Below are 57,671 nucleotides of genomic sequence, written 5' to 3'. Positions count from 1 at the left end.
GGCAGTGAAGCATAAAGATGGGTCACTACCATTAAAACGTATATGATTTTGCTTGTTGAAACTCATTATACTGTATAATCATACAGTATCAAGTTAATTATTTATAATTTCTTTAAGAATTGATTTTAAAGAAAAAATAACAGATTCTGCTCTTACTTGCTCTCGCGAACCACTGAATATACAGTGTTTTGCTGTTACCTGAACACCGGTTGTTGTTTTAACCGCAAAGCCAAACCAAACTAAGCCCACTGGTTTTTCTTTACTACCTCCACCAGGGCCTGCAATACCACTGACAGAAACAGCAAAATCGGCATTTGCAGCATCAAGTGCGCCTTTCGCCATTTCTAGAACGACTTCTTCGCTAACAGCGCCATATTTAATCAAGGTTTGTTCATCAACACCTATCATTTCATGCTTTGCTTCGTTACTGTAGGTCACAAAGCCACGGTGATAATAATCAGAGCTTCCTGCAATATCTGTGATGACTTTTGCAATCCATCCACCAGTACAAGATTCTGCCGTTGTTATCGTGCTCTTCTTTTCAATTAGCGCGTTACCCACTTCAATACTTAAGTGAGTCATTTCATCGTAATTTATCATTAAGGTTCATCTAACCTCTATTCTAAATCCTACTGTTTAAGATTTCTTTCTAGTGCAATCCCATAACCATAAACCACCTATTGCGAGTGCAAAGATAGCACCAAATCCAATTCCGATGGCAACAACAGATATTCCAATACTGGTAACCAGTGAGAACAAGCCTAACATTAATAGCATCGCTGTATTTTCACCTAAGTTTTGTACTGCGATAGCATTACCCGCTCCCACGCTGTGCTTTCCTTTATCTTGTAATAGTGCATTCAATGGAACTACAAAGAAGCCACCAAAAATACCAATAACGATAAGGATTAAATAAGATGGAATAATTGAGGTTTGCAATGAAAAGTAAACGACCCCAAGGCCAATTAAAATACCCGCAGGCATACAGCGACGTACTGTTTTCAGTGTTACAAATTTAGCGGCTAATCCAGCGCCAACAACAATACCAATAGCCACCATCGCATTTAATATTGTTGGAGTGGTGTTATCAGTCATGCCTAATGCAATAGGTACCCATTGAACGAGCAAAAAACGCAAAGTCACGCCTGCGCCCCAAAACATACTGGTTCCCACTAATGAAAAACGACTTTCTTTATCTGCCCATAAAGTACCTGTTGCCTCAAGAAATTGAGCGAACATTTTTTTTATGTTCCAACCTCGACCTATTTGCGCGGCAGATAATTTAGGGATACCAAAGTTAACAAGAACCGCCAAAGCGTACATCATTGCACAGACACCTAATGCAAAAACAATACTCCAATCAGAGAGAAAACCACCAATCACTGAGCCCAATAAAATAGCAGCAATGGTTGATGCTTCCATTAAACCATTCGCTTTGACTAAACGCTCTCCATCGGTTAATTCGCCTAAAATACCATATTTGGCTGGAGAATAAACTGCAGCACCAATCCCGACTAAGGCATAACCTAAGAAGGGATCAGAGCCCACACAAATAAGAAAAGCCCCCACAAATTTTAAGATATTACCACTGAGCATAACCCTCCCCTTAGGATTACGATCAGCAACTTGCCCCACAAAAGGGGCTAAAAGAATAAAAGCCAGCACAAAGACCATTTGTAAAACAGGCTGGCTCCATTCAGGGTAAAGAGCTGACTTAAACTGAGCTAAAATGGCAAACAGTAGTGCATTATCAGCAAAAGCAGAAAGAAATTGCGATAACAATACTGCTTTCATTCCCCTACTCATTAAAGGAGGCTGGCTAATATTCTCTGACATTAGTTATTTTCCTGTTCAGCAAGTTTTTTCAATGAGACAAAATCCGTTTTCCCACTCCCAAGAACAGGAATTTCTTTAACAAAACGAATATCTTTCGGTACGGCTATTTCCGCAACACCTTCTGCTTTAGCCAGTGTTGATAATGCGCTACGATCCAATTGCTTATCTGTTGTAAACAGTACCAAGGATTCTCCTCTACGTTTATCGCTGATAGCCACGACTGCGTGCTCACCTTTAGATGCTTTACGTGCAAGTTGCTCGACACCTTCAAGAGAGACCATCTCACCAGCAATTTTAGCAAAGCGTTTTACGCGCCCTTTAATAGTGCAATAACCTTCACTATCGATAGCAACAATATCACCAGTGTCATACCAACCTTCTTCATCAATACCTTCCGCGTTTGTAGCTACGGGGACTTCTAGGTTTTCTGGTGATTCAACACGTAAATACCCCATCATGACATTCGGGCCACGTAATTGTAGTCGTCCCCCTTCCGCGATCCCATTCATTGGGATAAGTCGCCCTTCCATGCCCGGTAATAAACGGCCTACGGTATGTGTTTTAGCACTCATAGGTACGTTGATTGACACAACAGGTGCACATTCGGTAACACCATAACCTTCCAAAATGCGGATACCGAACTTTTCTTGCCATAAAATACGAGTTGATTCTGATAGTTTTTCAGCACCAGCAACCACATACCTAACTCTGGCAAAATCATAAGGATGAGCAAATTTGCCGTAATTACCTAAAAAGGTTGATGTACCAAATAACACTGTACAATTTTGGTCATACACTAATTCAGGCACAACGCGATAGTGTAATGGGCTTGGATAAAGAAAAACACGAGCGCCTAAGCAAATTGGCGTTAATAGACAAGCAGTTAGGCCAAATGCATGGAATAACGGTAATGCTGACATAAATTTATCTTTAGGTGAAAAGTCAGCAATAGCACGAATTTGATCTACGTTAGCCAGTAAACTTGAATGACTATGAACAACACCTTTAGGCGTACCTTCAGATCCTGACGTAAATAAAATAACCGCAGCATCCGTCGATTTTTGCGGTAACATCGCTTTATGTGGAGTAATAAGATGTTTGAGGATCCAGCGTTTATCTTCACGCGTCACACTATCTTTGAGATCTTCAAGGTAAATCCAATTCGCTTCCGGAGTTTGTTCAGGAATATGTAATAAGTTCCCTTTTTCTAAAAATTGGCGTGATGTAAAAATGGTTTTGATTGAAGCTGCTTTCATTGCATTTTGTACGCCTAAGCTACCCGCAGTATAGTTAAGCATAGCCACAACACGTTGGCGCATTGTGGCACCTAATAATGCAGCCGCTGTTACCGTTGTGTTTGGCAATAACAAGCCAATACGCTCATTAGGTACTGTGTAACGTTCAATCAGCCGGCTGATCCCTAACGTTTTTTTCAATAATCCTTGGTAAGAATCTTCTTTTAGATTGATATCTGAAATTAACGGGCTAAATCGCCCATATTGAGACATCGCTTGCAAGAAGGCCTCATATAGCGTAAATGCTGGGCGCGTTTGCATAATAGCATTCATCATAATATCGCGCATCGCTTCACCTGCTAACCGACGACGCTCTGATGATTTTTCTGCTTTTGGCATAGGTAAATCAATTGCAGGCAACACCTTTATCGTGATTCGAGGAAAAAATTTGGACTTTATACGTAAACTTTTACGGACTCGTGAAAAATAGCTAAATTCAGCGCCTTCAATTCTGATAGGAACCACTTTAGCACCTGATTTTGCAGCAATAAAAGCAGCACCTTCATAGATTTTCATCAAACCATTGGTCACGGTAATTCTCCCTTCAGGGAAAATAACCACTGGACGGCCTTTATCCACTTCTTTCACAAGATGCCGTACAGCCATTGGATTAGCAGGATCTAAAGGTACAATATCGGCATAACGACCTAACCATTTTGTCGTTTTTGCAGAAGCCACTGAAGTATAAACAGCAAATACAGGATTAATAGGTAGGAATAAACGTAATAATATACCGTCAATAAAAGAAGTATGATTAGGTGTAATTATACATTTTTCATATTGCGAAAACTGATTAACAAGTCCTTCAATTCTTATTCTAAAGAAGAATTTAAATAGTGTTTTAAAAAACGCTATTAACATCATATCCATATCTCATTTTGCTATAATTAGCCTTACTATAAATAGGATGTGATGAAAATAAAATAGATGTCTTTTGTTTTATCCTTTATATCGGACGACTACCTAATTATTTGATGAGTTTTGCAAGAATTACCGCAATAATTTCATTAATAGATAATCCAGCATCAACAGTGATATCTGCACACTGCATATATAAAGGCTCACGCTTAATTAAAACATCATGCATCTCTGAAACTAACGTTTTCCCCGTTAAGCTAGGTCTTTGTGCTTCATTAGGATCTTGAGATAAGCGTTCAACTAGCGTTTCAACCGAGGCCTGTAAATAAACTGTGACACCTGAGTTTTTCATATAAGCGCGATTTTTATCTGCCAAAACCATGCCACCACCAGTTGAAATAACTTGGTTAGGTTGACTAACTTGAATAAGTGCTTCTGATTCTATTTGACGAAAAAAATCCCAACCTTTTTCTGCCACCATCGCGGATATAGTTTGTTGATACTTTTGGGTTATCCAATAATCCGTATCAATAAATCTATAATTTAAAGAGAGAGAAAGTGCTTTACCTACTGTTGTTTTCCCTGCACCTCGAGGCCCGATAAGGTAAATTGTACTTTCCATAAAATGCACTATCTCCATAGGGTATTCCCATTAGGGTGTAATTAAAAATTTACATACTGTAAAGTATAAAACATCATACCTGATGTAACAAAAAAATAAAGCCACACTTTAGAAAAGTATGGCTTATTTAATAATTTCAATAATTAACGGCGAATTGTATTATCACCATAGCCAATCCATTTATAGGTCGTTAGGGCATCTAATCCCATCGGTCCTCGAGCATGTAATTTTTGTGTGCTAACAGCGACCTCGGCACCTAAGCCAAATTGTCCACCATCAGTAAAGCGTGTACTCGCATTAACATAAACAGCAGCAGAATCTACTTGGCGAACAAAGCGATCAGCATTAGCAATAGATTGTGTCAAAATTGCGTCTGAATGTGCAGTTCCATAACGGCGAATATGGTTAATTGCTTCAGTTAATCCACTTACCACTTCTACATTTAAATCAAGTGATAACCATTCATCACAATAATCAGCATCTTTTACATCAACAATCGTTGCTCCGCCTTTTTTTAACCCAGCTAATGCTTTTTCACTTGAGTGTAAAGTCACCTTTTGCGCTGCCATGGCGTCACTTAGTTGTGGTAAAAATAGATCCGCGATATCTTCATGTACTAAAAGCGTTTCTAAAGAATTACATGCACTTGGGCGTTGCACTTTTGCATTCACAATAACTGTTAATGCTTTTTCTAAATCGGCACTGTCATCAACAAATGTATGGCAAACACCAATACCACCAGTGATAACTGGAATTGTCGATTGTTCACGGCAAAGCCTATGTAGGCCTGCCCCCCCACGAGGAATAAGCATATCAATATACTCATCCATTTTTAGCATTTTCGCGACAAGTTCACGATCTGGCTTATCGATGGCTTGAATAGCCCCCGCGGGAATACCACACTTCTCAAGCGCTTGTTGAATAACGGCAACCACAGCTTGATTTGTATGATGTGTCTCTTTTCCACCACGAAGAATGGCTGCATTACCTGTTTTCAAACATAATGAAGCAACATCAATTGTAACATTAGGACGAGCTTCGTAAATAACACCAACAACACCTAATGGCACACGGCGACGCTCTAAACGTAAGCCACTATCTAACATACGCCCATCAATAACTTGTCCCACAGGATCTTCTAAGCGACATACTTGTCGAACATCATCAGCAATCGCTTTTAAACGTTCAGAAGTCAACAATAAACGATCAAGCATAGCTGCATTAATATTGGCTTCACGAGCTGCTTGCATATCTTTTTCATTGGCTGCAAGAATTGAAGCTTCTTGTTGCTCTAATAAATCAGCCATAACCAGTAATGCCTGATTTTTTTGCTCTGTCGATAATTGAGCTAAATGCCAAGATGCTTCTCTTGCTGATTTACCCATTTGTTCTAACATCGAAGGCTCCTTAGCTAACAATCATATCGTCACGATGTACAGCAACACTGCCATACTCATAACCTAAAATTTGACTAATTTCTTGTGAATGGTGGCCTGCAATTAAGCGCAGTGCATCACTATTATAGTGAGCAACACCATGAGCGAGATCTTTACCCTGTAAACTTTGAATACGAATAACGCTCCCACGAGAGAAATCGCCTTTTATTTCTTTAATGCCTTTCGGTAAAAGGGAGCTGCCTTTTTCTTTAATTGCTTTTTCAGCCCCTTCATCAACCACAATAATACCTGCTATTGGTGCGCCAAAGATCCATCGTTTACGAGCTTCTAATGGGCTTTGTAATCCATGAAATAAAGTTCCAACAGGTTCATTATTGATAACTTTACCAATCACCTCAGGTTGTATTCCTGCCGCTATGACAACATCAATACCTGCACGCCCAGCAACAGTGGCAGCTTGTAATTTTGTTGCCATTCCGCCTGTACCTAAACCAGATACACTATCACCCGCCATTTCACGTAATTCGTCATTGATATCAAAAACTTCGGGAATAAGTTTAGCTTCAGGATTACTACGAGGATCAGCAGTATATAATCCTTCAATATCAGTCAGTAATAACAGCTTATCAGCGCTTCCTAAAATAGCGGCTAATGCAGATAAATTATCGTTATCCCCTACTTTAATTTCTGCGGTAGCAACGGCATCGTTTTCATTAATAACTGGAATAATGCGGTTATCTAATAATGCATGTAATGTATCACGCGCATTCAAGAAGCGTTCTCTATCTTCAATATCTGCACGTGTTAACAACATCTGACCAATATGAATACCATAGATAGCAAATAATTGTTTCCATACTTGAATTAATGCGCTTTGGCCTACAGCGGCAAGCAACTGCTTAGAAGCAATGGTTGCAGGTAAATCAGGATAATTCAAATATTCACGCCCTGCTGCAATTGCCCCCGAAGTAACAATAATAATCCGATGACCTTTTTCGTGTTGTTTAGCGCATTGGCGAACCAGCTCAACAATATGAGACTGATCCAGACGTCGTGAACCACCAGTAAGTACACTTGTCCCTAATTTAACAACCAGTGTTTGGCTGCTACTCATAACATTTACCATTCTTGTTGATTATTTAAAAAGATAATACACAGTTTTATCAGGAGAGAAGCGTTATGCCAACCGACATAACGCAAAATCTATGAAAAGTTGCCCTAACACAAAATTAGGGCTGAATCGGAAGCGGAAATTTGTTCATTTTTTCATCAGGAATAAGTGTCATCTCTAATTCACTCACTGCTGTTTTAAGAAATTGATGAAAACGGATCAGTGTTTCATTGATTGATTCAGCAACATCATTTTTACTGATGTTCTGATGGATCCAATCACCATTTTTATCAAATAGTCCAATTTGATAATGATAAATGAGCTGTTCATTGTTGCGTTCTAATTTCATCCACCAGCCCCAAAACTCACGTTTTTCTGGTACGACTTTCTTATTCACACAAACAGCTAAACAGTCAAAAAAGAACTGGCTCTCTTGGCATTGTTGCTCTCGGATATAGGGGCCGATTTGAGCAAAACGCTTTAATAACTTACCTCGGGTAGGGTTCAAAGATGAAGTCATAAATTCAGTCTCCTTAGAAACTCTACTGTTATATAATCTAGTATAATTAGCAAGTTATTGTTAAAGATTAATTATATTAATTTGTCATAGATCCAGTCAGCACTTTTTTGTAACGCGAGCTCTAGCCCTTTATAAAGCGGTTTTTCATTAATTGCTAGAATATCGCCATCCATAGAAGAACGTGCAATTAACTGTGAATCCTCTTTAGGGCTCATTTCATCGCCTTTCCAGTAAACGCCCATCATAGGAACTGGAATTCGTCGTCCAATCAGTCCTTGGTTTTTCAGTGAATAACTGCTTAATGATAATCGAAGATTATTTTCATCAATATTCCATAAACCTAAACGACTCGCTAATACATCAAGATACATTACAGGAATTTTTTTTTGTAATTCGGCCTGGGTAAAGAAAGAATGGATTAACGGCCCTAAGGCGACAACACCTTTAATTAATTTTGGGTAAATATAAGCTAGACGTACAGCAATATTACCGCCAAAACGAAACCCCATCACACCAACACGAGTATGATCAACCCAAGGTACTTCAGAAAGTTGTTTTAGAACTTCGCCTTGTAACTGACAAGTATCTTCTGTCAATTTCTGTTTTATTGAATAACCAATTGAAGGCATATCTAGCGTTAACATCGCAATACCTTTAGGTGATAAATACTCCCTAAAGAAACTGACATAATCGCTTTGAAGACCATCTAACCCACCGCAAAATAACACCGTAGGGTAAGGGCCTCTACAGTCTTTAGGTAAATGTAGAAAACCAGTAGTCGTCCCTTTTCCTTCTAATTTAAATGTGAGTTTTTTCACCTCAAAAGAAGAAAATTTTGTTGCATTCTCAAAGGCTTTCATCGATAAAGTAACGGCTTGATCGGCTAAAAAATCACCATTAATAAAAGGATACGCCGCAATACTATATAAATGCGCAGCCCGTAACCAGCAATCAGCAGCCGCATCTCCAGATTCTTTTCGTAATGCTTTTTGTTGCCAAATCATAGCTTGATGTGACCATTCATATGACCAGCCACCTTTACGATACCCCACAACGGTGTCAATAAATTTATCATCACTTCGAGGGGCATCATGTATTGCAATTCGGCTTAAAACTTCTTCTATTTCAATAGGTGAAATACCACGCCAGATCCAAAGTAAACGCTGAATAGTACGATACCAATTTTGCTGACTTGTGCCATTAAGCACAGTAGACGTATTGATATTCGATTTTGGATGAGTGTACTGAATTAGTGTTGAGGTTTCAGCATGTTTTGCTCTGGGTTTAAATAGCGTTTCAGAAAGGTTTGTATTGTTTACCATATCACTCTTCAAATCAGTCGATATCGAATAAAGGGGCTAAGAAGTCTGGCTTTATCATAGCATGAAATCAATATGAACAGAGGGTATCACGAAGGTAATCGCACGAAGGCCTAATTCGAGGAAAGAATAAAAACATAAAAAAATCCCCGCCAAGGCGAGGATTTTTATTAAAACAGCTCAATAAATACTACCAAATTATTTTTGATCGCAAACGGGCGGAATAAAGACAACGCCCATATCCCAAGGCTGTTCAATCCAAGTATTCTGTGGGATATCAACCACGAAATCATCCACTAATGGACGCCCTTCGGGTTTTGCAAAGATAGTCACAAAGTGGGCTTTAGGATACATATCGCGGATAACTTTCGCCGTACCACCTGTATCAACTAAATCGTCAACAACGATAAAGCCTTCACCATCACCTTCTGCTTTTTTTAAGATTTTGAGGTCACGCTGATGATCATGGTCATAGCTAGAAATGCAGACTGTATCCACATGACGGATACCTAATTCACGAGCAAGTAATGCAGCAGGGACTAATCCCCCACGGCTGACAGCAATAATGCCTGTCCACTGTTCGACTGGTAATAAACGTTGCGCCAATTGACGGGCATGTATTTGCAACATATCCCACGTTACAACATATTTTTCGCTCATAATATTGTGATCCTAGCTACTTGAATGCGAGAGAAGCTTTTTTTGCGGAAAAAAAGGTTGCGCGAGATTATAGTGATTTGAGCGCCTAAAAACCAGAGAAAACGTGAAAAGAGGTGAGATTATCCTCATTTTTTTCTGTATTACTTTTTTATGATTAAAAAATGAACCATATAAAAAATGAATGCAAATAAAGATCTAATTTCTTAGATAGAGAGATGAATAGAATGACGCATTCATCAGAAGAAAGTGATATTCTCGATTACATTGGCGTATAACGCTCAGAATAATAAAGCTAACCCTTAAAAAAGCGGTAGGCTATTAATAACACAGATGCTGTTAGAGGAGATCCATCGTGTCTGAACTATCTACTCTATCCCCACAACCATTATGGGATATTTTTGCAAAAATTTGTTCGATTCCACATCCATCACATCATGAAGAAGCCTTAGCTTCCCACATTCTTTCATGGGCAAGTGAAAAAGGTCTTTTTGCCGAGCGCGATGCTGTCGGCAATATTTTAATTCGCAAGCCTGCGACTAAAGGCATGGAAGATCGTAAAACCGTTGTTTTACAAGCACACTTAGATATGGTGCCACAAAAAAACAACGATACAGTTCATGACTTCACTAAAGATCCAATTCAACCTTATATTGACGGTGAATGGATCAAAGCAAAAGGCACAACATTAGGTGCTGATAACGGTGTTGGTATGGCATCCGCATTAGCTGTTTTAGCTGACGATACCGTAAAACATGGTCCATTAGAAGTACTGTTAACCATGACAGAAGAAACAGGCATGGACGGTGCTTTTGGTTTACAACCAGGCTGGTTACAAGCTGATATTCTTATCAACACAGACTCTGAAGAAGAAGGTGAAATCTACATGGGCTGTGCGGGTGGTATTGATGTTAAAACCACGGTAAGCCTTTCTTATGAAGCAATTCCAGCAGGCCATGTTGTTAAGCAACTAGTACTGAAAGGATTAAATGGTGGTCACTCAGGTGGTGATATCCATTTAGGTTTAGGTAATGCAAATAAATTATTAGCACGTTTCTTAGCAGGTCACGCAGAAGAATTATCACTGAAATTAATTGATTTCCACGGTGGTACACTGCGTAATGCTATTCCTCGTGAAGCAAACATTGTTTTTGCAATTCCAGCGGATAAAGCAAGCCAGCTAGACGCAGTAAAAGCGAAATTTGAAGCTCTGTTAAAAACAGAATTAGCTATTGCTGAAAAAAATCTGAAAATTGAATTAATTGATACAACAACAGATAAAAAAGTTTTCACAGCAGATTGTCAAGAACGCTTAATCAACCTACTTAATGCTATGCCAAATGGTGTTATTCGTATGAGTGACGATGTTGAAGGTGTTGTTGAAACTTCATTAAACGTAGGTGTTGTTGGCATTGTTGACGATAAAGTAGAGATCCTGTGCTTAATTCGTTCTCTGATTGATAGCGGTAAAACTTATGTTGTTAGCATGCTGACAGCATTGGCAAAACTGGCTAAAGCGGATATCGAAACCAAAGGCGGTTACCCAGGTTGGAAACCCGATGCAGACTCTCCAGTAATGCATTTAGTTCGCGATACTTATCAACAGTTGTTTGATAAAGTACCAAATATCATGGTTATCCATGCGGGCCTTGAGTGTGGTCTATTTAAAAAACCTTACCCAGATATGGATATGGTTTCTATTGGGCCAACAATCCGGGGTGCTCACTCCCCAGACGAACGCGTTCACATTAAAAGTGTCGGTCAATACTGGCAGTTATTAACAGCAATTTTAAAAGCGATCCCTGCTAAATAATCTTGCTTTAAACATCATAATGAAACCCGCTTAATTGGCGGGTTTTTCGTGGCTAAAACCATCACAAAAAAATAATTTATTTTCCTACTCACACTCAATTTTCCTTAAATATCATAATTTATTCCTCATATAACCAATAAATTTAACAGTTATTCCATCATGGAATAAAAAACAAAGCTTAATAAATTAAATATATAGAATGATAATTATTATCATTAGTATTAATGTTTATTGAGTGATATTTTCATGCCTTCCGGATTTCAAATGAAAAAATAAAAATTCAAAAGGTTCTATTGTGTCTAACAAAAATTGTATTACTAATGTCTTTCTTGCCTTACCTTTAAGTTTACTCTCGGTTCAAATTCATGCGACAGTTAATCAAAATGTGTCTGAAAAGATAATTGTCACCGCAACTCCATCACAAGATCCACAAGCCCCTGTTTCGGGGTTTCTCGCCACAAAGACACTCTCAGCAAATAAATTACCTACTGAAATTGAAAAAACACCACAATCCATTACGGTTATTACTCGTGATCAAATGGATGCTCAAGATGTAAGTTCTGTTTCACAAGCCTTACGTTATACACCTGGGGTTTTCACTGAATATAGAGGTAGCTCTAACCGTAATGATGAAGTTTTTATTCGTGGATACAGTTATGCACCACGTTTTCTAGATGGTTTAAGTTATGGAATGGGCGCTTCATCATCGACGGGGGCACTTGATCCATGGTTATTAGAACGCGTTGAAGTTGTTAAAGGGCCAGCGTCTGTTCTTTATGGTCAAGTAAATCCTGGTGGCCTTGTTGCAATGACTAGCAAAAGACCCACGGCAACATCTATTCGCCATATTCAAGTGCGAGCAGGCAATGATCAATTGGCTGAAACTGCATTCGACTTTTCAGGTGCTTTAAGTGATGACAATCGTATTCTTTATCGCCTAAATGGTATTGCCAAAACACAACACACTCAAATAAAAAACTATAAAGAAGAGCGTTTTGCCCTTGCTCCAGTGATTACTTTTTTATCTAATGAACAAACACGCTTAACATTATTAAGTTTTATTCAACAAGAGCCTGAAGCTGGTTATCGTAACTTTTTACCTGCTTATGGTACTGTGAAAAAAACACCTGAAGGCATTATTCCTTTTGATTTCGACGTAAACAACCCTGATTATCACCAATCGTGGCGTCAACAATATGGTATAGGCTATGAATTCGAACATGAATTTAGTGACTCACTCAAAATCGTACAAAATGCTCGTTATAATCATATTAATCAGAAATATAAATACCTTGTTTTCGGTTCATTAAGAAAAGACAATCCTTATGTACTTGAACGCAGGGCTCAACAAGAACAACGTGAAACAGAAACTTTAGGAATAGACACTCGCTTACAAGTCGATTTCACTACCGCAAAAATCGATCATACTGTGATTGCGGGTATTGATTATCAATGGAGTAAAGATCAAGATAATTTACGTCGTGCGATGGGCTCGGAATACGATCTTGATTGGCGTGATCCTAATTATAGCTATCCAATTAATATGACCTTACAAAAGCCTGCAACCGATCAGTTACAAAAACGGGATCAGATTGGGGTGTATCTACAAGATCAGCTCCAATGGCAAAATTGGATATTACTGGCAGGTTTACGCCAAGACTGGGCGCAAGTACGAACTCATGACTTCTTAGCAACCTCATATGATCAGCAAGATGATCATAAATTAACGGGTCGTGCTGGTCTTTTATATGCTTTTGATAATGGTATTTCATCTTATATAAGTTATAGCACCTCTTTTGAACCTAATTTACAAACGCGTAGAGCACCAGGTGCACCACCATTTGATCCAAGTGAAGGACGCCAATTAGAAGCGGGAATTAAATATTTCACCCCTAATCAACAAACATTAGCAACGCTCTCTGTTTATCAATTACAACAGCGTAATGTGACTAACTATAATGCCGAAAAAGCCTATTTTGAACCCGTGGGTGAAATTAGAAGCCGGGGTGTTGAAGCTCAAATTAATAGCCAATTAACTGACAATATTTCATTAATTAGTAGCTATGCTTATACCGATACCGAAGTAAGAAAAACCATTATTACGGGAACACAAGGGAAAGAATTACCAAGAGTTCCTAAGCACATGGCCTCATTTTGGGGTCAATATGATGTAATCTCTGGGTTACTTAATGGTGCTAAAGCGGGCTTTGGTGTGAGATATGTGGGTGTATCTCAAGGTGATACTAAAAATACAGTCAGTGTACCTGCGGTAACGTTGTATGACGCAATGGTAGGCTATTCTTTAGGAGAATTATCACCATCTTTAAAAGGAGCTGAAATTCAACTAAATATGAATAATATTGCGAATAAACATTATGTTGCCTCTTGTGCAGGTGATACTGCATGTTTTTATGGCATTGGTAGAACGATGACAGCAACGATGAATTATCGCTGGTAATGCTACATAAATTAACTATGCAGCAAATAAATACCCTAACCATAGCCAATCTGTTGATCGGCTATGGTTTTTTTTAAATTCTTATAACGCTAAAAGAAGCTGTCGCTCTATTTGTGGATCTTGCAAAGTGACATGAAACCCGATTAACCGTACACCTCGCCCATTTCGGCGCTCATGCCATGCTTGATAGGCAATATTTATTAAATCGGCTTTTTCTAAGATAGGATGAGTATGCTCTTGTGTCGTTAATTGAAAATCATCAAATTTCAGCTTAACGCCTTGCCTTGCTATCCTTAGATCAGGTTTAACTTTTGTGAGACGTTTTTCTAATTCGTTATACAACCCATCAAGTAATACTAAGCAGTCATCCCATGAATTAATATCTGTCGCAAAAGTACGCTCAACACCTACCGATTTTCTCAGTCTATCCGGGTTTATTTGACGAGCATCAATACCATGACTACGTTCCCATAAATTTTGACCAAACTTTCCAAGTGCTTTAACCAGAGAAATAACATCCGTACGACGAATATCTGCACAGGTTTCTAATCCCATGTCTTGTAAACGTGCAAACGTCACCTTTCCTACACCGGGTATTTTGTTGAGTGGTAATTTTAGAATAAAATCATCGACTTGTTCTGGTGTAATAACATATTGTCCGTTTGGTTTATTGATATCAGATGCAATTTTGGCAAGAAATTTAATTGGTGCAATACCCGCTGATGCCGTGAGATTAAGTTCGTCAACAATCTGTTGGCGAATTTCTTGGGCTATCAACGTTGCAGAGCCATGACAGTGCTTACTTTCCGAAACATCAAGATATGCTTCATCAAGTGAAAGAGGCTCAATAAGATCAGTATAACGAGAAAATATATGGCGAATTTTTGCTGAGGTTTCTTTATAGAGTGCCATTCTGCCGGGCAAGACTTTTAAATGAGGACATAGTTTCAATGCTGTGGCCGTTGACATAGCACTACGTACACCAAAGCGACGTGCGAGATAATTCGCGGTGCAGATAACGCCTCGGCTAGAAGCATTTCCACCAACCGCAATTGGGATCTCTTTTAGTGCTGGATTATCACGCATTTCAATCGCCGCATAAAAACAATCCATATCAACATGAATAATTTTACGCATACAATCACCTCACCTCATTTACTGTTTAAATATACAGTAAGTAAATATTAACTGCAATTTTTATTCGTTCTCATATCCCTAGATGTAGGTGTATTTCTCATAAAAGTCTGAATTAGTCTGTTTATTTATAGAATTGTCACAAAGTGATGCTAGATTGTTTTTGCTTGTTGATTAATTACATTTACTTTAATGATTGTTTTGTAACTATATATAAAACAAGGAAATTATTTTTCATGATCAAATTATTTATTGCTATTTCTCTCTTTTTTTATTCTGTAATTCTTATGGCATCCCCTAAAATTATCGCACATCGTGGTGGCACCGCTGATGCACCAGAAAATACTGAAGTTGCTATAAAAACAGCACTCTCTAATCAAGCTGACGCAATTTGGATCACGGTTCAATTATCGAAAGATAACGTTCCTGTACTTTACCGCCCTAGTGATTTAAAAAGCTTAACTAATGGACAAGGTGCTGTTTCTGAATTTACTGCACAACAACTTAAACAATGGGATGCAGGCTATAAATTTGGAGAAACACAGCAATTTCCTTATCGAAACAAAGGGGTTACTATTCCCACCTTAGATGAAATCCTAACTCAATTTCCTACTACTCAATTTTATCTTGATTTAAAATCGCCAGATGCTGATCCCGCAGTTCAAGGCGAAGCATTGGCCTCTGTTCTCAGTAAACATAATGCACTTGATAGAACTCGAGTTTATTCCACTAACACAGCCTTTCTTGAAGCACTACCTACCAATGTAGAGCGTTTTGAAAGTCGTGATATCACTCGTGATATCCTTGCAAATATAACGATGAGTCACATTTGTTTATTACCTGAAAATTTAGATATTACTCGTTGGTATGGACTTGAATTACATCGAAAAGTAGAGGTTGTTGAAAAATATACTTTAGGCGAGGCACGTTCGGCTTCAATTCTTAGTTGGGATAAAGATGCAATGTCATGTTTTCGTGCTGGTGGCAATGCTCATATTGTTCTTTTTGGTATCAACACCGAAAAAGATTATATTCAGGCTACTGAATTAGGCGCTGATGCAGTTATGGTCGATTCTCCAGCTAAAATGAAAGCATTTAGAAAAGAGTAAATAAGTCGATTTAGGCATTCACTTTTATCTTCACTTCATTCTCTTCTACACTTAATCATGTTATCTGATGGAAATAAGTAAGGAGGAATAAAATGTTAAACAATAAAATTTCGGGTGATTGGAATTTATTCAAAGGAAAAGTAAAAGAAAAATGGGGAAAAATCACCCATGATGAACTTGATGTTATCGAAGGCACTCGAGAGCAATTGATTGGTAAACTTCAAGAGCATTATGACTATTCCTACGAAGAAGCCAAAAAAGAAGTTTTAGAGTGGGAGGGACAAAACCCTTATCCATGGAAGTGATCCTTTGACAAAAAGTTTTGTTTTTTATGATCTTACTTTAGTTCTATTAAAATTTTTTTAGAATGAAATAAAAAAGAGTGATGGCAACTAAAATCCATCACTCTTTTTTTATCGAAGAATATTTCTTATTGTTAAAGAATTCGATTCTTTTTTAGTAGCTCTTCTCGTGCGGACTCTTTTGCCATACGTTTTTTACGTGCATCACATGGCTCAGGGCAATCGCACTCTTTTTCTATCCCCATAGCTCCTAAACCACCGCAACTACCTTGAAGGCTCTTACGCTTTACAATATATCCTAACGCCATTCCAAAGAAGGCAATTAAGAATAAGATGAAGGCAAAAAGAAATATTTTTAACATAACCTTCTCTCCTTAAATTCTATTTTTTTAAGAATGGGGCGAATGCTTTACTATAGCGCTCTTCAAACCCATTTTCAGTTTTCACTATCATAAAGACAGGAATATTTAGTTCATTTGCTACGTCTAACCCTTTTTCAGGTCCTAAAACATTCAATCCAGTAGAAAGACCATCAGCACTCATGCAAGTGGGTACAATCACAGTAATAGAAACAAGGTTATGTTTAATAGGATGACCTGTGGTTGGGTCAATAGTATGAGAAAAACGGACACCATTTTCCTCAAAATAGTTACGGTAATCACCTGAAGTTGCAATTGAATTGTCACCAGGTTCAATAATTAACTGTACACTCTGTTTTGTACCATCATTAGCTGGTTTTTCAATCGCTATACGCCAAAGTTTGTCATTACCATTCACACCTTGAGTTCTTACTTCACCACCAATATCAACCATATAGTTAGTGATATTCTGTGACATTAAATACTCAGCTACAGCATCAACACCATAGCCTTTAGCAATAGAAGAGAGATCAACATAAAGTTCAGGGATCTTCTTGATCAGAGTATTACCTTCAACTGCAAGGTAATCAATACCAATCCACTGTTTACGTTTTGCTAATTCCTCTTCAGAGGGTTGGTGAGTAAATCGACCTTCAGGGCCAAAACCCCATAAATTCACTAAAGGCCCAACAGTCACATCTAAAGCACCATCCGTTATTTTATTAATACGAATAGCTTCACTCACTACTTTAGCAGTAGCGGGTGAAACGGGGAATGGGGTATTAATTTCACGACTTTGATTGAAACGACTTAATTCAGAATGAGGGCGATATGTTGACATTTGATCGTTAACCTCTTCAAGTATACGATCAATTTCTGTTTGTAAGACGTTTTGTGGAGGTGAATTACTATCAGGGACGTATTTAATCGAGTAATAAGTTCCCATGGTTTCGCCTTCTAATACCTGCTGTTTTTCACCACATGCAGACAATAGAATTAACGCAGACAGCATCACTATCCAATTTATCATCTTTCTTTTTAACATAACTCTCTCTTCTGATCATGAGCGCCCACATAAGTGGGCGCTTGTCATTTCATTCATTTATGCTTATTGGAAGTTAGGATCAACCACCAAAGTCATCCAGCATAATGTTCTCATCTTCAACGCCTAAGTCTTTGAGCATTTTAATAACAGCTGCGTTCATTACTGGCGGTCCACACATATAAAATTCACAGTCTTCTGGTGCTGGGTGATTTTTAAGGTAATTCTCAAACAACACATTGTGAATAAATCCGGTATATCCCGTCCAGTTATCTTCAGGTAAGGCATCTGAAAGTGCGACATTCCAGGTGAAGTTTTCGTTTTCTTTTGCAAGCATATCGAAATCTTCAGTGTAGAACATTTCACGTACAGAACGAGCACCATACCAGAAGCTAATTTTACGTTTAGTATGTAAACGTTTTAGCTGATCAAAAATATGTGAGCGCATTGGTGCCATACCGGCCCCCCCACCAATAAAGATCATCTCAGCATCTGTTTCTTTCGCAAAGAACTCACCAAATGGCCCTGAAATTGTCACCTTATCACCTGGTTTTAATGACCAAATATAGGATGACATAATACCTGGTGGCACATCAGGATTACGTGGTGGTGGTGTTGCAATACGCACGTTTAACATGATGATGCCATGCTCTTCAGGGTAGTTTGCCATTGAATAAGCACGTACTGTTGTTTCCTTTACATCAGAAACGTAGCGGAACAAATTAAATTTATCCCAGTCTTCACGATACTCTTCAGGGACATCAAAATCTTCATAACGTACAGTATGAGGAGGACATTCAATCTGAATAAATCCACCAGCACGGAAAGGCACAACTTCACCTTCAGGAATTTTTAACACTAATTCTTTAATGAAAGTTGCTTTGTTATCGTTTGAGATAACTTCACATTCCCATTTCTTAACACCGAAGATTTCTTCAGGTAATTCTAATTTCAGGTTGTTTTTTACGTTAACCTGACAGGCTAAACGACAACCTTCTTTAGCTTCTCGCTTGTTAATATGCGAAAGTTCTGTTGGCAGAATATCACCACCACCTTCGAGTACTTTAACGCGACACTGACCACAAGAGCCACCGCCACCACAAGCGGATGAAATAAAAATACCTTCGTTTGACAATACGTTTAGTAATTTATCACCTGCTGGTGCATTAAAGCTTTTGTCTGGGTCTCCATTGACCTCAACTGAAATATCCCCTGTATTGACCAGTTTTGATTTTGCAAACAAAATCAAAGCCGTTAACACCAATACAATCAGGGTAAACATCACGACACCTAGAATAATTATATCCATGAGTTCTTCTCACCCTTTATAGCTGAACACCAGAGAAGGACATGAAACCTAATGCCATCAACCCTGTGGTGACAAAAGTAACGCCTAATCCTTTCATACCTGCCGGTACATCCGCGTACTTCATTTTCTCACGGATAGAAGCCAACAATACGATGGCTAACATCCAACCAACGCCAGAACCGAAACCATAAACAATAGACTCACTAAAGTTATAGTCACGTTGTGCCATAAATGACACACCACCGAAGATGGCGCAGTTAACGGTAATAAGAGGCAAGAAGATCCCTAATGCATTATAAAGTGCAGGGAAATAACGGTCTAAAATCATCTCTAGGATTTGTACTAGTGCCGCTATCACACCAATGAAAGTGATAAAGTTTAAGAAACTTAAATCTACACCTTCCATTAAAGCATTATCACGTAACACATAGTTATAAACTAAGTTATTCAGAGGTACAGAAAGGCCTAGAACAACTGTAACAGCGATACCTAATCCAAATGCTGTTTTTACGTTTTTAGATACAGCGAGGAAAGTACACATCCCTAAGAAGAATGCGAGCGCCATATTCTCAATAAAAACAGCACGAACAAACAGGCTTATATAATGTTCCATGGCGATTAGTCCTCTTCAACCTGTGCAGGTTTTAATGTACGTAATCCCCAAATTAGCAAGCCAATGATAAAGAATGCACTTGGTGCTAACAGGAATAAACCATTTGGCTGATACCAGCCACCATTTTGGATAGATTCCATGACGGTAATACCAAATAATTTACCAGATCCGAAAAGTTCACGTAAAAATCCGACAAGGATCAAGATAACGCCATACCCTAAGCCATTACCAATACCATCCATAAAGCTTTCAATAGGCGGTGATTTCATCGCATACGCTTCAGCACGTCCCATTACAATACAGTTAGTAATGATAAGACCAACGAAAACAGAAAGTTGTTTAGAGATTTCATACGCATAAGCTTGCAGTATTTGGTCAACAACGATAACTAATGAAGCAATAATCGCCATTTGAACAATAATACGAACACTACTTGGTATGTAATTGCGAATGAGTGAAATAAAAAAGTTTGAGAACGCAGTAACCAGCGTTACAGCAATTGTCATCACTAATGCAGTTTCAAGTTTTGTTGTCACCGCCAATGCAGAACACACACCTAATACTTGTAAGGCAATTGGGTTGTTATCTAACAATGGGCCAAGTAAAACTCGTTTAATTTCTTTTGTATCAGCCATTGATTTCTCCTTCACGAACTTTTTTCAGGAATGGGCCGAAACCTTTTTCACCTAACCAGAAATCGAACATATGCTGGATACCATTCGAAGTCAGTGTCGCACCTGAAAGTCCATCAATACCATAAGGGCTGTCAGATGCACCACCACGCACTATTTTTATGGCTGGCACACCTTGCTCATTGATTAAGTGCTTACCTTTCCATTGTGCTTTCCATTGTGGATTATCGACTTCACCACCGAGTCCCGGCGTTTCACCATGAGAATAATAGGTGATACCTTTTGAAGTGACTCCATCAATATCTACGGCGACAAAAGCATACATTACAGACCATAAACCAGAGCCATAAACAGGTAATACAACTTCCGTCGTTTTACCTTGTTCATCGAGTACAAAATAGACCTCTGCTGTGTTAGCACGACGGCGAATTTTGGCAATATCTTCCTCTGGGGATAATGCGATTGACGTCTCATCACTGCGTAATTCTGTGTTTAAATCAAAATTGCCTTTACTATCAGTCAGTTCACCTGTCTGGAAATTAACAATTTTTGCTTTAATACGAGTGTCATATACTTTCAATACATCTGTCGCACTCATTTTAGGTACGAGTAGCCCCGCAACATCAAGAATATTACGTTGTTTATCAAGAAGTTTTTGTTCTTCTTGTTTAGACTTCAGTCCAACAGCCGCTCCTGCTACTACCACGGAACACACAAGACATAGAATAAATACAACGAGGAACGTTCTTGCGACGCTATCTTTGTTTTTCTCTTTAGCCACGAGCTTTTCTCCGCTTAATATTCGCCTGAACAACCACATAATCGAACAGTGGTGCAAATAAGTTTGCGAATAAGATTGCCAGCATCATTCCTTCTGGGTAAGCAGGATTGACGACACGAATAAGCACAGCCATTACGCCAATCAAAATACCGTAAGCCCATTTACCTTTATCGGTAAATGATGCAGATACTGGATCTGTTGCCATAAACATCATACCAAAAGCAAAACCACCTAAAACTAAGTGCCAGTGCCAAGGCATTGCGAAGAGAGGATTGGTCTCTGATCCAATAAAATTAAACAGGTATGACATCACAATCATGCCGACCATTACTCCAGCGACAATACGCCATGAAGCAATACGAGCAAAAAGAATGACTGCGCCACCAATTAAAATCATCAGAGTTGAAACTTCACCAATCGATCCTGGAATATATCCCAGGAAAGCATCCATCCAAGAGATAGGCTGTTGAGTGGCTGTATTTACTAATGCACTTTCACCTGATACAGACCATTGTGATAATGGTGTTGCACCCGAGAAACCATCTGCTGCAGTCCAAACCAGATCACCTGAAATTTGAGCTGGATAAGCAAAAAACAGAAATGCACGACCCGCTAATGCTGGGTTCAAGAAATTACGGCCTGTACCACCAAAAATTTCTTTCGCGATAACCACACCAAATGTAATACCTAATGCAGCCTGCCAAAGTGGTAGTGTTGGCGGTACAATTAAAGCAAACAAAATGGATGTAACGAAGAAACCTTCGTTAATTTCGTGTCCACGAATGAAAGCAAAAAGTACTTCCCAAAATCCACCCACCGCAAAAACAACAAGATAAATAGGTAAAAAGTAAGTCGCACCAAGTAGCATCTTACTTCCCCACCCCGCATCTGTTGTTAATGATGCGCCAAGGTATTGTGCAAGGCGATAATGCCAATCTGAAGCAATAATTTGCTGTAATTCAACACCGCTATATAACTGATTTAGTGCAGGGATCGCTTGGTGACCGACGTTATACATTCCCCAGAACATCGCTGGAAAAACAGATAACCACACTAGGATCATCATACGTTTTAGGTCAATGGTGTCACGAACATGCCCACCATTACGCGTTACAGTACCTGGCGTATAGAATACCGTCGTAACCGCTTCATAAAGTACGTACCATTTTGCTAATTTGCCACCGGGCTCAAAATGGTGCTCTACTTTTTCAAATAAATTTTTCAACCCCATGAGTTACCCTTCCTGCTCAATTTTGGTCAATACTTGGCGCAGTGCTGGGCCATACTCATATTTGCTTGGGCAAACATAAGTACATAATCCCAAATCTTCTTCATCCAATTCTAAGCAACCTAATGCTTGAGAGCTGTCAGTATCACCTACAATTAAATCACGTAATAAATGCGTTGCCATAATGTCCAACGGCATTACACGTTCATAATTGCCAATTGGCACCATTGAACGTTCGCCACCATTCATTGTTGTTGTAAATGCAAAGCGTTTATTTTTTAAGAAGTGACCGATAGTTGTACGTGTAATAGAAAATTTATCGCTACCTGGCATACCCCAACCAAACAATTCTTTATCACGACCTTCTCGTAATACAGAAACTTGGTTATGGAAACGACCTAAATAATGATGAGCCTCATCAGATTTCCATCCCCATAATACAGAGCCGGAAATAATGCGGTTTTCACCATCAATTAATTGATCTTTGGTTAGCTCATAGAGATCAGCCCCCAAACATGTGCGCACTAAACGAGGCGATTTCACTTGAGGCCCCGCTAAAGCAACAACACGTTCAGTATATAAAGAACCTGTTGTAAACAAGTAACCAATAGCAATCACATCTTGGTAATTTAAATGCCAAACTATTTTCTTAGCACTGACAGGTTCTAAGAAATGGATATGCGTACCGACCAACCCAGCTGGGTGAGGACCCACAAATTGGTTATAGCTAATTTGTCCATCATTTAATTTTGCTGGTGATTTTTCACCATGACAAACATACACTTTTCCTTCGGTTAAACGAGTTAAAATAATAAGACCATCATTAAATGCCTTCTCATTTTGCTCAATAATAACCATAGGATCAGCAGCAAGCGGATTAGTATCCATTGCAGAGACAAAAATGGCAGCAGGTGTTGTACCTAAGTGTGGAGTACGACTATAAGGACGGGTCCTTAACGCAGTCCACATTCCCGAGTTAACAAGGTTAGTTTCAACTTGTTCACGGGTTAAATCTGACAGTGTAGCGCTATCATAGCGGTTAAAGGTGATTTCTTCGTCACCATCAATTTCGATAACGATAGATTGGAACACACGGCGTTCGCCGCGATTAATTTCAACGACTTTACCACAAACGGGACTGGTGAAAACAACACCTGCATTCTTTTTATCTTCAAAAAGAATTTGCCCTTTTTTTACATGCTCACCTTCCGAAACCATCATAGAAGGACGCATACCGACATATTCTTCACCTAGCAATGCTACGCGTCGAATCGCGGGTCCGTCTTCTATCACTTGGGCAGGCGCTCCTGCAATTGGGAGGTCGAGTCCTTTTTTAATTTTAATCATAAGATTTGCACAAGTTTATCAGTTAAACCCTAAGCTACAAATTCACCCCGAAAATGTAGCGACTCTGTAATAAAAACATCTTAAGGTGTTTTTGAACCTTAAGTTATTTATCTCCGATAATTGTTACTATTTTCTCTTATTCTGCCGACCTGAATTTTATCATCTCAGCCTAAACCTGTCTGACTATTCGAGTGATTTAGCTCAAGCAAATGGGAATATTATTTTGACTGAAACGTTAACAACTCGTATAAACCGAATTAAAATATCATCTTTCTCGACGATCGCTTAAATTTCACACAGATAATTTTGTAAAATAAAAGAAACCATCTCAGATTTTAATTTACAAATTTATTGCTTCATAGCAATCTACGATCTACTTTATCAACAAATTTTAAGCTATTTTTCTGATAAAACCATGACCAGTCACGCAAAACAACTAATCAGTTTTTTAACAATAATGTTAACGTCCTTATTAGTTAACGCTGAAAACAGTTCAAGATTTCTAATGGAATCTGTTAAAAAAAATACAGGACGACCTATCTATATTCAGATTTTCAAGGAAGAAAACTTACTTGAACTTTATACAGAAAAATTAGATGGGCAATTAGAAAAAGTACGTACTTACCCCATTTGTAGCTATTCTGGCGGACTGGGCCCTAAAAAATTTCAAGGTGATTTAAAAAGTCCAGAAGGCTTTTACCAGGTTAATTTTTCACAATTAAATCCGAATAGTCGATTTTACCGAGCGATCAACCTAGGATTTCCTAATCAATACGATAAATCAAAAGGATATACAGGGGATTTTTTAATGATCCATGGAGCGTGTAAATCGGTTGGGTGTTATGCAATGACAGATTCAGTAATGGATGAAATTTATCAGTATGCTGAATTAGCGCTAAAAAGTGGACAATCCGTGATCAATATTCATATTTTTCCATTCAAAATGACTCGCGAAAATATGAAGAAGCATCACTATTCAACGGATATCGACTTCTGGCAACAACTTATGCCTGCCTATCAATATGTTGAAGAATACAAACAGATCCCTTCTGTTACTGTTAAGGATGGACGCTACCTTGTTAATAGTGCCTCAATTGTGCCTAATCAAACTCCTCTTAATTTATCACAAAATAGTGCAAGTAAATGGTTACAGGATACGCACACCACGATCAAATAGTACAAACTCCCCCACAGGAATACGTTGCCAAGACTCATTTCCAGTAAGTGGTAATGTTGAAATAACAGAAACAACATCATCTGATTGTGTATGCTGCTGAAAATCAATTTCTACATCTTGATCAAGGAGTTTTGCTTTTCCAAAAGGTGCTTTTCGCGTGATCCAATGCAAATTTGTTGAACAATACGCCATAACAAATCGTCCGTCGGATAACAGCATATTAAAAACCCCTTTTTGCCTTAATTGAGAGGCTAAAGTAGCAATAAAACGAAACACAGCCTGCCAATTAGCAGGTGTTCGTTTATAACGCTCTTCCAGTTGATTTAAGAGCCAGCAAAACGCTTTTTCACTGTCTGTCTGACCGATGGCTCTAAAACGCCCAGTTTCAAGGGATTGATAGCCTTTTAATTGACCATTATGTGCATAAGTCCAGTTTTTACCCCATAATTCACGGGTAAAAGGATGGGTGTTTTCTAAAGAGACATTTCCTCGATTCGCCTGACGAATATGGGCTATGACGGCCTCAGATTTAATCGGATACTCTTGAACAAAGCGAGCGACAGGTGAAATAGCACTGGCTTGAGGATCTTTAAATGTGCGACACCCAAGTCCTTCATAAAAGGTAATTCCCCAACCATCTTTATGAGGCCCTGTTTTGCCTCCTCTCGGAATTAACCCACTTAGACTAAAATTAATATCTGTCGGTACATTTGCACTCATGCCTAATAATTCACACATCGCTCACTCCTTCTGGTCGATGTTTATTGCTTATTTTATAGCAATATCAATAACGACTTACTTTTCCATTTCTTTTTCAATTAATTGGATCAGAATATGGATAACTTTGATATGGATTTCTTGAATACGGTCAGCATAACCAAAATGAGGAACGCGAATTTCTATATCCGCAGTACCGTCCATTTTGCCACCGTCTTTGCCTGTTAGCGTAATGACTTTCATGCCTTTTTCACGCGCAGCACTGATCGCCTTGATAATATTGCCTGAGTTACCTGAAGTTGAAATACCCAGGAGAACATCTCCTTCTCTACCTACAGCTTCAACATAACGCGAAAATACATATTCATAGCCAAAATCATTACTCACACATGAAATATGGCTTACATCAGAAATCGCAATGGCAGGATAACCCGGACGGTTTTCACGATAGCGACCTGTTAACTCTTCGGCAAAATGCATTGCGTCACAATGAGAACCACCATTACCGCAAGATAATACTTTGCCACCCGCTTTAAAAGAATCAGCTAATAATACAGCCGCTTTTTGAATAGCTTCAATATTTGCTTCATCTTGAAGAAAACGAGAAAGGGTCTCTGCTGCTTCTGTTAACTCACCACGGATAAGATCTTGGTACATAGGATTTTTACTCCAGAAAGGGTAATCGATATTTTCTGTTTCTCAGTGTAACGGATCCGATGTCATGAAAGAAGATACTCATTGCTGACAAATGCTAACTTCTCTCATTTACGAATAATTTGTGAGCTATATTGTAATTAGAATGTAAATATATTGATAAAAGTTGGTGACTGGATTAGATCTAAATAACAAACAACAGGTCTGACCTCTGATCTCTTGCTAAATACAGGAGTTTATTATGACACTACTCAGTATTGCACTTTTTATTATTCTTATCGGCGTACTTAGCTATCGCAAATTCGGTATTGCGATAAGTAGCCTTATTCTCATTGCTTACACTTTTGTAATGGGTCTTGCTAATATCTGGAGTTACTGGCTACTCCTTCCCATTGCATTGATTTTATTGCCCTTTACTCTCCCGTCTATTCGTAAAGCCTATATTTCAGCTCCTGCCCTTAAAGCATTCCAAAAAGTCATGCCTTCTATGTCTAAAACAGAGCAAGAAGCCATCGATGCTGGTACAACATGGTGGGAAGGTGAACTTTTCCGTGGCACACCTGATTGGAAACAACTCCATAATTACCCTAAGCCACAACTCACCGCTGAAGAGCAAGCGTTCCTTGATGGTCCAGTAGAAGAAGTTTGTCGTATGACAAACGACTTTGAGATCACTCATGAATTAGCTGACTTACCGCCTGAAATCTGGCAATACCTTAAAGACAATCGTTTCTTTGCGATGATCATTAAAAAAGAGTATGGCGGATTAGAATTTTCCGCCTATGCCCAATCTCGTGTATTGCAAAAACTAGCTGGAGTATCTGGTATTTTAGCCATCACGGTTGGTGTGCCAAACTCTTTAGGCCCTGGTGAACTACTTCAACACTATGGTACTGATGAGCAGAAAAAACGCTATTTACCCGGTTTAGCCAAAGGAGATGAAATTCCTTGCTTTGCCTTAACCAGTCCGGAAGCAGGCTCTGATGCTGGTGCTATTCCAGACAGCGGTGTCGTTTGTATGGGAGAATGGCAAGGAGAGCAAATATTAGGTATTCGTTTAACTTGGAATAAACGCTATATCACACTTGCGCCTATCGCAACCGTACTAGGACTAGCGTTTAAATTGCGTGATCCTGAACATCTTTTAAGTAACGATGAAAATCCTGGCATTACCTGTGCGTTAATTCCTACCGATGTAAAAGGGGTTGAAATTGGTCATCGCCATTTCCCATTAAACGTTCCGTTTATGAATGGCCCTACTCGCGGTAAAGATGTTTTTGTCCCTATTGATTACATTATTGGTGGGCCAAAAATGGCAGGACAAGGCTGGAGGATGCTGGTGGAGTGTCTATCTGTTGGTCGTGGTATTACTCTACCATCAAACTCTACAGGTGGATTAAAAAGTGTGGCGATGGCAACCGGTGCTTATTCTCGTGTCCGTCGTCAATTCAAAATACCTATTGGTAAAATGGAAGGTATCGAAGAACCATTGGCACGTCTGGCCGGTAACGCTTATCTTTTAGATGCAGCGTCAACCTTAATTACCACAGGTATTATGCTAGGTGAAAAGCCGGCTGTTTTATCTGCTATCGTTAAATATCACTGTACTCATAGAGCACAGCGTGGCGTTATTGACGCAATGGATATTGTTGGTGGTAAAGGGATCTGTCTTGGAACTTCAAACTTTGTTGCCCGTTCTTATCAAGGTTCACCTATTGCGATCACCGTTGAAGGTGCCAATATTTTAACACGTAGCATGATCATTTATGGTCAAGGTGCTATTCGTTGTCACCCTTATGTGTTGGATGAAATTGCCGCCGCACGCGATAGCAATCTACATGATTTTGACCGAGCTTTATTTGGCCATATTGGCCATGTTGCAAGTAATACCTTACGAAGCATTTGGTTAGGTATTACCAATGGTCGATTAAGTACTTCGCCAACCAATGATGAAACACGTCGTTATTATCAACAGATTAACCGCCTTAGTGCCAATATGGCTCTATTGTCTGATGTTTCAATGGGCGTTTTAGGTGGAAGTTTAAAACGTCGTGAACGTATTTCAGCACGTTTAGGTGATATATTAAGTCATATTTTTCTCGCCTCAGCAGTCCTTAAACGCTACGAAGATGAGGGTCGCCATACAGCAGATTTACCTTTAGTACATTGGAGTGTGAAAGAGTGTTTATATCAAGCTGAAAATGCCATTGATGAACTGTTGCGTAATTTCCCGAGCCGAATGATTGCAGGTACAATGCGCGCAATTATTTTTCCTCTTGGCAAAGCGCAAAAACTCCCATCCGATAAACTAGATAGTAAAGTGGCTCAAATTATTCAACAGCCTTCTGAAACTCGAGACCGTATTGGTAGAGGTCAATTCTTAACACCATGTGAACATAATCCACACGGTTTAATGGAAGAAGCATTGCTTGATATCCTGGCAGCAGAACCCATTTTCGACCGTATTTGCCGCCTCTATGAGAAGAAGTTTAGTTTTACTCAATTAGATAAATTAGCTGACAAAGCACTGGCTGATAAACGAGTCACTCAGGAAGAAGCCGATATCTTACGTAAAGCAGAGCAAAGTCGCTTACGGAGTATCAACGTTGATGAATTTGACTTTGATGCATTGGCGGTACCCGCAAAAAAGCCAAAAGCTGACAACGTCAAAACAGATAAGGCAGCTTAAAAACGCATATTAAGGGAAATATTTTCCCTATAAAACACAAACACCTCATCACTTTTAGTCATGAGGTGTTTTTTATTAAGCTCAACTTATTGAAATTAATTAGAGATCTAACTCCAACGCTAATAATTCCTCTATTGTTTGTCGACGACGAATTAATTGAGGAGCCCCTTTTGTCATCAATACTTCAGGAATAAGAGGACGGCTATTATAATTAGATGACATTGAAGCGCCATAAGCCCCTGTATCATGGATAATTACGTAATCACCTACTTGGGCTTGAGGTAATAAACGAGGAGTAACTGTGCCACCTTCCTGTTGGGTAAAAACATCCCCCGATTCGCACAGAGGACCTGCCACAATCGTTTCTCGTAATTCTGTCATTGGCTTTATTTGCCCATGATTATCTAAAACTGAAATCTGATGATAACTGCCATACATAGCAGGGCGCATTAAATCATTGAATCCAGCATCCACCAGCACATAGTAACGACTTCCCATCGATTTAACCGCTCTCACTTGAGAGATTAATACACCAGACTCAGCCACTAAGAAACGTCCTGGTTCGATTTCAAGCTCAATATCATGACCAAGATGTTGTGCAATACGCTGACGAGCTTTATCCCACAACGAAAAGTAGTGGGTTAAATCGACTGTTGCATCACCTTCTTGATATGGCGTTGATAATCCCCCACCTGCTGAAATAGCATTAATATCAACTTTAGAGGTAAGTACTTGCTCAACCATAGCATCACATACACTAGCGAGATGTTGATAATCAACACCAGAACCAATATGCATATGAAAACCAACTAGAGTCAGGTTGTATTGTTGGATCACGGATAATGCTTCAGGAACATCATCGAACCAAATACCATGTTTACTATTTTCCCCCCCCGTATTGGTTTTTTGACTATGCCCATGACCAAATCCAGGGTTAACTCTTATCCAAACAGCATGCCCTTGATTGCGCTCCCCCAATTGACGAAGCATATCAATTGAGCCCGCATTCACAGGAATATCTAATTCCACTACACGTTCAAGGGTTCTTTCATCCAGTAAATCCGCAGTAAAAACAATCTCACTTTTTTCTCTACCACCTTGATAACCCGCAACTAAAGCGCGTTCAATCTCTCCTAATGAAACAGAATCAACTTTAACACCCTGTGCTTTCATTAATCGTAAGATATGAATATTGGAGCACGCTTTTTGAGCAAAGCGAACCACATCAAACGATTTTAGTTGAGCAATACGTTCAGAAATTGTATCGCCTTGATAAACCCATAATGGCGTTCCATATGTTTGTGCGAGTTGATAGTGAGCCATAGTGATTGATGTTGTCATAATATTTACTCATAAAAGTCACTGGTGAATAAAATGATTATTAATTAACTTGAAAAGGAATAAAAATATCAAATAAGCTATACTCTATTCATTTTTGATATAGGAATAATCAATGAAAGCTCCTTTTAACTGGCGACATATTGAAATCTTTCATGCCGTAATGACAACTCAAAATCTTACTGAAGCAGCTGAATTACTGAAAACTTCGCAACCTACGGTGAGTCGAGAGTTATCACGTCTTGAGCATCTATTATCATTTAAGTTATTTGACAGGATAAAAGGTCGACTCCAACCCACAACAGAAGGATTACGTTTTTTTGAAGAGGTACAACGCTCTTATTATGGTTTAGATAGGATCATTAATGTCGCTGAAAGTATTCGTCATTTTAGACAAGCCGAATTAAATATCACTTGTTTACCCGCATTTGCTCAATCATTGCTACCTTCGATTTGTCGGCAATTTATTGATCAACATCCCGATGTCAATTTAACCATTGTCCCTCAAGAATCACCTTTATTAGAAGAATGGCTATCTGCTCAACATTATGATTTAGGATTAACAGAACACACACAAACACCAGCAGGAACTCAACAAGAAACACTGTTAACACTCAATGAAGTTGCCGTTTTACCTAAGTCACACCCATTGTGCCAAAAATCGTTATTACACCCGTCTGATTTTCAAAACGAGCGATTTATCAGCTTGTCTGTTAATGATCCTTATCGACAGCTCATTGATGCCGTTTTTATTCAAGAAGGAATATCGCGACGATTAGTGATGGAAACACAAAGTGCCGCGTCTATCTGTGCTATGGTTAGCGAAAATATAGGTATTTCAATTGTTAATCCTATTACTGCTCTTGATTATCTCGATAAAACACTTTGTCTTCGGCCTTTAAGTTTTACGATCCCCTTTACTATTAGCTTAATTTGCCCTTCTCATCGTCCATCATCACAACTGGCTTCCTATTTTATTGATGTAATGAAAAACACATTAGCAGATTACCCTACACGCTTAAATCTCGCTTTTACCCGATAAACCAAGCCAATGCGGAGAGGATGAAAACCACTCAACAAGAAAATCGAGCAATACACGTACTGCTGCTGGCATATTTTGCCGACTCGCTAAAACAGCATAAATCCCCATAGGTTGAGCTTGGTAGTTAGCTAAAATATGTTCCAGCTCTCCACTTTCAAGATAAGGTTTTGCTGAATAATAAGGTTGTAATGATATACCTGCACCTTTTAACGTTGCCTGCAATAACACAACGGATTCATTAGCACTCAAATTACCACCAACGGGCACAGAATAACGTTTATCCTCTAAATTGAATTCCCATAAGCTACGGCCAAAAAAACGATAAGTTAAACACTGATGTTGAGCGAGATCATCCGGCGTTTTCGGTATTCCTTTTTTTACTAAATAATCTTTATGAGCACATACTACAGAAAGGCATGTTGCCAGCGGTCGTGCAATTAAATTAGGCTCAAGATGATTAGTAATACGCAAAGCAATATCAATGCGCTCTTCCACCAAATTCACCGTTTGATTAGTAATTTGTAAATCGACGGCAATTAAAGGGTAACGTTGCATAAACTCACATATTGCAACAGATAAAATGCTATTTGCTAACGATTGTGAACTGGTAATACGAACAAGCCCACTAATTTGATGGCGCTCCTTAGGAATATTGGCGGGGATACGTTCTGCCATTTCTAATAATTGTAAGCTCTGTTCATAAACCATCTCACCAACAGATGTTAAGCTCTGTTTACGTGTCGTTCTATGTAATAAACGAACACCCGCCCATTCCTCCATTTCATTTAAATAACGAGTTACCATGGCTCTAGACATACCTAGATAATCAGCAGCTTTTATCATGCTACCTTGCTTTACAATGGTCACAAAAACTTCTGATGCTTTTATTTTATCCATTTTATTTGCTCGATTTACGCAACAATTAATTGCCTGAAATGGGGTTTTTCTCTTGTTTTATGCAACATATTATAGTCAGCAACAACATTATGGAGAAAACAAAAGATGAAAAAATTACTTCCTTTAACACTTGCAACAACCACCTTCTTCGCAACGTCAGCACTAGCCACTGAATTAACATTAGATATCTATAATCCTGGAGAATCGAGTGTTTTCCCTGTTTCTTCTGAAATTATTTATGGTGATAAAGATGCTGTTTTAATTGATGCACAATTTCAAAAAAATGATGCACAAGCCTTAGTTGATAAGATCAAAGCTTCTGGAAAAAACCTCACTTATATCTATATCAGCCATTCAGATCCTGATTTTTATTTTGGATTAGATGTTATTACTGATGCGTTTCCAAATGCTAAAGTGATTGCAACTGCACCCACAATCAATGCTATCAACGAAACCCAAGCAGGAAAACTTGCCTACTGGGGGCCAGTACTTAAAGAAAACGCCCCTAAAAAAATCATCATTCCTGAAGTGGTAACAGGCGATAGTTTTTCTATTGAAGGAGAGACTATTTCTATCAAAGGATTAGATAGTCAATCTCCAGATAGAACATATCTTTATGTTCCAAAACTGAATGCAGTGATGGGGGGGGTTTTAGTTTCTGAAAATATTCATGTCTGGTTAGCGGATACTCAAACTGTTGCAGAGCGCCAACATTGGGTTAGTGCGTTACAGCAAATAAAATCTCTCTCACCAAAAACCGTTATTCCAGGTCACTATTTACCTGAAGCAACATATAGTCTACAAGCAGTTGATTTTACGATGAATTACCTAATTGAGGCTGAGAAAAATCTTGAAAAGACAAAAAATTCAGATGAATTTATTGCAGTGATGGAAAAAACTCATCAGAATTTAGCAGACAAATCAAGCCTAGAGCTCAGTGCAAAAGTACTTAAAGGAGAGATGCAATGGCCTCAGTAACAAGCAGTACAGGTAATACTCAAAGTACTAAAATATTGCACTATGTTTATGATCCTCTTTGTGGTTGGTGTTATGGCATTGCTCCCTTAATTGAAGTAGTGAGCAATATATTTCCTGATGCTATCAAGTTACATGGTGGTGGTTTGTTTACACCAGCAAGAGCCGTCACTGGTGGTCAATCATGGAAAGAACACGTCACACCAATTGATGAACGTATTAGCCAGTTATCAGGTCAAGTTTTTAGTCATGCATACCGTGACGCTCTTGGTAATACAGAAATGGTACTAAACTCTTTGTTACCTATTTCAGCTATTCTTGTCGCTCAAATAATGGGAAAACGTGACGTTTATTTATTAAAAGCATTACAAGAGGCCTATTACCTTGATGGTCTAAATATCAGTGATAAAAACACACTGTTATTTATTGTGAAAAAGCTAGGCTTTGATGTTGAACAGTTTGCATCTTTACTGTCTGAAATTAGCAAAACACAAATTCAGCAACATTTAAGTCAAACACAACAATTAATGAGCCAAGTTAATGGTCATGGTTTTCCGACGTTATTTATTGAAGATAGTCAAGGTTATCATCTAATACCGGTTGAAAAGTATTTGGGTGATACAAAACATTGGCTACAATTTATAAAAGAAAATCTATAATCTTCTTTTCAGTGTGCTGATTTATTTCCGCACACTGCTTTCTCTTTATCTCCAATATATTACCCATTTTAAATAGTGTAATTTTAAAATTATCATCAAACTAAAAATAGAAACCAAGCACTATTAATGTCGAAAAAGATAGACAAGAGCCAAACGCGACTTTGTTTAAATATTCTTTTGTTGTTATTAATACAGAGCAATACACACAAAGCCCCAAAAAAGAACCGCCTAAAAGAATATAAGGTAATTTTTCAAACCCACACCATGCACCAATTGCACCAAACAATTTCACATCACCAAAACCCAATACACATTTTTGATAAATAAAATATCCCCATAAATAAACACCGTAAAAAAGCCCTGTGCCTATTAAAAAACCATAAAAAGCATGATGAAAGGATACTAATCCGTATGTAGTGTAATTACATGATAACCCCAAAAATAATAACCAAAATGTTAAATTATTAGGCAATAAAAAGTAGTCCGAATCAAAGAAGGACAGTGTTAATAAATAAAAAGTTAATATCGATAATATTATTAATAAATTCAGTGAATTATAAGTTGAGATCCAATAAAGAAAAATGGCAAAGTAGCTAAAAGCTAGCTGATAACGTCGATGCTTAGGCAATAAAGATAATAATGAATAAAATACAAAAAACTTAATCCCTATAAAAAAGTAGTTAAAAAAAGAAAATAAGGAAACCCTTATAACACCCAAAAAAAATAGCATAAATATCAATCCCTTATACATATCAATACCCTTGTTAATTAACTGTATAAGAGCATAAGTTTAATGCCGAGTTTTTTTTCATAATCTCCTTAAAAATATGAAGTTTTGCGACAAAACTCGCAAGAATATTCACGCTATAATAACAACAAAAGTAAAGTGATAACTTGCATGCCATAATGTCATGCGTATGATGCATATCACATATTTTATTTATCACGGTTAACCATCTTTTACGTAAGGGTTTCACGTTATGCGTATTCCTCGCATTTATCATCCAAAACCACTCACAGCAGGCATTCAAACAGCATTAGATGAAGAAGCATCTAATCATGTTGGTCGTGTGTTAAGAATGTCTATAGGACAAAAACTGGCACTGTTTGATGGTTCAAATCAAGTGTTTGAAGCTGAAATCATTGAATGCACAAAAAAGTCAGTCACAGTGCAAATAAATGAAGGGATTGTTGATGATAAAGAATCCCCTCTCGACCTCCATCTAGGGCAAGTACTATCACGAGGCGAGAAAATGGAGTTTACTATTCAAAAATCAGTGGAGTTAGGGGTAAATATGATTACGCCACTGATCTCAGAACGCTGTGGTGTTAAACTAGACCCTAGTCGTTTAGAGAAAAAACATCAGCAATGGCAAAAAATTATTATCTCAGCATGTGAGCAGTGTGGTAGAAATACGCTTCCACAATTGATGCCAGTGATGTCATTAGAAAAATGGTGTGCTCAAAATGATGGTAGTTTAAAACTCAATTTGCACCCTAGAGCAAGCCAAAGCATTAATACCTTACCCTTACCTGTTAAAAAAGTACGCTTATTGATTGGCCCTGAAGGGGGACTCTCTCCCGAAGAAATCGCCATGACAGCAGAACACCATTTTACTGATATTTTATTAGGTCCTCGTGTATTAAGAACTGAAACAACAGCACTCACCGCAATCACCGCTTTACAGGTTCGGTTCGGCGATCTGGGATAAAGGAGAAGTAATGATTAAATTAGGTATTGTGATGGACCCAATTTCATCCATCAAAATCAAAAAAGATACCAGCTTTGCCATGCTCTTAGAAGCACAGCGCCGTGGTTGGGAAATTCATTATATGGAAATGAACGATCTTTACCTACATCAAGGTGAAGCACGCGCTCACACTCGTATACTCAGCGTTGAAGAAAACCCAGAAAAATGGTTTGAATTTGGCCAAGAGCAAGATATTGCTTTAGGTGACCTTGATACCATTTTAATGCGTAAAGATCCGCCTTTTGATACCGAGTTTATTTACGCAACCTATATTTTAGAACGCGCAGAAGATATGGGAACACTCATTGTTAATAAACCCCAAAGCTTGCGTGACTGTAATGAAAAACTCTTTACAGCATGGTTTCCAACATTAACACCAGACACTTTAGTGACTCGTGAAGCTAAGCATTTACGAGCTTTTCATGAAAAACACGGTGATGTCATTTTCAAACCATTAGATGGTATGGGTGGCGCATCTATTTTTCGTTTGAAAAAAGACGATCCTAACGTGGGTGTCATTATCGAAACACTCACAGAGCATGGTCATCGTTTCTGCATGGCGCAAAACTTCTTACCTGAAATTGTCGATGGTGATAAACGTATTCTTGTTGTAGATGGCGAACCTGTTCCTTATTGCTTAGCGCGTATTCCTGCAAAAGGGGAAACTCGTGGTAACTTAGCGGCTGGTGGTCGTGGTGAAGCTCGTCCATTAACAGAGAGTGATTGGGCAATTGCGCGTCAAGTCGCCCCTATACTGAAACAAAAAGGGCTTATTTTTGTTGGCTTAGATATTATTGGCGATCGTTTAACTGAGATTAACGTCACTAGCCCAACTTGTGCGCGTGAAATCGAAGCGGCTTATCCTGATGTATCAGTTACTGGCATGTTGATGGATGCGATTGAAGTACGCCTAAACAAGAAAAACTAACTTTTAATCCCTCTCGTCAAAGGGTTTAAAAGTCTGAGCCTAGCCCCTACATATCAATAAGTGGTATACATTAAGAAGCACAATGTATAAAAGGGCTAGGTTTTTTACTAAAAATGATCAGGGAACAGTATTACTATTATGAATTTACTTAACCATTTTCTTATTGCTATGCCTTCATTGAACGATCCGTTATTTGAGCGTTCGGTCGTCTATGTTTGCGAACATAATGAAAACGGTGCGATGGGCTTAATTATTAATAAACCTATCGAAGATATCTCAGTAGAAGGCGTATTAGATCAACTGGATATTTTTTCAACGGATAGAGATGAAGCGATTAGTTTACAAAAACCGGTGATGTCAGGAGGCCCCGTTGCCGAAGAGCATGGTTTTATCTTACATACTCCTGTGTCAGGTTTTAGCTCCAGTATAAAAATCAGTGATAGCACCATGATCACAACATCCAAAGATGTATTAGAAACCTTAGGCACTGCAAGACAGCCCGAAAAAACATTGGTCTCTTTAGGTTATTCCAGTTGGGAGCAAGGCCAATTAGAAAAAGAAATTTTAGAAAATAGTTGGCTCACAGTTGAAGCATCGCCTCAAATTATTTTTGATACTCCTATTGCTGAACGTTGGCATAAAGCTGCTGAATTAATTGGGATTAATATCCACACTATTTCACCTATAGCAGGTCACGCCTAATGTCAAACAGAACAGTAATGGGCTTTGATTTCGGCACTAAAAGTATTGGCGTTGCTATTGGTCAAGAAATCACTGGAACCGCAAGGCCTTTAGCTTCATTTAAAGCCAAAGACGGCATTCCTGATTGGTCTCAAATCGAAAAAATTATAAAAGAGTGGCAACCTGATTTAGTCATTGTAGGTCTACCTCTTAATATGGATGGCACAGAACAATTAGTCACAACACAAGCGAAAAAATTTGCTAATCGCTTACATGGTCGATTTGGGGTGCAAATTGCTTTGCATGATGAACGACTTAGTACCGTTGAAGCTCGCTCTCACCTTTTTGAACGTGGTGGTTACCGTTCTTTGGATAAAGGCAGTGTGGATGCAACATCTGCCGTTATTATTCTTGAAAGTTGGTTTGAACAGCAATGCTAACAAGTGCCAGTAACACCAAACGTTCGCTCTTACTCTTCACTAACTAATCTCGTTGAATCAATCCTTCATGTTGACGTTGTTGGCGACTTAACATGAAGGTTTGCATGCCATGTTCACTCCCCGTTTGCATTAATGTTGTTACTTGATGATATTTCCCTTCTCTAATAAGGTGTGAAATACCCGGAGTAACTTGCATTATTTCGAATAATGCCACTCGCCCACCATCAGTTGACGGCACCAGTTCTTGTGAAATAATTGCTCTTAAACTACATGCTAATTGTGATGAAACCCATTGACGATCATTGCCCGCAAATACGTTAGTGACGCGTTCAAGTGTTTGTTTTGCGCCTTTAGTATGCAAAGTAGCGAGGACTAAATGCCCTGTTTCAGCAGCCGTCAAGGCTAATTTAATACTTTGTGCATCTCTTAACTCACCTAACATAATAACATCTGGATCTTGACGTAAGGCACTCTTTATTGCGCTTACAGTATTTTGAACATCACGTCCAATCTCTCGTTGCTGAACAATACTTTGCTTATTGCTATGTATGAACTCAATGGGATCTTCTAATGTTAAAATATGCTGACGTTGATATTGATTTAAATAATTGATCATCGCGGCTAATGTCGATGATTTACCACTGCCAGTCGCACCAGTCACTAAAATAAGCCCATGTGAATAGTTATCTAATAACGTTGCTATCGATTTAGGTGCTCTAAGTTTATCTAAGGAGGGAATTTGTGTTTCGATTATTCTTAATACCGCAGAAAATCCTTTTTGTTGGCAAAATAAATTCACACGAAGCCGTTGCCCATTCACCAATGTTACAGCTATATCAATTTGCCCTTCATCCTCAAAAATTTGTTTTTGACTATCACTTAAATAAGGTTGTAACCACGTTAATAGAATATCAGAAGTGATAGGTTTACATTGATTTTGTTGATAAAGTACACCATTGATCCGTAATCGTGGTACATCGCCACAACAAAGATGCAGATCAGAGGCGTTATGCTTTACACTATATGCAATTAAATTTTCCATTTTCATCTTATTATCTCCTGAGTTGCCATGAATACTATTAAACAGAATCTCGTCAATGTCAGGTCTCACATTGACACCGCAGCGCAAAAATGCGGCCGTTCTTCAGAAGAAATAACACTGCTTGCAGTGAGTAAAACAAAACCTGCGAGTGACATCGAAAAAGCAATCGCATGTGGACAAACTGAATTTGGCGAAAATTATGTCCAAGAAGGTGTCGACAAAATTAATTATTTTTCTGATAACAACACCTTAGTTTGGCACTTTATCGGCCCTTTACAGTCAAATAAAACACGCCTTGTTGCTGAACATTTTGATTGGTGCCATACCATTGATAGACTAAAAATCGCTCAAAGATTAAGTGATCAACGTCCTGCTTCATTGCCACCATTGAATGTACTTATTCAAATCAATATCAGTGATGAAAACAGCAAATCAGGTATTAATCTGACTGAACTTGATGGACTAGCAGCACAAATTTCTATTCTTTCAGGCATCAAGTTACGTGGATTAATGGCCATTCCTGCACCTGAAAGTCATTATGATAAACAAGTGGAAGTACTAGAAAAAATGCACCTCGCCTTTAAGCAGTTACAATCTCAATATCCCAACATCGATACATTATCTATGGGAATGACAAATGATATGGAGGCGGCTATTGCTTGTGGTTCAACACTTGTTCGTATTGGTACAGCAATTTTTGGTGCAAGAGATTACGCGACTAAGTAAAAATAGAGGTTTATATGGAACATCGTAACATCGCTTTTATTGGTGCTGGAAATATGGCTCAAGCCATTATTGCTGGATTGGTTCAAGGTGGATATCCCGCAAAAAAAATAACCGTCAGTTCACCTTCCGCTATTCGCAGAGAACCTTTAGTAAAAGAGTTTGGTATCCATAGTACTAATGACAATATTAACGCAGTGCAAAAAGCGGATGTCATTATACTAGCTGTAAAACCTCAAATGATGGAAGAAGTTTGTAAGCTCTTACAAAATATCGATATGCGTAAAAAGTTAGTCCTTACTATTGCGGCTGGCATTCCATCAGCCCGTTATAATGACTATTTTGCAACACCATTACAGCTTGTCCGCATTATGCCAAATACACCGGCGCTTGTGGGTAAAGGATTAAGTGGTATGTTTGCACCTCATTCGCTTTCATCTCAAGACAAACAATTTGCTGATGAGTTAATGAAAAGTGTCGGCATAACCGTTTGGGTAGAGCAAGAATCTGCCATCAATGATATTATCGCCGTTGCTGGTAGTGCACCCGCTTATTTCTTCTTGTTTATGGAATCAATGCAACAAGAAGCTGAACGTTTAGGTTTTTCACCTGATGTAGCAAGAGCCATCGTGCAACAAGCGGCAAGTGGCTCTACTGCCTTAGCTGAAAAACAACATATGCTACCTTTCTCAACTTTACGCGAGCAGGTAACATCAAAAGGTGGAACGACAGCGGCTGCGCTTATGCAGTTTTATGAAGGTAAATTACCTGAAAACGTCGCTTCTGCTATGCAAGCTGCGATTAAACGCGCACAAGAAATGGAAAAACAATTTTAATTTCATCAGGGCCAACTAATGAATTTTTTAAATTTCGTCATTCTGACTCTTCTTCAACTCTACACATCCGTGCTTCTATTACGTGTTTGGATGCAATGTGTCAGAGCTGATTTTTATAATCCTTTTTCACAGTTTATCGTCAAAATCACACAGCCCGTTATTCGCCCATTAAGAAGTTTTATTCCTTCTATTGGCCCTATTGATACAGCCTCAGTTTTACTGGCATATGTATTAATTCTATTAGGTATTATTATTCCATCTTACCTATCTGGAACATCAATTCCTTTCTCACTTATGTTTCCGTTTGCCTTTATTGAACTCTTAACAGCTGCGGGAAAAATGATTTTCTGGTTGATTATTATCCGTGCAATCCTTAGCTGGGTAAGTCAAGGCCGTAACCCGATTGATCATCTTTTATTTCAATTAACAGAACCGTTAATGGCACCAATTCGCCGTATTATTCCGGCAATGGGTGGATTAGATTTCTCTGCAATGATTGTTATTCTTGTGCTTTACGCCTTGAATTATCTGCGTGTAGATGTTTTACAATGGTTACTTAGCGTAACACTTTACTAAGGATAACATGCATGCAAAAAGTGGTGCTCGCGACAGGAAACCCGGGAAAGGTCAAAGAGCTAGCCTCTTTGCTTTCTGATTTCGGTTTAGATATTGTTGCTCAAACAGAGCTTGGTGTTGATTCTGTTGAAGAAACAGGCCTAACCTTTGTTGAAAATGCGCTTATTAAAGCGCGCCATGCGGCAAAAGTAACAGGTCTACCTGCCATTGCCGATGACTCGGGTATTTCAGTAAATGCTTTAGGCGGTGCTCCAGGTATTTACTCAGCACGCTATGCAGGGATTGATGCAAGCGATCAGCAAAATCTGGATAAATTGCTTAATGCAATGAAAGATGTACCAACTGAAAAACGCCAAGCACAATTTAACTGTGTATTGGTTTATATGCGCCATGAAAACGATCCAACGCCACTGATTTTCCACGGTATTTGGCACGGTATATTAAGCACCGATATGCACGGCGAAGGTGGATTTGGCTACGATCCTATTTTCTTTGTTCCTGAATTAAATTGTACTGCAGCACAATTAACAAAAGAGCAAAAAAATCAGCATTCGCATCGTGGTAAAGCACTTAAATTAATGTTGGATGCCCTTAAGAATGCTTAAGTTGCCTCCATTAAGTTTGTATATCCATATTCCTTGGTGTGTACAAAAATGCCCTTATTGCGATTTCAACTCACACACACTAAAGGGTGAAGTACCGCACCAGGAATATGTGCAACATTTACTCAATGACTTAGATGCCGATCTTATTCACGTTGGCTCCCGTAAAGTTCAAACCATATTTATTGGAGGCGGTACACCTAGCTTATTAAGTGCTGAGTCAATGGCTGATTTACTCTATGGTGTTAAAGAGCGTATTGCTGTTAGCCCGACTGCAGAAATTACCATGGAAGCAAATCCAGGAACCGTAGAAGCTGAACGCTTTGCCGGATTCCAACGTGCGGGTGTAAATCGTATTTCTATTGGTGTGCAAAGTTTTGGTGATGATAAACTGATCCGTTTGGGGCGCATTCATGATGCGGATGAAGCTAAAAACGCGGCTCGTTTAGCCAAAGAATTAGGGCTACGTAGCTTTAATTTAGATTTAATGCATGGATTACCAGACCAATCATTATCTCAAGCGCTTTCGGATTTACAGCAAGCAATAGAGTTATCCCCACCACATTTGTCTTGGTATCAATTAACCATTGAACCCAATACACAATTTGGCTCTCGTCCGCCTAAATTACCTGATGACGATATGCTGTGGGATATTTTCTCAGAAGGTGACAAATTATTGACAGCCGCAGGTTATCAACAATATGAAACATCAGCATATTGCAAACCGGGCTTTCAATGTGAGCACAACTTAAATTATTGGCGTTTCGGGGATTATTTAGGTATCGGTTGTGGTGCTCATGGAAAAATAAGCTTTGAAGATGGTCGCATAATGCGAACAGTAAAAACCAAGCATCCTAAAGGTTTTATGGAGGGCCGTTATCTCGATCAGCAACATTTTGTTGATAATGATGACCGTCCATTTGAATTTTTTATGAACCGTTTTCGTCTATTAGAAGCATTTCCAAGACAAGATTTCAGCGATTATACGGGACTTTCCGAAGAAGTTATTCGCCATCAAATAGATGAAGCTTTGGCTTTAGATTATATCAGTGAATCAGACACTCACTGGCAAATTACACCTCATGGCAAGCTGTTCCTCAATTCATTGCTTGAGTTATTTCTTTAATATTGCTGATTTCAAATAGCTAGCTTAAAAAAATGCCCATACTGATTATTCACAGTTGGGCATTTTTCTTTATTGCAAACCTTAAAACACCATAAAAATCTTAAGGTTAAGCCAATTAAAGTGCATTTTCTACCGCTTCAATTTGTTTAGTTAAGCTGTCTAAACCACCACCAGAAAGATACCAAAGATCAGCTTGTAGATAAACAATACCACTATTTTTATAGGCTGATGTTGATTTTATAGCACCATCTTCAAACGCTGTTTTTTCTAATTTACCCGCACCAATGGCCTCACTGCGATCAATAATAAAAATAACATCTGGGTTAGCTTGAACAATCATTTCTGATGTAACTACACGACGCTTGCCTTTCTCTTCTTCAGCAACAGGCGGTAATTCAGCTCTTTTAGCTTTAACAATATCATAAACAACACTTTGATTATTAGGCATTAAATTGCCAGCGTTATGTAATAGTACTAAAACTTTTTTGTCAGATCCTGCTGCTTTTTTCTGGGCTTGCTCAATAACAGTATTTAATTTAGCAATTTGCTCTTGAGTCACTTGCTGTTTATCAAATAATTCACCTAATAATTTAATATTTGACTCAACTGAATTGAGATAATTTGCACTGTTAGTACCTAAATTAACGGTTGGTGCAATTTTCGCTAAAGCATCATATGAGGCACCTTGGCGACCTGTAATAATAATTAAATCAGGTTTAATTTCGGCTAATTTTTCTAAGTCAGGCGCTTTCATGCCACCAACATTAGCCACGTTACTTGCAATACTTCCTTTAATATAGGCAGGCGCATTACCTAACGGTAGCCCAACCACTTTATCGGCTAAACCTAACTGAACTAAAGAATCATAAAGACCAAAATCAAATAGAACCACTTTTGAAGGGTTCTTAGTGACCGACGTTTCACCTAATAGGTGTTTAATCACCATCTTGTCATTGTGCTGGCTAATAACTTGGTTAGGTTGGTATTCGATTGGCGTTTTGCTTAACGCAGAGAAACTGGTTACAGAAAGGATAGATGCGATAACTAAAGGAAGGATCTTCTTCATTAATTTTGCCCTGTTTAAGTGGAATACTCAAACAGGGCATTCTAAACAGCTCATCTCATAAGTCAATTGAATAAGAATGATTTTCATTATTGTTTTCAATTGTTGTGAGCTAGCAATTTATATACTCTAAATAATTCAAGATATCGCTTGAAGCATGAGGAGTATCATTATTTTTTTAGAGAATTAACAAGCTCCACCCGTTGGCTTTCCATCTGGGTTATTTTGCTGCAAGCTTGCTGACCAAATTGAGTAAATGCAGCTTCTTGCTGTTTCCACTCCTGATCTATAATTTTTTGAAAACCATCTAAGTTTCCTAATAATCCACCTAAGGCTTTTTTACTGTCACCACCCGCGGCAGCTAATAACTGTTTTTTCCCCAACTCATTAATGCTGTCTTGCAACATACCACCTAGGCTACTTTCTACGATTTCACGGCCTTTGGCTTCAACGTCTTTAATGGCTTGAGAATGGAATGTAATGTTATTCGGTTCTATGCTGACCACTCTATCCATTTGTTGATTAAGATCTTTCTCTAATCGACTTAATCTATTGAGAATATTACTTTCTTTACCAAAAGCTTCAATTACCACTTTATCGAGCACCTTGCGAGAATCTTGCAGTTTTACCCCTGTTTCAGTTCTTAACCAAGGTACATCTCGTCTAACTGTGGCTTGATACTTCTTTGCTAACGCTTGTTGTTGCGGCGTCAATGTGGCGCTTTTTTCATTTTGGAATAATGTGCCATCGGGATAAATGACCATTAAACCCTGTGAGCCAGCAACTTCAACAAACTCAGGAGTAATACGTAAATCATCTTTTGGCATTACAGCGCAATCAAAACTGGGGGATGCATTGGCAAAGCCAGCAACAAAAAACAGTGCTACAGCAATATTTCTTAAATTCATAACAACTCTCCTGAAAACATGGCTAAAAAATCGAGCGCCCTACTTTGTTTGCTAATAATTCAAGTGCTGCACAACCTGCTAATGAATTACCTGATTTATCCAGCTCTGGTGACCAAACAGCAACAGTAAAAGCATCAGGGACAACAGCAATAATACCACCACCCACACCAGACTTTCCTGGAATGCCAATACGAAATGCAAATTCACCGGCACCATCATACATACCACAGGTTAACATTAACGCATTTATTTGGCGGGTTTGTCTTGGCGTAATAATCTGATTTTTATTCCCAACACTTATACCTTGATTGGCTAAATAACTAAAACATCGAACTAATTCAGTACAGCTCATTTCTATTGAACAATAATGAAAATAGGTTTCCAGTACCGTGATAACATCATTTTCAAAATTATCAAAAGATTTCATTAAATACGCGATTGACGCATTTCTGCTGAGATGTTCCATCTCTGATTTAGCCACAACTGCGTTATAACAAATATCAGGAGCATCCGTTAGAAAGCGAATCACTTCTAGCATTCTTTGCTTTGGTGCACTTAATCGAGACTGCAACATATCGGTGATAACAATAGCACCCGCATTAATAAAAGGGTTTCGCGGTATCCCTTTTTCCATCTCTAACTGTATTAAAGAATTAAAAGGCAAACCTGAAGGTTCTTTTCCTACACGTTGCCAAATTTCATCTTCTTCATAACGAGTTAAAGCGAGTGTCAAACTCAGTACTTTAGAAATAGACTGAATAGAAAAACGCTTGTCAGCCATACCCGATTGATAAAGCTCACCATCCACCGTATAAACAGCTATAGCCAACTGTTCTGAAGACACTTGAGCTAACGCGGGAATATAATCCGCGACTTTTCCTTGTCCTATTAATGGACGAATTTGTTGCAAAATATCTGACAGTAATGTGTTAGATAACGTTGTAATCACAGTCCCTTCCCCAGACAGACAAGGGCATCCTTTTGGATGCCCTTGTTATTATTTGCTAAATGTATAACTTTCTATCAGTCCCACCAAACATCAAATAGCTCAGAGGTCTGTACATCTTGCATTTTATTCTCTTTTAGGAAGTTTTCGACTAATTGGCGATGTTCTTCTGTACATTTACCAATTTGTTGTAAGCAAATTAGGCCTTCCCAGCTCAGGTAACCACTTGCATCAAATGCCAGCCCGTTTGGCTCAATAACTTTGAGGATCAGTTCATCAACAAAGCGATCCACTTCCTCAATTGGGGTATTTTCTGGGAAAGTCCATTTAACTGAAAAACCTAATTCCTGAAATTCATCGATACGCATTTTTTTGCGTAAACGGCGACTACGTTGTTTAGCCATTATTTTACCCTCTTAAACATAAGATCCCATACATCATGCCCCAAACGATGACCGCGTTTTTCAAACTTAGTCACGGGGCGTGTTTCTGGTCGTGGTACATAATCCTGAGTTTCTGACAAATTCTGATAACCTTCAACACTTGTCATCACTTCAAGCATATGTTCTGCATATGGTTCCCAATCTGTTGCCATATGAAAAACACCATCTAACGTTAATTTTTTTAAAATTAATTCTGCAAAAGGCACTTGAACAATGCGACGTTTATTATGACGCGCTTTGTGCCATGGATCAGGGAAGAATAACTGAACCATTTTTAAGCTATTATCTGGGATCATATGATTGAGCACTTCGATCGCGTCGTGACACATCACTCTCAGATTACTTAATTGTTCTTCTTCAGCACTCGCAAGACAAGCACCCACACCTGGTGCGTGTACTTCAATACCGAAATAATTATTTTCTGGTGTATTTTTTGCCATAGTCACGAGCGATGCGCCCATACCGAAGCCAATTTCCAAAATAACAGGTGCTTCGCGTCCAAAAACCTGACTGAAGTCGATGGGTTCCGGTTGATATTCAATGCCAAAAATAGGCCACTGTATTTCTAATGCTTGTTCTTGACGAGGAGTTAAACGGCCTTGCCTACGAACAAAACTACGAACACGCCGTAAAGCACGCCCTTCTTCATTGAATTCCGGAGAAATTACATTCTTGATCATGTCTAATACTGTCAGTCGTTAGGCCAATTATTTACTTAAAATCGTTATAATGTCGCTAGGGTATAAACTTAACCGACATTATCCAAAGATCCCTAAGTTTAGCAAGAGTCACACATAGAAGCATCACTCTATAAGATAAATATTAAGAGTGTTTACAGTTTATCCTCTCTGTGGTGCAATCTTACCTTAATCAAAACATGAGTTAATAAAATAAAACATGATGGAAGCACTGCAATTTTCGCAAGCCGTACTCAATTGGTATCACAAATATGGGCGTAAAGCGCTCCCTTGGCAGCAAGAAAAAACGCCCTATCACGTTTGGTTATCAGAGGTTATGTTGCAACAAACCCAAGTGGCGACAGTTATTCCTTATTTTGAACGTTTTATTGCACGTTTTCCGGATGTCACTGCATTGGCTAAAGCACCATTAGATGAAGTACTTCATCTTTGGACCGGCCTTGGGTATTACGCAAGAGCCAGAAACTTACATAAAGCAGCACAACACATTGTAGATAAACATCAAGGACAGTTTCCTGATACCTTTGAGCACGTTTGTGCTTTACCTGGCGTTGGACGTTCGACAGCAGGTGCTATTTTATCATTATCACTAAAGCAACCTTTTCCTATTCTTGATGGTAATGTGAAACGGGTTTTAGCACGCTGTTATGCAATCGAAGGTTGGCCTGGTAAAAAAGAAGTTGAAAATAAATTGTGGGAAATAAGTGAAAACGTTACCCCTATTGAAGGCGTAGAGTATTTCAATCAAGCGATGATGGATTTAGGTGCAATGGTTTGTACAAGAAGTAAACCTAAATGCGAGTTATGCCCATTAAATAAGGGTTGTATTGCTTATGCTCAAAACAATTGGGCGGATTATCCTGGGAAAAAACCGAAAAAAGTCATCCCTGAGAAAACAACTTATTTTCTTATTTTACAGTATGATAATCTTGTTTGGTTGGATAAAAGACCTCCAGCAGGAATATGGGGTGGGCTATTTTCCTTCCCTCAGTTTGAAACAAAAGCACTTTTAGAACAGTGGATAACTGAGCATGGACTTGAGAATAATAAATCAGAACAATTGATTTCATTTCGACATACCTTTAGCCACTTTCATTTAGATATTGTGCCAATTTGCGTAAAACTCTCAACGTTTACTTCTATGATGGAGGCGCAAAAAGGACTTTGGTATAACTTACAGACTCCTGCAACCGTAGGGTTGGCAGCACCTGTAGAGAATTTACTTAGACAATTAGCCTAAGCTAATCCCTGCGATATTGAGGATTTATTATGAGCAGAACTATTTTTTGTACTTTCCTAAACAAAGAAGCTGATGGACTTGATTTTCAGTTGTACCCAGGAGAAATTGGAAAGCGCATTTTCAATGAGATCTCTAAAGAAGCATGGGCTCAATGGATGGCAAAACAGACCATGCTTATCAATGAAAAAAAACTTAACACCATGAATCCTGATGATCGCAAACTCTTAGAACAAGAAATGGTGCGATTTTTATTCGAAGGCCATGATGTTCATATTGACGGCTATACTCCACCTGAAAAATAATATTCATATTTCCAGAGCCTTTTAGGCTCTGGTATTTTATTCACCATAGCGATGCAATTGACCATGAAAAAAATCCTTCTCTTGCTGATTATCGCCCCTCTACTCATTTCTTGTAGTAGCAAACCACCGAAAACATTTGAGCCTGATTACGCAAAGGATACCAATGCGTTCGATATTCTTATGGGGCAATTTGCCAATAATATCGAAATGATTTGGGGTATGAAGGAAGTATTAATCGCAGGCCCTAAAGACTACGTAAAATATACTGATGCTTATAAAACACGTAGCCATATTAATTTTGAAGCTGGTACGATCACGATAGAAACTTTAGGTGATGATGCACCTCAATTTCAATTGCATAAGGCAATAGTCACAACGTTATTGATGGGCGAAGATCCAGGCTCTATCGACCTCTATTCTGACGTCAATAATATCCCTCACAGCACAGAACCTTTTTTATTAGGACAAGTACTCGATAACACAGGGCAACCAATACGTTGGGAATGGCGAGCCAATAAATTTGCAGATTATCTGATCGCCAATAAATTACAAAAACGTCAATCTGGTATGAATACGATTTGGTATGTCACCCTTAATCTTGTTCCTAATCATCTTGATAAACGTGCTCATAAGTATTTACCATTAGTTCAACAAGCAGCAGCTAAATATGGTGTTGAACCTTCACTGATTTTGGCAATTATGCAAATTGAATCAAGTTTCAACCCATATGCGGTGAGTAGTTCTGATGCACTTGGTTTAATGCAGATTATGCCAGCAACAGCAGGGCGTGATGTTTTCCGGATGCAAGGCAAGTCAGGGCAACCAAGCCGTGGTTACTTGTTTGATCCTGCTAATAATATTGATGCAGGAGCGGCTTATATCTCAATACTGCAAAACAGTTACCTTGGAGATATCAAAGATCCTGTTTCTCGCCGTTACGCCGTTATACAGGCTTACAACGGTGGTGCTGGTAGTGTGTTACGAATATTTCATAATGATAAGAAAAAAGCGGCTGCAATGATTAACGATTTAGAACCCGCGCAAGTGTATACCACATTACGTAATAAGCACCCTGCCGACCAATCTCGTCGTTATCTTGAGAAGGTCAGCACAGCTCAACGCAACTATCGCTAATTGTAACTTAACTTAACAACAAGGCTTATCCAACATTATTGGGTAAGCTTTGTTGTTATTGAGCCTCTGATTGAAACTTTATAAATTGCTTTATCATCATGTATTTTGATTATCGCAAAATACATGATGATTTATTTTTACTCTTTTTCCATAGTAAGTAGTGTTTTATTAACCAATAAGTTTAAAAAAACAGCAATCAAACGGTTTTGTGATAAATAACGTTGACGAGCAAAGCGATATCAGGTTTAATACGCCCCGTTGCCCGAATAGCTCAGTCGGTAGAGCAGGGGATTGAAAATCCCCGTGTCCTTGGTTCGATTCCGAGTTCGGGCACCATCTTTAGAAAAACCAGCCTTATGGCTGGTTTTTTGCTTTCTAGGTTTATAAATTTTCAATATTAAAACTAATACCGACTCGTTTAAACATGAAAATTTCCTTTGTTGTCTTATTACTTTCCTTATTTTCTTAATAAGATAATTTCTATTACAGCCTTATTATATTAATAAGGCTGTAATGTATTAGAATAGTGTTATCTTTCTTGCATAGCCTGCTTCATTCTTGTAATTGGCTTAATCAAATATTGAAACACCGTTTTCTCACCCGTCTTAATATCCACACCAGCAATCATCCCGGGAATAACGGGTAATTCCTTTCCATTTTTATCAGTAAGATGGCTGTTCTGCGTTGTGACTAATACGCGATAAAAAGCTTCATCCTGATTAAGTTTTAAATCACTGGGTCTCTTTTGATCATGTAATGTATCTGGACTGACTAAAGTCACAGTACCTTCCAATCCACCATAAATAGCGTAATCATAAGCGGTCAGTTTGACTAAGGCCGGCATTCCTGTACGAACATATGCAACATCTCTTGGGTTGATATAAGCTTCAACTAATAATTGGTCTTCCAATGGAACAATTTCCATAATATCTTGACCAGCTGAAATTACTCCACCAACAGTATTAATACGTATATTTTTAACAATTCCTCTTAATGGTGCCCGTATTAATGCTCGTTCTACTGGATCCGCACGCCCAGCCATATTTTCCCTTGCCTGAGCTAATTCTGCTTCTGTTTTAACTAATTCCGCACTTGCTTCCGTTAAATATTTATTTTTCTTTTCATTTATCTGTGACTGAATATCGGCTGACTGACGTTCTATTCGCAATAACTCCACAGCAGACATAGCGCCTTGTGCAACAATAGGTTTTGTTATTGCTATTTCTCTGTCTAATAAGGCTTTGCTTTTTTGTAAATTATTTACCCCTGATTCGAGCGCCTCTTTACGTATATTGTATACTGTTGTTTCTCGTGCCACTAAATCAGTAGCTAACCCCTCTGGAAATTTAAGTTCAGTAGAATAGGCCTCCGCTTTCAGTCTTGCTCGAATCGCTTCAAGATTATCAACTTTTGCTTCACTTTCCCTCAAAATGGCTGATGAGCGAGTATCATCCAGCGTTAACAAAACTTGCCCTTTTTCAACAATATCCCCCTCCTTGACTTCCATGCTTTTTAATATACCAGCATCCAGTGTTTGAATTATCTGTTCACGGCTACTCGGAATAATACTGCCCTGCCCCCGAGTCACTTCTTCGAGACTACTATTCCATGCCCAAATAACAAAAATAACTACAAAGATCAGTAACATTGTGATCATCATAAAACTTTTATGATGTTTTTCATTCTGAAGCGCCGCATGTAAGTCATTTAAAAGTGCTAAGTCTTTATTAGAAAAGACTTCTTTAGAATGACTTGAAGGCGTCACTTGTTTTTTATTTAATTCTTCCATTTCAACGTTCTCAATCTTACTTATCTATTTGGGCATTTGAGTGAACAGTTATTTGTTTTTGTTTTTCTTTTTCATTTTTGGCTAACTGCTGTAAAACCGCATCTCTAGGCCCATCCATCACAACTTTACCGTTATCTACAACAATTATTCGGTTGACGATACTGAGTACCTGAGGCCGATGCGTAACGACTAATAATGTTCTTGTGCGACACCATGCTGAAATAGCATTTAATGCCTGGATTTCTGAATATTGGTCAAGTCCCGTTGTTGGTTCATCCAGTAAGACAACTTTAGGATTTCTCATCGTCATTCTAGCCAAGGCGACAATTTGTTTTTGCCCGCCGGAAAGACCTAACCCATTCTCTCCCAAGGGCATATCTAACCCTCTCGGGTGTTTTCTAATGACTTTATCTAAACCAAATCGCTTTAAAGCCATGATTAAGTCTTGATCACTAGAAAAACCATCCATACGGGCTAAATCAAGATTCTCTCTTAAACTACCCAAAAACAGCCTTGGCTCCTGCTCTAATAACAAAACCTGATTACGTAAATAATGAGGGTCTATTTGGCGAATATCGACATCATCCAGAGTGATACTTCCTTGTTCCGCCGGATATAACCCAGTAGCTAATTTTAAGGTCGTTGATTTACCACTACCAATACGTCCGAGTATGCCAACTTTTTCACCAGGTTTTATTTCAAATGATAAATTTTTGACCACACTGCTATTATCTTGATTATAAGCAAATGAAACATTATGGAATTTTATATTTCCATTAATTTGTTTCAGCGTAATGTATTTTCTTTCCGGTTCACGCTCTGAAGGTCGTTCAACAATGTCATTTACGCCTTTTAAGGCGACCCAAGCCTGTTGAAAGCGCACAGCTAAGCCCGCAATTTGTCCTAATGGTGATAAGGCTCTGCCTGATAAAATAACCGTTGCGATTAATGCTCCCATCGTAATTTTATTTGCAGGGTCGTCACTATGAATTAAATAAGTACCTATAATTACTAAAAATATCGTATTCAATTGTTGCATCATAACTGCAAAATAAATGACAAAATTACTGATATTTTTAACTTTCATTGATGAAGATGCTGTTTTTGCGGTGTAATAGTCCCAACGCTTTTGCGCCCAATTCATGGCATTATTCGTTTTTAATGTTTCTATTCCCTCAATAGCTTCTACCGCTAATCCCTGCCTTTGAGATGATTCCTTCATCGATTCATTAATATATTTAGATAAAGGGATTTGAGCTAAAAATCCGACAACAATAACTAGTGGAATTATCGTCAGTGGTACAAAAGCTAAACTACCACCAACAACTGCAATTACAGATACAAATAAAATTAAAAAAGGCATATCAACTAATGTTAATAAACTCGCACTCGTCATAAAGTCACGAACAGATTCAAAATCTCGCAAATTATTAACATAAGAACCTGATGATTGAGGACGTTCTTTCAACTTAAGGTTAGTCACTTTTCTAAATAAAGCAGAACTGATAATTAAGTCTGCTTTTTTGCCTGCAATATCAGTTAACCGCCCTCGGATCATTTTTGCTGTAAATTCAAATAATATCGCAATAATAACCCCTATACTTAAAACCCAAAGCGTTTCATAAGATTTATTTGGTATAACTCTGTCATAAACATTCATGACATATAATGAACTAACAAGTGCTAGAAAATTAATAACGAATGTAGCGAGAATAATTTGATAATAATATTTTTTAAAGCGCCATATCACTTTAAAAAACCATGCTTTAGGCATTGTATATTCAGGCAACTCTGAACGAACATCAACTATAGTACGAGGTTTAATAAACCAGCAATAACCTAAATACTTTTCACTTAATTCAAGTTGAGTAAACCATACAGATAAACCATCAACTTGTTGAATCTTATATTTTCGCTGTCCGGCTTCATCAAATGAAATTTCAGTTAAAACAGCACTCTCTTCATTTTTTAATAATAACAACACTGGCATCGCCAAAGAGGGAATATCATCCAACAAACGTTGTGATAATGTGTTTTCAAATCCTTCACTCTTCAGGTACTCAATCAGCGATGAAAAATCAATTCCCATCTTTGCGGTACGGATTGTATGCGCAGTCAGTGTAGCCACAGATAAGTGTGTACCTAATAACTGAGTTGTAAGAGAAAGACCTTCTATGATCAATTTCATAACTACAATATTTACCTTAGCTTATTAGTGTGTGAGTGAGTTAAGCGCCCAGTGAGAAAGCGTTCCTTGTGCATACAAATAATCAAGCATCCCTTGTCTGAGATCATTCAATGTCGTGGCATAAGATAATTCAACATCTGATAATTCTTTTTCTGCATTCAAAACATCTAACAAAGAACGGCGTGCAACATTAAATTGCAGTTGATAAAAATCAACGACTTTTGTCGATGACAAAATTTGCGCATCTAATATCTTTAATTTTTGGGTACTTTTTTGAATATTAATAACCGACAAGCGCCTTGCTTCTTCAATGTCTCTAATAACCCGATCCATTCTCTGCTGAGCTGCATTTAACTGACTTACTTTTTCATCCACAGAATAGAGTGATGAGAAGTTAATAATATCCCATGTCACATCAATACCTATTTGACGATCATCTTTAGTTATATTTCCAGTTAAATTAACTCTTGGTAGTTGTTTTTTATTTTCAACTTTAACGCCCATTTTTTTAGCATCGATATCAGCCTGACTGACAAGATAGGCTGGATTTTTATTATTATTTTCTGCAGTAAACTCCCGATACATATCACTAACCGTCATTCCTTCAAAAGGATTGACAAGATCACTTTCGCCAACAGGAAATCCTGTATATTTTGATAACGTACTTAATGTTGTCATTAATTCTTTTTCATAATGATTAATATCTTGCTCTACTAATATTTTTCTTGCTTCTGCCTGAACATATTCAGAAATACGCCCTTCATCATTACGGGCGATCACATTTAATTCAGCTATAATTTTATTATGTCTATCTAAACTTCTTTTCTTTACCGTAATAGATTCTTTGGCTAGCAATGCTTTTAAATAGAGATTAGATATAGTATAAGCAATATTTTCTTTAGTTTCGCTGTATTTAAATTGATAATAAAGCTGTTCTTTTTCATTACGTTCAACATCACTTTCTATTCCACCAAAAGAATAGAGATTTAATTCACCGTGAAGTCCGGGAATAAAATTATTATCATCATAATCACGGCTATCACGATGATATTGACCTAATAATTTATTTCCAGTCACACTTAATATAGGAAAGTGCTGAGCTTGAGCCTGATTAACACGAGCAACAGCTATATCTACATCAGCCTTAGCTTCTAATAACTCTGGTGCATTATTTAATGAATTATTTAATATATATTTCAAAGAATTTGCATGTGAATTAAAAAATACGCCTCCAAAAATAATAATTGTTATTATTTTGAGTTTATTTATAGAAAACACAGATATTACCTCTAATAAGCAAGCGCAATCTAAATATAAAAAATTTATGATTGGATAATAAGGCTACCCGAATGGGTAGCCTTAGATTTAATTAAAACTGATAATTAAAAAACGCCTCCGTTATCGATAATATTATTATCAATATAGACATTTGCCCCACTTACACTGCTGTAAAGCGTATAAGTATGCTCAGTTCCATCTAATGCGGTTGCTTTAACTGTTGTCGCCGTTGCAGTGAATGTTCCTAAACTTCCTGCACCATCAGCACCCAAATCAACTTTATCATTAGCATCACCGGAAATATAAATGGTTGAATTTGTATTCATACCCAATACATCCGATGCTGTTAATTTGACTAATTGAGATTCATTACTAGCCTTCAGATCAGAACCAACAGTCATATCCACTTTTTCAAAGCCAGTAATACCTTCATTTTTACTGGATGCTAGATTGACGGAGATTGTTCCTGTCAGAACCAAGGTATCGCTACCTTCTCCGCCTTTAATATAACCTTGATTACCAGAGGAGGTAGAATCATAGTCTTTTGTCAGAACAACAGTGTCATCCCCAGCACCAGCATCAATGATCAGATTTTTAGCAATTGTGCCTAATTTAAAAGTGTCATTTCCGTCTTCACCATTGACTATGGTGTTATAAACAGAATCCCCCATTACGCCAGAAGTGGTATCAAATACATCATCGCCTGCTCCCAGTGAAATAGTTGTGTTATATGCACCATCAAGGACAGTAACAGTATCATTGCCGTCACCCATAGAGACCGTATTACCACCATAAATCCATCCGGCTGTTAAGGTATCCGCATTGTCGCCGACAGAAATATTACCAGTCAGGTTTTTAGTTACCGTAATATTATCACTACCGTATCCACCTAAAATTTCACCGGATACAGAGCCATAAATAGTGACAGTATTAACATCTGTGGTCGCGTCAATATTATTATCATTACCCAGGCTTAAATTACTGCCGTCCTGATAAACAGAAAGATACTCTTTTGGCAGATTTGACTTAGCTTGAGTACCGCTACCTAGATCTAATAAACCAGACAATTCAGTATTATTTTCAGTCTTCGCATCTCCCTGAATGTATGTATCGCTACCCGACCCTAAATAAATTTGACCATCATTCGCCAGATTTCCTGTACGTTTAATGGTAACAGTGTCATCACCAGCTTCCATAAAGAGATAACTACCCGCATACATAACACGCATTGCTGTATTCATGCCATCCATAGTAAAGGTATCTTTACCTTCACCAGCATAGACTCGTGTATTCGTTAACATATTGCCACGAATAACCATCAAGTCATCACCCGCGCCTAAATCAACCGTAGTAATACTCGCACTACCGTCTGTTTTAGCCCCGTCAGCACCGTTATCCAGAGAGCTAGCCACGTTACTATATGATGCTGTTTCCATTCCATCCTGGTAATAACCAACATAAAGTGTGTCATTATAGTTGGTGGTTACCATTGGGTCATTTTTGCCACTATTAACACCAATGGTATATCCAAAATCCCCACCTTCTGCCACTGATGACGATAATGAGTATTTTAGTGTGAAATCACCGTCTAAATTACGTAATGAAATTGGGTTACCATCGTAAATAACGCCCGTGGCTGAAGCGCCTGCATTATTTACAGTATCCGTCACCGCTGTAGCGTTATCAGATGTTCCCGTAATGGTTGCAACCACTTTCTCCATACCTTCTGCATTAAATGCATTCTGGTTAGCTTCCATTGTTGGATCAACGATAAATGAAACGCTCTTAGAGCCAGCAGGAATAACAACCGTTACTGTTGAGGCTCCATCATATGTCACTTTGCCTGTATCACCATGTAAGGTTATTTTTCCGTCATGTTGAGAACCAGCCAACGTTGAATAATCTGGCGCACTCGCATAACCCGCACCATTTGTTAAGGAGATTGTTACGGTCACATCCTGTGATGCAACGTGATCCAGAGCAACGGTATACACTAATCCCGTAGTATCATCGTTATCCTCAATGGTTGCTGGAACATCTATAACTTTCCCAGAAACAGAGGCAGCTGCACCAATCTTATCCCCTTTATCATCCGTTGATGTTGTATCGACACTAATACTCACCGTTGGTAACACATCAGTTTTGGATGTCGCAGTTGCTGGATCACTTTCATTACCGCTAGGATCTTTAGCAACAGCGGTGACTTCACTGTTATCTTTTACATTATCATACGGAATTGTGGTGCTATCGCCATTACTGTCAGGGATCAAATTAGGATCACTGGATGTCCAGCCATTATCCCCTTTCTCCATTGTTACAGTCTGTTTGTCACCGTTTTCATCTTCAAAAGTAATTTCAACAGTATCCCCTTTATTCGCATCTTTCGGCAGTTCGACGGAAACAGAGCCATTATCTTCCGCATTTAATACCGGTGCCGATGGTGCAACTGTGTCTACCATAAAGTCTGCTGGTTTACCTTCACCACTGGTGTTACCCGCAGGATCAGTAATTTCAGCTTTAACAGAATAATGACCATCTGGTGTAACTTTATCTGCTGGGATAGTTATATCCGCTTTACCTGCTTTCACTTCATCTGCAGTCAGTGTGTGCTCAACTGTTTCTGTCTTACCATCTGGCTTGGTGATAGTCAGTGTCAATGTATCACCTTCAGCACTGCCTCCCGGTACCGTGACTTCAGTTTGTACACCGTCTTTTAGCTCTTCGGCATTTACACCGTTAGCTGCTTCTGGAATAGTCACTACGGGTGTTGTATCCACCACACCATCACCGTCGGTATCACCCGGAATTTGGGTATCAACCGTAAAGTCAGTTGGTTGACCTTGGCCACTGGTATTACCCGCAGGATCCTTGATTTCGGCTGTGACGGAATATTTACCATCCGGCGTAACTTTATCTGCTGGGATAGTTACATCCGCTTTACCTACTTTCACTTCATCTGCTGTCAGTGTGTGCTCAACTGTTTCTGTCTTACCATCTGGTTTAGTGATAGTCAGCGTCAATGTATCACCTTCAGCACTACCTCCCGGCACAGTGACTTCAGTTTGTACACCGTCTTTTAGCTCTTCA

General features: G+C 38.5%; 54 protein-coding genes and 1 tRNA gene. 22 read left to right on the top strand and 33 right to left on the bottom strand.

Translation table 11 applies throughout. The annotated features are described in order from the left end of the window. Positions 1–93 precede the first annotated feature (93 nt). From pncC to gpt, 9 genes are all read right to left on the bottom strand, one after another. Complete coding sequence (pncC, locus tag GWJ05_RS16130) at positions 94–600, bottom strand: nicotinamide-nucleotide amidase (RefSeq protein WP_036932588.1); 507 nt, start codon at positions 598–600, stop codon at positions 94–96. A gap of 36 nt (positions 601–636) precedes the next feature. Further along, positions 637–1,836 (bottom strand): lysophospholipid transporter LplT, encoded by a 1,200-nt coding sequence (lplT, locus tag GWJ05_RS16125; protein WP_036932589.1) that lies wholly within the window; start codon positions 1,834–1,836, stop codon positions 637–639. Beyond that, complete coding sequence (aas, locus tag GWJ05_RS16120) at positions 1,836–3,995, bottom strand: bifunctional acyl-ACP--phospholipid O-acyltransferase/long-chain-fatty-acid--ACP ligase (protein ID WP_082239414.1); 2,160 nt, start codon at positions 3,993–3,995, stop codon at positions 1,836–1,838. Before aas ends, lplT begins: the two co-directional genes overlap by 1 nt. A gap of 103 nt (positions 3,996–4,098) precedes the next feature. Next, the gene (aroL, locus tag GWJ05_RS16115; RefSeq protein ID WP_036932590.1) at positions 4,099–4,611 is read right to left on the bottom strand and encodes a shikimate kinase AroL; all 513 of its coding nucleotides are present in this window, start codon (positions 4,609–4,611) and stop codon (positions 4,099–4,101) included. A 143-nt stretch (positions 4,612–4,754) separates the two neighbouring features. Then, positions 4,755–6,008 (bottom strand): glutamate-5-semialdehyde dehydrogenase, encoded by a 1,254-nt coding sequence (locus GWJ05_RS16110; protein WP_123821959.1) that lies wholly within the window; start codon positions 6,006–6,008, stop codon positions 4,755–4,757. Between the two features lie 10 nt (positions 6,009–6,018). After that, a complete protein-coding gene (gene proB / locus GWJ05_RS16105) occupies positions 6,019–7,122 on the bottom strand; it encodes a glutamate 5-kinase (protein WP_036932592.1) in 1,104 nt (367 codons plus the stop codon). A gap of 115 nt (positions 7,123–7,237) precedes the next feature. Further along, complete coding sequence (gene crl, locus GWJ05_RS16100) at positions 7,238–7,639, bottom strand: sigma factor-binding protein Crl (RefSeq protein WP_036932593.1); 402 nt, start codon at positions 7,637–7,639, stop codon at positions 7,238–7,240. Positions 7,640–7,710: 71 nt separating this feature from the next. After that, positions 7,711–8,961, bottom strand: a complete 1,251-nt coding sequence (frsA, locus tag GWJ05_RS16095; RefSeq protein WP_036932594.1) for an esterase FrsA — start codon at positions 8,959–8,961, stop codon at positions 7,711–7,713. 195 nt (positions 8,962–9,156) lie between these two features. Beyond that, positions 9,157–9,618 (bottom strand): xanthine phosphoribosyltransferase, encoded by a 462-nt coding sequence (gene gpt / locus GWJ05_RS16090; protein ID WP_036932595.1) that lies wholly within the window; start codon positions 9,616–9,618, stop codon positions 9,157–9,159. Between the two features lie 352 nt (positions 9,619–9,970). Between gpt and pepD the strand changes: the two genes are divergently transcribed. Both pepD and GWJ05_RS16080 read left to right on the top strand, forming a co-directional pair. Further along, a complete protein-coding gene (pepD, locus tag GWJ05_RS16085; protein WP_036932596.1) occupies positions 9,971–11,428 on the top strand; it encodes a beta-Ala-His dipeptidase in 1,458 nt (485 codons plus the stop codon). Between the two features lie 295 nt (positions 11,429–11,723). Beyond that, a complete protein-coding gene (locus tag GWJ05_RS16080) occupies positions 11,724–13,886 on the top strand; it encodes a TonB-dependent siderophore receptor (protein WP_161681504.1) in 2,163 nt (720 codons plus the stop codon). 81 nt (positions 13,887–13,967) lie between these two features. Here the strand turns inward: GWJ05_RS16080 and dinB are convergent, their stop codons facing one another. Further along, positions 13,968–15,023, bottom strand: coding sequence for a DNA polymerase IV (gene dinB, locus GWJ05_RS16075; protein WP_036932598.1), 1,056 nt, complete (start codon positions 15,021–15,023; stop codon positions 13,968–13,970). Between the two features lie 233 nt (positions 15,024–15,256). Here dinB and GWJ05_RS16070 point away from each other — a divergent pair, with 233 nt between their 5' ends. Next, positions 15,257–16,129, top strand: a complete 873-nt coding sequence (locus GWJ05_RS16070; protein WP_036932599.1) for a glycerophosphodiester phosphodiesterase family protein — start codon at positions 15,257–15,259, stop codon at positions 16,127–16,129. Between the two features lie 92 nt (positions 16,130–16,221). Then, the gene (locus tag GWJ05_RS16065; RefSeq protein ID WP_036932600.1) at positions 16,222–16,434 is read left to right on the top strand and encodes a CsbD family protein; all 213 of its coding nucleotides are present in this window, start codon (positions 16,222–16,224) and stop codon (positions 16,432–16,434) included. Positions 16,435–16,565: 131 nt separating this feature from the next. Here the strand turns inward: GWJ05_RS16065 and nqrM are convergent, their stop codons facing one another. The 8 genes from nqrM to GWJ05_RS16025 all read right to left on the bottom strand — a co-directional run bounded on the left by nqrM (position 16,566) and on the right by GWJ05_RS16025 (position 23,742). Continuing rightward, positions 16,566–16,793 carry a (Na+)-NQR maturation NqrM gene (gene nqrM, locus GWJ05_RS16060; RefSeq protein ID WP_036932601.1) on the bottom strand — a complete coding sequence of 76 codons (228 nt, stop codon included), beginning with the start codon at positions 16,791–16,793 and terminating at the stop codon, positions 16,566–16,568. Positions 16,794–16,812: 19 nt separating this feature from the next. Further along, positions 16,813–17,835, bottom strand: coding sequence for an FAD:protein FMN transferase (locus GWJ05_RS16055; protein WP_036932602.1), 1,023 nt, complete (start codon positions 17,833–17,835; stop codon positions 16,813–16,815). Between the two features lie 79 nt (positions 17,836–17,914). Further along, positions 17,915–19,141, bottom strand: coding sequence for an NADH:ubiquinone reductase (Na(+)-transporting) subunit F (nqrF, locus tag GWJ05_RS16050; protein WP_036932603.1), 1,227 nt, complete (start codon positions 19,139–19,141; stop codon positions 17,915–17,917). Positions 19,142–19,157: 16 nt separating this feature from the next. Continuing rightward, complete coding sequence (gene nqrE, locus GWJ05_RS16045) at positions 19,158–19,754, bottom strand: NADH:ubiquinone reductase (Na(+)-transporting) subunit E (RefSeq protein ID WP_036932604.1); 597 nt, start codon at positions 19,752–19,754, stop codon at positions 19,158–19,160. A 5-nt stretch (positions 19,755–19,759) separates the two neighbouring features. Then, entirely contained in the window at positions 19,760–20,389 is a 630-nt protein-coding gene (locus GWJ05_RS16040) for an NADH:ubiquinone reductase (Na(+)-transporting) subunit D (protein WP_036932605.1), read from the bottom strand. Next, positions 20,382–21,167 (bottom strand): Na(+)-translocating NADH-quinone reductase subunit C, encoded by a 786-nt coding sequence (locus tag GWJ05_RS16035; protein WP_036932606.1) that lies wholly within the window; start codon positions 21,165–21,167, stop codon positions 20,382–20,384. Before GWJ05_RS16035 ends, GWJ05_RS16040 begins: the two co-directional genes overlap by 8 nt. After that, on the bottom strand, positions 21,160–22,398 hold the full coding sequence (locus tag GWJ05_RS16030; protein ID WP_036932607.1) for an NADH:ubiquinone reductase (Na(+)-transporting) subunit B: 1,239 nt from the start codon (positions 22,396–22,398) through the stop codon (positions 21,160–21,162). The genes GWJ05_RS16035 and GWJ05_RS16030 overlap by 8 nt, the downstream gene beginning before the upstream one ends. A 3-nt stretch (positions 22,399–22,401) precedes the next feature. Further along, positions 22,402–23,742, bottom strand: a complete 1,341-nt coding sequence (locus tag GWJ05_RS16025) for a Na(+)-translocating NADH-quinone reductase subunit A (RefSeq protein WP_036932608.1) — start codon at positions 23,740–23,742, stop codon at positions 22,402–22,404. A gap of 415 nt (positions 23,743–24,157) precedes the next feature. Here GWJ05_RS16025 and GWJ05_RS16020 point away from each other — a divergent pair, with 415 nt between their 5' ends. Further along, positions 24,158–24,919: a L,D-transpeptidase family protein gene (locus GWJ05_RS16020; RefSeq protein WP_036932610.1), complete on the top strand. Its 762-nt coding sequence runs from the start codon at positions 24,158–24,160 to the stop codon at positions 24,917–24,919. Here the strand turns inward: GWJ05_RS16020 and GWJ05_RS16015 are convergent. After that, on the bottom strand, positions 24,890–25,657 hold the full coding sequence (locus GWJ05_RS16015; protein ID WP_036932611.1) for a class II glutamine amidotransferase: 768 nt from the start codon (positions 25,655–25,657) through the stop codon (positions 24,890–24,892). The two genes, GWJ05_RS16020 and GWJ05_RS16015, sit on opposite strands and share 30 nt — an antisense overlap. 57 nt (positions 25,658–25,714) lie before the next feature. Continuing rightward, on the bottom strand, positions 25,715–26,293 hold the full coding sequence (lpcA, locus tag GWJ05_RS16010) for a D-sedoheptulose 7-phosphate isomerase (RefSeq protein WP_036932613.1): 579 nt from the start codon (positions 26,291–26,293) through the stop codon (positions 25,715–25,717). 238 nt (positions 26,294–26,531) lie between these two features. On the opposite strand from lpcA, the gene fadE reads away from it, so the two are divergent. Next, complete coding sequence (gene fadE, locus GWJ05_RS16005) at positions 26,532–28,979, top strand: acyl-CoA dehydrogenase FadE (RefSeq protein ID WP_036932615.1); 2,448 nt, start codon at positions 26,532–26,534, stop codon at positions 28,977–28,979. A gap of 99 nt (positions 28,980–29,078) precedes the next feature. On the opposite strand, the gene lysA is transcribed toward fadE, so the two are convergent. Continuing rightward, complete coding sequence (gene lysA, locus GWJ05_RS16000; protein WP_036932617.1) at positions 29,079–30,320, bottom strand: diaminopimelate decarboxylase; 1,242 nt, start codon at positions 30,318–30,320, stop codon at positions 29,079–29,081. 112 nt (positions 30,321–30,432) lie between these two features. On the opposite strand from lysA, the gene GWJ05_RS15995 reads away from it, so the two are divergent. Beyond that, on the top strand, positions 30,433–31,359 hold the full coding sequence (locus GWJ05_RS15995) for a LysR family transcriptional regulator (protein ID WP_036932619.1): 927 nt from the start codon (positions 30,433–30,435) through the stop codon (positions 31,357–31,359). Here GWJ05_RS15995 and GWJ05_RS15990 read toward each other — a convergent pair. After that, on the bottom strand, positions 31,336–32,256 hold the full coding sequence (locus GWJ05_RS15990; protein WP_115370414.1) for a LysR family transcriptional regulator: 921 nt from the start codon (positions 32,254–32,256) through the stop codon (positions 31,336–31,338). The genes GWJ05_RS15995 and GWJ05_RS15990 overlap by 24 nt on opposite strands. 105 nt (positions 32,257–32,361) lie before the next feature. Between GWJ05_RS15990 and GWJ05_RS15985 the strand changes: the two genes are divergently transcribed. Both GWJ05_RS15985 and GWJ05_RS15980 read left to right on the top strand, forming a co-directional pair. Then, positions 32,362–33,234 carry an MBL fold metallo-hydrolase gene (locus GWJ05_RS15985; RefSeq protein ID WP_036932622.1) on the top strand — a complete coding sequence of 291 codons (873 nt, stop codon included), beginning with the start codon at positions 32,362–32,364 and terminating at the stop codon, positions 33,232–33,234. Continuing rightward, entirely contained in the window at positions 33,222–33,890 is a 669-nt protein-coding gene (locus tag GWJ05_RS15980) for a DsbA family protein (RefSeq protein WP_036932624.1), read from the top strand. Before GWJ05_RS15985 ends, GWJ05_RS15980 begins: the two co-directional genes overlap by 13 nt. A gap of 100 nt (positions 33,891–33,990) precedes the next feature. On the opposite strand, the gene GWJ05_RS15975 is transcribed toward GWJ05_RS15980, so the two are convergent. Next, positions 33,991–34,641 (bottom strand): prepilin peptidase, encoded by a 651-nt coding sequence (locus tag GWJ05_RS15975; RefSeq protein ID WP_115370415.1) that lies wholly within the window; start codon positions 34,639–34,641, stop codon positions 33,991–33,993. 229 nt (positions 34,642–34,870) lie between these two features. Here GWJ05_RS15975 and rsmE point away from each other — a divergent pair, with 229 nt between their 5' ends. The 4 genes from rsmE (at position 34,871) to ruvX (ending at position 37,690) form a co-directional block, all read left to right on the top strand. Continuing rightward, a complete protein-coding gene (gene rsmE, locus GWJ05_RS15970; RefSeq protein ID WP_036932627.1) occupies positions 34,871–35,602 on the top strand; it encodes a 16S rRNA (uracil(1498)-N(3))-methyltransferase in 732 nt (243 codons plus the stop codon). Between the two features lie 10 nt (positions 35,603–35,612). Next, a complete protein-coding gene (gene gshB / locus GWJ05_RS15965) occupies positions 35,613–36,569 on the top strand; it encodes a glutathione synthase (protein WP_036932628.1) in 957 nt (318 codons plus the stop codon). Between the two features lie 138 nt (positions 36,570–36,707). Continuing rightward, entirely contained in the window at positions 36,708–37,271 is a 564-nt protein-coding gene (locus GWJ05_RS15960; RefSeq protein WP_036932630.1) for a YqgE/AlgH family protein, read from the top strand. After that, positions 37,271–37,690, top strand: coding sequence for a Holliday junction resolvase RuvX (gene ruvX, locus GWJ05_RS15955; RefSeq protein WP_036932632.1), 420 nt, complete (start codon positions 37,271–37,273; stop codon positions 37,688–37,690). The genes GWJ05_RS15960 and ruvX overlap by 1 nt, the downstream gene beginning before the upstream one ends. Before the next feature lie 43 nt (positions 37,691–37,733). On the opposite strand, the gene GWJ05_RS15950 is transcribed toward ruvX, so the two are convergent. Continuing rightward, entirely contained in the window at positions 37,734–38,738 is a 1,005-nt protein-coding gene (locus GWJ05_RS15950; protein WP_036932633.1) for a type IV pilus twitching motility protein PilT, read from the bottom strand. Positions 38,739–38,759: 21 nt separating this feature from the next. Between GWJ05_RS15950 and GWJ05_RS15945 the strand changes: the two genes are divergently transcribed. The 5 genes from GWJ05_RS15945 to hemW are packed head-to-tail and all read left to right on the top strand — an operon-like array spanning position 38,760 to position 42,595. Beyond that, the gene (locus GWJ05_RS15945; protein WP_087802644.1) at positions 38,760–39,458 is read left to right on the top strand and encodes a YggS family pyridoxal phosphate-dependent enzyme; all 699 of its coding nucleotides are present in this window, start codon (positions 38,760–38,762) and stop codon (positions 39,456–39,458) included. Between the two features lie 14 nt (positions 39,459–39,472). After that, positions 39,473–40,291 carry a pyrroline-5-carboxylate reductase gene (gene proC / locus GWJ05_RS15940; RefSeq protein WP_036932636.1) on the top strand — a complete coding sequence of 273 codons (819 nt, stop codon included), beginning with the start codon at positions 39,473–39,475 and terminating at the stop codon, positions 40,289–40,291. Between the two features lie 18 nt (positions 40,292–40,309). Next, positions 40,310–40,867, top strand: coding sequence for a YggT family protein (locus GWJ05_RS15935; protein ID WP_036932637.1), 558 nt, complete (start codon positions 40,310–40,312; stop codon positions 40,865–40,867). Positions 40,868–40,878: 11 nt separating this feature from the next. Beyond that, entirely contained in the window at positions 40,879–41,472 is a 594-nt protein-coding gene (gene rdgB, locus GWJ05_RS15930) for an RdgB/HAM1 family non-canonical purine NTP pyrophosphatase (RefSeq protein WP_036932640.1), read from the top strand. Further along, positions 41,465–42,595, top strand: coding sequence for a radical SAM family heme chaperone HemW (gene hemW, locus GWJ05_RS15925; RefSeq protein ID WP_036932641.1), 1,131 nt, complete (start codon positions 41,465–41,467; stop codon positions 42,593–42,595). Before rdgB ends, hemW begins: the two co-directional genes overlap by 8 nt. A gap of 115 nt (positions 42,596–42,710) precedes the next feature. Here hemW and GWJ05_RS15920 read toward each other — a convergent pair whose 3' ends face one another. The 5 genes from GWJ05_RS15920 to trmB all read right to left on the bottom strand — a co-directional run bounded on the left by GWJ05_RS15920 (position 42,711) and on the right by trmB (position 46,635). Further along, a complete protein-coding gene (locus GWJ05_RS15920; protein ID WP_036932642.1) occupies positions 42,711–43,661 on the bottom strand; it encodes a siderophore ABC transporter substrate-binding protein in 951 nt (316 codons plus the stop codon). Between the two features lie 167 nt (positions 43,662–43,828). Further along, on the bottom strand, positions 43,829–44,566 hold the full coding sequence (locus GWJ05_RS15915; protein ID WP_036932643.1) for a DUF2884 family protein: 738 nt from the start codon (positions 44,564–44,566) through the stop codon (positions 43,829–43,831). 22 nt (positions 44,567–44,588) lie between these two features. Continuing rightward, the gene (gene glsB / locus GWJ05_RS15910; protein ID WP_036932645.1) at positions 44,589–45,515 is read right to left on the bottom strand and encodes a glutaminase B; all 927 of its coding nucleotides are present in this window, start codon (positions 45,513–45,515) and stop codon (positions 44,589–44,591) included. A 74-nt stretch (positions 45,516–45,589) separates the two neighbouring features. Then, positions 45,590–45,916 (bottom strand): YggL family protein, encoded by a 327-nt coding sequence (locus GWJ05_RS15905; RefSeq protein WP_006534836.1) that lies wholly within the window; start codon positions 45,914–45,916, stop codon positions 45,590–45,592. Further along, positions 45,916–46,635, bottom strand: coding sequence for a tRNA (guanosine(46)-N7)-methyltransferase TrmB (trmB, locus tag GWJ05_RS15900; protein ID WP_161681503.1), 720 nt, complete (start codon positions 46,633–46,635; stop codon positions 45,916–45,918). The genes GWJ05_RS15905 and trmB overlap by 1 nt, the downstream gene beginning before the upstream one ends. Before the next feature lie 217 nt (positions 46,636–46,852). On the opposite strand from trmB, the gene mutY reads away from it, so the two are divergent. From mutY to GWJ05_RS15880, 4 genes are all read left to right on the top strand, one after another. Further along, positions 46,853–47,893 (top strand): A/G-specific adenine glycosylase, encoded by a 1,041-nt coding sequence (gene mutY / locus GWJ05_RS15895; RefSeq protein ID WP_036932649.1) that lies wholly within the window; start codon positions 46,853–46,855, stop codon positions 47,891–47,893. A 29-nt stretch (positions 47,894–47,922) separates the two neighbouring features. Beyond that, on the top strand, positions 47,923–48,195 hold the full coding sequence (locus GWJ05_RS15890) for an oxidative damage protection protein (RefSeq protein ID WP_006534840.1): 273 nt from the start codon (positions 47,923–47,925) through the stop codon (positions 48,193–48,195). A gap of 63 nt (positions 48,196–48,258) precedes the next feature. Further along, positions 48,259–49,329 (top strand): membrane-bound lytic murein transglycosylase MltC, encoded by a 1,071-nt coding sequence (gene mltC, locus GWJ05_RS15885; RefSeq protein WP_036932651.1) that lies wholly within the window; start codon positions 48,259–48,261, stop codon positions 49,327–49,329. 260 nt (positions 49,330–49,589) lie between these two features. Beyond that, positions 49,590–49,665, top strand: a tRNA-Phe gene (locus GWJ05_RS15880). A 193-nt stretch (positions 49,666–49,858) separates the two neighbouring features. On the opposite strand, the gene GWJ05_RS15875 is transcribed toward GWJ05_RS15880, so the two are convergent. The 4 genes from GWJ05_RS15875 to GWJ05_RS15860 form a co-directional block, all read right to left on the bottom strand. After that, a complete protein-coding gene (locus GWJ05_RS15875) occupies positions 49,859–51,118 on the bottom strand; it encodes an HlyD family type I secretion periplasmic adaptor subunit (RefSeq protein ID WP_036932653.1) in 1,260 nt (419 codons plus the stop codon). 16 nt (positions 51,119–51,134) lie between these two features. Next, positions 51,135–53,306: a type I secretion system permease/ATPase gene (locus GWJ05_RS15870; protein ID WP_087802653.1), complete on the bottom strand. Its 2,172-nt coding sequence runs from the start codon at positions 53,304–53,306 to the stop codon at positions 51,135–51,137. Between the two features lie 24 nt (positions 53,307–53,330). Then, positions 53,331–54,584 (bottom strand): TolC family protein, encoded by a 1,254-nt coding sequence (locus tag GWJ05_RS15865; RefSeq protein ID WP_036932655.1) that lies wholly within the window; start codon positions 54,582–54,584, stop codon positions 53,331–53,333. A gap of 104 nt (positions 54,585–54,688) precedes the next feature. Beyond that, on the bottom strand, positions 54,689–57,671 hold a 2,983-nt coding region (locus GWJ05_RS15860; protein WP_237585142.1), incomplete at its 5' end, for a beta strand repeat-containing protein.

It is taken from the genome of Proteus sp. G2626 (assembly GCF_009915985.1).
In the GTDB taxonomy this organism is placed as follows: domain Bacteria; phylum Pseudomonadota; class Gammaproteobacteria; order Enterobacterales; family Enterobacteriaceae; genus Proteus; species Proteus vulgaris.
Note: the sequence above shows the minus strand (reverse complement) of the source record. Positions and strands in the feature narration are given on the sequence as shown.

Excerpts from the sequence above, each read along its gene's own strand:
- pncC (WP_036932588.1), bottom strand. The coding sequence starts at position 600 with ATGATAAATTACGATGAAATGACTCACTTAAGTATTGAAGTGGGTAAC.
- lplT (WP_036932589.1), bottom strand. The coding sequence starts at position 1,836 with ATGTCAGAGAATATTAGCCAGCCTCCTTTAATGAGTAGGGGAATGAAA.
- aas (WP_082239414.1), bottom strand. The coding sequence starts at position 3,995 with ATGATGTTAATAGCGTTTTTTAAAACACTATTTAAATTCTTCTTTAGA.
- aroL (WP_036932590.1), bottom strand. The coding sequence starts at position 4,611 with ATGGAAAGTACAATTTACCTTATCGGGCCTCGAGGTGCAGGGAAAACA.
- GWJ05_RS16110 (WP_123821959.1), bottom strand. The coding sequence starts at position 6,008 with ATGTTAGAACAAATGGGTAAATCAGCAAGAGAAGCATCTTGGCATTTA.
- proB (WP_036932592.1), bottom strand. The coding sequence starts at position 7,122 with ATGAGTAGCAGCCAAACACTGGTTGTTAAATTAGGGACAAGTGTACTT.
- crl (WP_036932593.1), bottom strand. The coding sequence starts at position 7,639 with ATGACTTCATCTTTGAACCCTACCCGAGGTAAGTTATTAAAGCGTTTT.
- frsA (WP_036932594.1), bottom strand. The coding sequence starts at position 8,961 with ATGGTAAACAATACAAACCTTTCTGAAACGCTATTTAAACCCAGAGCA.
- gpt (WP_036932595.1), bottom strand. The coding sequence starts at position 9,618 with ATGAGCGAAAAATATGTTGTAACGTGGGATATGTTGCAAATACATGCC.
- dinB (WP_036932598.1), bottom strand. The coding sequence starts at position 15,023 with ATGCGTAAAATTATTCATGTTGATATGGATTGTTTTTATGCGGCGATT.
- GWJ05_RS16070 (WP_036932599.1), top strand. The coding sequence starts at position 15,257 with ATGATCAAATTATTTATTGCTATTTCTCTCTTTTTTTATTCTGTAATT.
- GWJ05_RS16065 (WP_036932600.1), top strand. The coding sequence starts at position 16,222 with ATGTTAAACAATAAAATTTCGGGTGATTGGAATTTATTCAAAGGAAAA.
- nqrM (WP_036932601.1), bottom strand. The coding sequence starts at position 16,793 with ATGTTAAAAATATTTCTTTTTGCCTTCATCTTATTCTTAATTGCCTTC.
- GWJ05_RS16055 (WP_036932602.1), bottom strand. The coding sequence starts at position 17,835 with ATGTTAAAAAGAAAGATGATAAATTGGATAGTGATGCTGTCTGCGTTA.
- nqrF (WP_036932603.1), bottom strand. The coding sequence starts at position 19,141 with ATGGATATAATTATTCTAGGTGTCGTGATGTTTACCCTGATTGTATTG.
- nqrE (WP_036932604.1), bottom strand. The coding sequence starts at position 19,754 with ATGGAACATTATATAAGCCTGTTTGTTCGTGCTGTTTTTATTGAGAAT.
- GWJ05_RS16040 (WP_036932605.1), bottom strand. The coding sequence starts at position 20,389 with ATGGCTGATACAAAAGAAATTAAACGAGTTTTACTTGGCCCATTGTTA.
- GWJ05_RS16030 (WP_036932607.1), bottom strand. The coding sequence starts at position 22,398 with ATGGGGTTGAAAAATTTATTTGAAAAAGTAGAGCACCATTTTGAGCCC.
- GWJ05_RS16025 (WP_036932608.1), bottom strand. The coding sequence starts at position 23,742 with ATGATTAAAATTAAAAAAGGACTCGACCTCCCAATTGCAGGAGCGCCT.
- GWJ05_RS16020 (WP_036932610.1), top strand. The coding sequence starts at position 24,158 with ATGACCAGTCACGCAAAACAACTAATCAGTTTTTTAACAATAATGTTA.
- GWJ05_RS16015 (WP_036932611.1), bottom strand. The coding sequence starts at position 25,657 with ATGTGTGAATTATTAGGCATGAGTGCAAATGTACCGACAGATATTAAT.
- lpcA (WP_036932613.1), bottom strand. The coding sequence starts at position 26,293 with ATGTACCAAGATCTTATCCGTGGTGAGTTAACAGAAGCAGCAGAGACC.
- fadE (WP_036932615.1), top strand. The coding sequence starts at position 26,532 with ATGACACTACTCAGTATTGCACTTTTTATTATTCTTATCGGCGTACTT.
- lysA (WP_036932617.1), bottom strand. The coding sequence starts at position 30,320 with ATGACAACATCAATCACTATGGCTCACTATCAACTCGCACAAACATAT.
- GWJ05_RS15995 (WP_036932619.1), top strand. The coding sequence starts at position 30,433 with ATGAAAGCTCCTTTTAACTGGCGACATATTGAAATCTTTCATGCCGTA.
- GWJ05_RS15990 (WP_115370414.1), bottom strand. The coding sequence starts at position 32,256 with ATGGATAAAATAAAAGCATCAGAAGTTTTTGTGACCATTGTAAAGCAA.
- GWJ05_RS15985 (WP_036932622.1), top strand. The coding sequence starts at position 32,362 with ATGAAAAAATTACTTCCTTTAACACTTGCAACAACCACCTTCTTCGCA.
- GWJ05_RS15980 (WP_036932624.1), top strand. The coding sequence starts at position 33,222 with ATGGCCTCAGTAACAAGCAGTACAGGTAATACTCAAAGTACTAAAATA.
- GWJ05_RS15975 (WP_115370415.1), bottom strand. The coding sequence starts at position 34,641 with ATGTATAAGGGATTGATATTTATGCTATTTTTTTTGGGTGTTATAAGG.
- rsmE (WP_036932627.1), top strand. The coding sequence starts at position 34,871 with ATGCGTATTCCTCGCATTTATCATCCAAAACCACTCACAGCAGGCATT.
- gshB (WP_036932628.1), top strand. The coding sequence starts at position 35,613 with ATGATTAAATTAGGTATTGTGATGGACCCAATTTCATCCATCAAAATC.
- GWJ05_RS15960 (WP_036932630.1), top strand. The coding sequence starts at position 36,708 with ATGAATTTACTTAACCATTTTCTTATTGCTATGCCTTCATTGAACGAT.
- ruvX (WP_036932632.1), top strand. The coding sequence starts at position 37,271 with ATGTCAAACAGAACAGTAATGGGCTTTGATTTCGGCACTAAAAGTATT.
- GWJ05_RS15950 (WP_036932633.1), bottom strand. The coding sequence starts at position 38,738 with ATGAAAATGGAAAATTTAATTGCATATAGTGTAAAGCATAACGCCTCT.
- GWJ05_RS15945 (WP_087802644.1), top strand. The coding sequence starts at position 38,760 with ATGAATACTATTAAACAGAATCTCGTCAATGTCAGGTCTCACATTGAC.
- proC (WP_036932636.1), top strand. The coding sequence starts at position 39,473 with ATGGAACATCGTAACATCGCTTTTATTGGTGCTGGAAATATGGCTCAA.
- GWJ05_RS15935 (WP_036932637.1), top strand. The coding sequence starts at position 40,310 with ATGAATTTTTTAAATTTCGTCATTCTGACTCTTCTTCAACTCTACACA.
- rdgB (WP_036932640.1), top strand. The coding sequence starts at position 40,879 with ATGCAAAAAGTGGTGCTCGCGACAGGAAACCCGGGAAAGGTCAAAGAG.
- hemW (WP_036932641.1), top strand. The coding sequence starts at position 41,465 with ATGCTTAAGTTGCCTCCATTAAGTTTGTATATCCATATTCCTTGGTGT.
- GWJ05_RS15920 (WP_036932642.1), bottom strand. The coding sequence starts at position 43,661 with ATGAAGAAGATCCTTCCTTTAGTTATCGCATCTATCCTTTCTGTAACC.
- GWJ05_RS15915 (WP_036932643.1), bottom strand. The coding sequence starts at position 44,566 with ATGAATTTAAGAAATATTGCTGTAGCACTGTTTTTTGTTGCTGGCTTT.
- GWJ05_RS15905 (WP_006534836.1), bottom strand. The coding sequence starts at position 45,916 with ATGGCTAAACAACGTAGTCGCCGTTTACGCAAAAAAATGCGTATCGAT.
- trmB (WP_161681503.1), bottom strand. The coding sequence starts at position 46,635 with ATGATCAAGAATGTAATTTCTCCGGAATTCAATGAAGAAGGGCGTGCT.
- mutY (WP_036932649.1), top strand. The coding sequence starts at position 46,853 with ATGATGGAAGCACTGCAATTTTCGCAAGCCGTACTCAATTGGTATCAC.
- GWJ05_RS15890 (WP_006534840.1), top strand. The coding sequence starts at position 47,923 with ATGAGCAGAACTATTTTTTGTACTTTCCTAAACAAAGAAGCTGATGGA.
- mltC (WP_036932651.1), top strand. The coding sequence starts at position 48,259 with ATGAAAAAAATCCTTCTCTTGCTGATTATCGCCCCTCTACTCATTTCT.
- GWJ05_RS15875 (WP_036932653.1), bottom strand. The coding sequence starts at position 51,118 with ATGGAAGAATTAAATAAAAAACAAGTGACGCCTTCAAGTCATTCTAAA.
- GWJ05_RS15870 (WP_087802653.1), bottom strand. The coding sequence starts at position 53,306 with ATGAAATTGATCATAGAAGGTCTTTCTCTTACAACTCAGTTATTAGGT.